Genomic DNA, 56239 nt, shown 5'->3' with positions numbered 1-56239 from the left:
GATGGCGCCGCCGATGGCGATCATCTGGATCTGCCGGGCCCCGAGGCCTCGTTGATAACCCTCGTCGGTCTCGGCCTGCGCGGCCTCATTGCCGTCGTGCTGCTCGTCGACCTGCACTGAGGTCATGGTGTGCGCCTTTCTCCATGCCGATCCGTGCCGTGCGCGGCTCGGATCGACTGTGACGATCCTTTGGGGTCTGGGCCCCTGGATGGATGGAGCTGGTGCCTACCGGCGGTCGGCCGGTCGGGGCGCCCCCCGACAGGACAGGGGTGGCGTCCCTCGGGTGGTCGTGAAGATTTATCACGGCGTTCATCGGCCTTGGCCGAGGCGCGTGTGGCGCACGCCACCAGAAAAACAGGACAAAACCAATCACCGCTCCGCAAGCTGGGGCAGCGCGGTGACGGGATCGTTATACGGATTTGAGGACCCGCTGAGCGAACAGGCCAACCTGACCGACGGTCAGGCCGTCAGGGTCTCGACGAGGGTCTCCTGGAGCCCGCCGAGCCACAGATACGCCATCACCATCGGCTTGCGCGCGTCGTCGTCCGGCAGCCGGTAGAGGAGGTCCGTGTCCTCCTCGTCGGTGATGTCGAGACGCGTGCCGATCGCGAGGCGCAGATCGTTGAGCGCGCGCATCCACTGGACCGACTCACCCTGCTGCAGCTTGAGGACCGCGCCGCCGTCGCCCGCCGGGCTGAGCGTGTCGAGCGAGCGGATCACCGCGAGGGCGTCCTCGCGCTTGCCGGCCCGCAGGTCGTTCTCGGTGAAGCGGCGGAACTCCGAGGAATGGGCACGCAGTTCGTCGGCGTTCTCGACGCTCTCGCCCTCGGCCCCCGGGCCGCCGTACGCGTCGGGGAAGAGCCGGCGCAGCACCGCGTCGGAGGGCGGTTCGCTCGGCCCCTCGGCGAAGAGTTCCGCGAGCGGGTCGTCGCTCTCCTCGCCGCCGGGGCCCGGCCCGATCAGCTCGAGGAGCTGGACCGCCAGCGAGCGGATGATGGAGATCTCGACGTCGTCGAGGGCGACGGCCGCGCCGCCGCCGGGGATCGGTTCGAAATGTCCTGGCATCGGGATGCTGCTACTTCCGATCCTGTTGAAGCGTGGCCCACAGGCCGTATCCGTGCATCGCCTGCACGTCGCGTTCCATTTCCTCGCGGGAACCGGTGGAGACGACGGCCCGGCCCTTGTGGTGGACGTCCATCATGAGTTTGGTGGCCTTGTCCTTGGAGTACCCGAAGTACGTCTGGAAGACATACGTCACGTAACTCATGAGGTTCACCGGATCATTGTGGACGAGCGTGATCCAAGGGACGTCCGACTCGGGGACGACGGACGCGTCCTCCGTCGTCTCGGGCCTTTCGATCTCAAGGGGTGCTGGAGCCGTCACAGGGCCCATGCTGCCACCACCACCCGCCCCACGCACAAACGGACGCAGAAATCGTCACCCTGACGCTAATCGGGGGTAGCATCCATCCTATGAACACAGCGGACCTGGGCCTGCCGGTGGACGTTCCGTCGACAGCGCTCTTCACCGACCACTATGAGCTGACGATGCTGCAGGCCGCCCTGCGTGCGGGCACCGCCGACCGGCACTCGGTCTTCGAGGTCTTCACCCGCCGCCTGCCCGAGGGCCGCCGCTACGGCGTCGTCGCGGGCACCGGGCGTGTCCTGGACGCCGTCGAGAACTTCCGCTTCGACGCGGCGGTGCTCGACTTCCTGCGCGAGCGCGATGTCGTCGACGAGCCGACCCTCCAGTGGCTCGCGGACTACCGCTTCTCCGGCGACATCTGGGGCTACCCCGAGGGCGAGGTCTACTTCCCCGGCTCCCCCGTGCTGCGCGTCGAGGGCTCCTTCGCCGAGTGCGTGCTCCTGGAGACGGTGATCCTCTCGATCCTCAACCACGACTCGGCGATCGCCGCCGCGGCGTCCCGGATGTCCTCGGCCGCCGGGGACCGGCCGCTGATCGAGATGGGCGCGCGCCGCACGCACGAGCTGGCCGCCGTGGCCGCCTCGCGCGCCGCGTACGTGGGCGGGTTCGCGACGACCTCGGACCTGGCGGCCGGGTTCCGTTACGGGATCCCGACCGTCGGCACCAGCGCGCACGCCTTCACGCTGATCCACGACACCGAGCGGGACGCCTTCCGGGCCCAGGTCGACTCCCTGGGCAAGGGGACGACGCTGCTCGTGGACACGTACGACGTACAGGAGGCGGTCGCGACGGCCGTCGAGATCGCGGGGCCCGAGCTGGGCGCCGTCCGGATCGACTCCGGCGACCTGCTGCTGGTCGCGCACCGGGTGCGGCAGCAGCTGGACGAGCTGGGCGCCACCAACACCAAGATCGTCGTCACCTCCGACCTCGACGAGTACGCCATCGCCTCGCTCGCGGCCTCGCCCGTGGACGCGTACGGGGTGGGTACGCAGCTGGTGACCGGGTCCGGGCACCCCACCTGCTCGATGGTCTACAAGTTGGTCGCGCGCGCCGAGTCCGCCGACCCGAAGGCGCCGCTCGTGCCCGTGGCGAAGAAGTCGGCGGGCGGAAAGACGTCCATCGGCGGCCGCAAGTGGGCCGCGCGCCGGCCCGACGCGGGCGGGGTCGCGGAGGCCGAGGTCGTCGGCACGGGGGCCGTCCCGGCGGAGCTTGCCGACCGGCAGCTCCTCGTCGAGCTGGTCAAGGGCGGCGAGGTGGTGGCCCGTGAGCCGCTCGACGCGGTGCGCGAGCGGCACATCGCGGCGCGCGACCTGCTGCCGCTCTCGGCGACGCAGCTGTCGCGGGGCGAGCCGGTGATTCCGACCGAGTACGTCTGAGGCTCACGGCCCTCCCGAGGGCGGCCCATGCCCTCTCCCGCAACGCACTTGAAGCTTCTACGCTCGTAGTCTCCAAGCAGAAGGACAGCAATCATGCGTCGCGCCCTGATCGTCGTGGATGTGCAGAACGACTTCTGCGAGGGCGGCAGCCTCGCGGTGGCCGGGGGTGCCGATGTCGCTGCCGCGATCACCGATCTCGTCGGGCAGGCCGGGGGCGGCTGCTATCAGCACGTCGTCGCCACGCGTGACCATCACATCGATCCCGGTGAGCACTTCTCGGAGGCGCCGGACTTCGTGCACAGCTGGCCGCGGCACTGCGTCGCGGGGACCGAGGGGGTGGGGTTCCATCCGAACTTCGCCCCCGCGGTCGCCTCCGGCGCGATCGACGCGGTGTTCGACAAGGGGGCGTACTCGGCCGCGTACAGCGGGTTCGAGGGGGCGGACGAGAACGGCGTGCCGCTGGCGGAGTGGCTGCGGGCGCGGGAGGTGTCCGAGGTGGATGTGGTCGGTATCGCCACGGATCACTGCGTTCGGGCCACCGGGCTTGATGCGGTGCGGAGCGGGTTTCGGACGAAGGTGCTGCTTGACCTTACGGCCGGGGTGTCCGCGGCCACTACCGAGGCGGCGCTGGATGAGCTGCGCTCGGCTGGGGTCGAGCTGTCGGGTAAGCCCGTCGTGGCTTGACGTCGCGGGGCTCTGCCCCGGACCCCGCTCCTCAATCGCCGGAGAGGCTTGATTTGTCCGGACTCTTGCTCGATCGCCCGACGAGAGTGGTCATGACGGGACCGCAGCGTTGCGCAGAAGCGCGCGTATCGGGTGCCACAGCTCGCCCGATCTCGCGTTCGGGGCCGTGCGCCAGATGAGGCCGTCCGGGTGGTGGAGGACCGCGGTTATCTCGTCCGGGGTCGGCGGCTGGGCGTTGCCCCGGAGGTAGACCGCGCGCAGGCCCAGGTTGCGCAGGCGGGTCAGGGCCCGGGGTCGGTTCGCGGCGTGCACCAGGACCCGTACGGCGCCGTCGGCGGAGCCGGGCGCGGGCAGGGTCAGAGCGACGACCACGGTGCCTCCCGGCAGCTTGCAGAACCCTCCTGCGGACATGACTGTCACACCCCCGTGAGACGTAGTGTCAATAAGGAACTCACAGGACGCACCTAAGCACGACCGGCCGCGACCCCGCTAGAGGGTCGCGGCCGATCCGCTTTTGACCTGCGGTTTTGCCTTACTTCTTGGCCGAGGGGCCCACCTTGACCGTCATCGAGGAGCCGTCGCGCGGCTGCTTCACGATGCTGATCTTGGTGTTGGTGTCAGTTGTGCGCACGCTGCCCGTGGGGTTCTCCGCGTACCAGTACGTGCCCTTGTGATCGTCGAAGACCGGGACACCGGACTGCGCCGGGATCTTCGTTTCGACGCCCAGCTTGTGGAGCGTCATGCCGGGGACCCGGTAGCGGCCGAAGGCGGCGTCGTACGGCGTGATCTTGTTGGTGATCAGCTTGCCGTCGGACCACTTCAGCGGCTTCGCGTGCGCGTCGACCGGGAGGATCAGCCCCTTGCCGGGGTGCTGGCCGACGTTGTTGTTGCGCTGCGAGGTGTCCCACTGCCAGATCATGAGGCCGGGGCGGTACGCGTAGTGCTCGACCCAGTTCTGCTTGGCCCCGCCGTCGCGCCAGCCGAAGTTGTACGGGCCCACCCGAAGGGTCTTGTCGTACGACACGTACTGGCGGTTCTCCGCGAGGTAGAACTGCGGGTAGTCGCCGGAGATGGAGGCGCCGACGCGGGAGAAGCCGCGCGTGGTCCAACCGGCCTGCTCCGTCTCGGCGTTGTCGGAGAACAGCGTCGCGCCGTCCGCCTTGACCGTGAAGTTGTCGAAGGCGAAGCCCATTTGGGCCACGCCGCCGTCGGTCTTGTAGCGGAAGCGGACGTCGATCTTCTGCCCGGCGTACTCGTCCAGCGGGTAACTCAGGTGCTGGAACGTGCCGTTGGTGCCCGTGAGCGCCGGCTTGTCGCCGCCGTCGCGCGGGATCGGCTGGCCGTCGGCCGTGCCGTCGACGGTCTTCCAGCTCGCGCCGCCGTCGGTGGACACCTGCGTGTACAGGTAGTCGTAGTCCTTCTCGATGTCGTACCAGCCGTCGAGTTCGAGGGCCGCCGACGTCTTGCCGGTCAGGTCGACCGTGCGCGAGAGCGTGTTGTCGAGGTCGTCACCGTAGTCCGACCACCACTGCTTCGTGCCCTCCGCGGGCTGCACGATGTCGGTGGTGACGTTCTTCTTCGGCAGTTCGACGACGAGCGCCTGCTTGAGCTTGGTGTTGTACTCCGAGACACCGAGCTTGTGCGTCGACTTGGTGGCGGCCTTCGCCTTGTCGTAATTGAGCCAGCCGAGCTGGAGCTTGTCCCAGGCCGTCATGTCGCCCGGCATGTCGCCGATGGCGTCCTTGCCGGTGCCGAGCCAGGAACCCGCCGACATCAGCGACCAGAAGCCGACCGAGTTCTCGCCGGTGTACGTCGTGTCGTACAGGTCGGGCAGGCCCAGGTCGTGGCCGTACTCGTGGGCGAAGACGCCGAGGCCGCCGTTCTCCGGCTGCATCGTGTAGTCGCCGACCCAGATGCCGGTGTCGCCGATGGGGGTGCCGCCCGCCTTGAAGCCGGCCGGGCCCGTGTCGCCGTCGTCCCGGCTGAAGGCGTAACCGCGGTGCGCCCAGAGGGAATCGCCACCCTGCGCGCCGCCGCCCGCCGAGCCGTCCTCGCCCGCGTGCACGATCTGGAAGTGGTCGATGTAGCCGTCGGGCTCGTTGAAGTTGCCGTCGTTGTCGTGGTCCGTGCGGTCCCACTGGTCGTACTGGGCCATGTCGGCCTTGATGTCGGCGTCCGACTTGCCGGCCGCCTTCTGCTGCGCGACCCAGGCGTTGACGCCGTCGCGGACCAGGTCCTCGACGTTCGGGCAGTTGTCGGCGCCGCAGTAGTTGGAGCCGTAACGGGCCTCGTTCCACTCGACCTTGACCCAGTCGGAGACCTCGCCCTCGACCGAGTAGCGACCCGATGAGGTCTTCTCGTAATAGGTCTTGAGGGAGTCGGCACCCTTGCCGGAGGCGGTCTTGCCGGACCCGAAGTAGAGGTCCTTGTAGTGCTGGGAGTTGTAGTCCTTCTGCCAGGCCGTGCTGTTGTCCTTCGCACGGTCCGGCTCGGCTATCTGGTTGTGCAGCGGGCCGGGCGTGCCGCCGTACTTGGGCTTCAGCTCGTCCGTGTCGTCGTCCGCGCGGTCCACCAGGGTGGTGTTGTCGACCTTGTCGCCGAACTCGGCCAAGATCGTGAAGATCTTGTCCGTGCGCTCGCGGCCCAGCTCGACGTACTTGCCCTTGGACAGCTCCACGACCTTGGAGCCGTGCTTCTCCTGGACCTTCGACGTGCCCTGGAGGACCTGCTGCAGCGCGGCCTGCCGCTGCTTCTCCTGCTGCTTGCTGAACGGGCCGTCGAAGACGTGCCCCTTGCCCCCGTACGTCTTTCCGGACGTCGAGCTCGTCGTGGCCGGGGTGTCGGCCTGGGCGGTCGTCGCCGCGAGCGAGCCCGTGGCCGCGGTGGCGGCGAGCGTCGCGAGCACGGCGACAGATCTCAACGCCCGTCTCTTGATGGTCACTTGAGTGGTCCCCTCCTCCGTGGCACGCACACCACGCGTCACAAGTGACGCTATTTGAGCGGAAGTAGAGGAGAAATAACAGACCTTGACTGAGACCTTCACATTGCACTATGCAGAGCGGCCGGTTCGGAATGCGGACGCGTCGTGCGCGATGTCCCCACGAGCAACGGGCGCGTCCTGCCGTCCATGTGGTGGACCTGGTGACTCCGTGCGCCCCCCATGCTCCGGCAGCAATGCTTAGGGCATGCTTACCGGGTGCTCTGCTCGGGCACAGGTCCGAATAGTCCCCCGATGTCACGAGGACGGATCTCACCATGCCTCGCCCGACTGTCGCTCAGCTCGCCTACGGATCGGCCACCGTCGTCTGCTCCACCATCGCCATGGTTCTGCTGTCCCAGACGAGTTCGGGCCCCGGCATCCCGGTCATCGCCGTCTCGGCGCTCATCCTGGGTCTGTTCGTCGCGATGTCGGTGCCGACCCGCAAGCGGGACTCCGCCTCAGGGGCCGCCGCCGCGGAGGAGCGGGTGCCGGCCCAGCGCCTCAGCACCACGGTGCCCTCGCCCTCGGCCCCGGCCGAGTCCTCGCGCGCACACGAACCGGCGGGCCCGTGAGACACGGACCCGCCGGTTCGTCGCTGACGGTTGCCCTCAGGCGGTGCTGACCACCACGGTCTTCGCCGCCTTGTCGTGCAGACCCTGTTTGTAGGGCTTGTCGAAGAAGCTCCAGCCGCCGCAGATCGCCGTCCAGATGCAGGCGCAGCAGAACACCGCCGGCACCCACAGGACGACCGCGCGCAGCAGGTTGGTCTGCATGGTGGGCGTCGCGCCGTCGCTCAGGTTGGCGACGCGCAGCTTCAGCCACTTCTTGCCGAGCGTCTGGCCGGTCTTGGCCATCATGATCGTGTCGTAGCCGACGTAGAGAATGGCTCCGATCAGCGACTGGGCGACCCGCTTCCCGGCGCTCATGTCGTCGGTGTCGATGTCGTACTGGCCGACCCCGAAGAGCCACGACAGCAGGCCCACGACGATCGCGATGAGGATGATGTCGATGATCCGCGCGAGGACGCGCTTGCCGCTGTCGGCCAGCGGCGGCATCCCCGCGAGCGGGTCGGCGGCGCCGTAGCCACCACCGTAGGGATCACCGCCGTACGGGGGCGGGGTGCCGCCGCCGTTCGGGGGCGGTGGTGGTGGGGGCGCAGAGTCGTAGGGGTTCTGGGGGTTGTCGTACGGCGAGCCGCCGCCCTGGTCACTGGGCGGCGGCTTACGGAACGGGTCGTCGTCCGGCGGCTGGCCGGACCCGGAGGGCGGCGGTTCGGTGCTCATGGCCCGAGTGGAACGCGATCCCGGGCGCGCTGCACGTGGCGGGCCGCCGTCCGGATGACCCGGCGGTCAGTCCGCCGCGACGAACGTGCCCGCCGCCTTGTCGTGCAGGCACTGGCGCCACGGGCGGTCGAAGGCCCCCCACAGGACGCCGAGGACGCCCACCAGGAAGACGACCGGCACGCTGTAGACGACCCAGCGCTTCAGGGCCGAGACGAACGTCGGGGCGTCGTGCTCGTCCATGTCACGGACCGTCAGGCCGAGCAGCTTCTTGCCGAGGGTGTGACCCCACTTCGACGTCGGCAGCGCCTCGTAGAGCGTGCCGACCACGAGCAGCACCGCGAGGATGATGCCGAGGTACGTGCCGGTGGTGCCGTCGAGCAGCCAGACCGTGACCTGGTGACCGGAGGCCTTCGCCTCGTCGATCTTGCCGTTGATGTGGTCGGCGGCCTTGGTGCCGAGCGGCACGGCGACGGTCGCGGTGACCCCGCCGACGATCACCGAGTCGATGAGCCGGGCCGCGAACCGCTTGCCGAGCCCTGCCGGGCGGGCCGCGGCGGCGGCCTGGGCGGCGGCGAGGAACGGGTCGGTGGAGACCGGCTTGAACGGCGTCACCGGACCGTTCGGCTCCGCCGCGGGTGCGGGCGCCTGGGCCTGGCCCGATCCCTGCCCCGCCAGTTGGTGCACCTGCTGCGGCCAGGACGGGGAGCCGCCGCCGGGGCCCTGCGTCATGGGGCTCTGCAGGTGCGCCTGCGCCTGGGATGGCTGCTGCTGTTGTGGCTGCTGCGGCTGCTGGTGCGGGACGTTCGGCTGGGCCGGAGCGGCCGGGGCCTGCGGGGCGGGCTGCGGATTGAGGCCCGCGCGGGACTGCGCCTGGGCCTGGGCCGGCGTGCCGGTCCCGGCCTGGCCGTCCTGCTTCGGCAGCGCCCTGAACGCCATCGTGCCGTCGGTGGGGGCCGGCTTCCCGGCTCCCGGCTGCTGCATGGCGCGGAGCTTGACCGTGCCGTCCGTGCGCGCCGGCGGCGCGGACTGCTCGGGGTGCTGCGCGTTCGGGTCCGAGCCCCAGGACACCCGGGGGGCCTGCTCGGCGCCGAAGCCCGTCTGCCGGGCGGCGTTGGCCCCCCAGGCGGACGCGGGCTCGGGCGCCGCGGGCGCGCCGTGCTCCGGAGGACCCATCTCCGTACGCACGGAGGGCTCCTCGTCGAGGAAGACGGGTCCGGTCTCCTCCGCGGGAGGCGGTTCGGAGACCGAGGTGGGGGCGGGGGCTGCGCCCGCTCCGGGCGGGGCCGGAAGGGACTCTCCGTCGGAGGGGGCGGGGCGACTGGTGCCCGGCACCCACGCGGCCCCGTTCCAGTACCGGACATATCCGGGAATGGACGGATCGGGGTAGTAGCCTTCGCGGGGCCTGTCGTCGCCAGGGGCCGGGGTTGGGGCACTCATGTCCGTCGTCCCGTATCTGCTCGGGGGTCTTGTTGTGGGGTCCACATCTATCAGACCCTCGCGTCCGCCCGTGCCGCTCCGCCGTTACGGACCACTTTCCGGGGAACGTGGGCCCCCTGCCGGAACTCCGGAAAACAACTTCGCCGAACTCGCGTAATGCTCCCGCCAGATCGCGCTCTCACCTTCCAACGGGCCCGCTCCGGACCCGTACGACGGAGAGGAAACGCACGACATGAACACCGTGGTGGAACGCGAACTGGAACTGAAGCTCGTGCTCTCGCCGGAGCGGAGCATCCCCGTCCCGGCCCGGCTGACCTACCGGATCTCCGACCCCTACGCCGTCCACATCACGTTCCACATCGGCTCGAACCACCCGGTCAACTGGACGTTCGCCCGCGAGCTGCTCGTGGAGGGCGTGTTCCGTCCTTGCGGGCACGGGGACGTTCGGGTGTGGCCGACGAAGGTGGACGGGCGCAGCGTGGTCCTGGTGGCGCTGACCTCGCCGGACGGGGACGCGCTCCTGGAGGCGCCGGCCGCGCAGGTCTCGGCCTGGCTGGAGCGGACGCTGCGAGCGGTGCCGCCGGGCACGGAGGCCGATCAGCTCGGCATCGACGACGCCCTGGCCGAGCTGCTGGCCCCGACCCCGGCCGCCGACGACCTGTACCTGTGCGACCCGTGGCCGGGGGACGAGTCGTCCTCCGAGGACCTGTGAGGGACCTGGCACGGGGGCAGGGTCACTCGGAAGGCGTGCCCGGGTCCGACGTACCGGTGAGCGTGGTGCCCGCCGGGGCGGGGCCCTGGTCCGCGAACGCGGTGCCGACGGCGAGGCCGACGGAGGACAGCGCGAGGGCGCCGACCAGTACGGCGGCGGTCGTCCTGCGGCGGCGGGCGGACTTGTCGTGGTGGCGGTCTGCGGTGCTGGCGCTCATCGGCGGGACCTCTTCGGGCTGCGGGATGCCGGCCGGCGCCCTGACGGCCGACCGTGCGACCCCTTCAGGATCCCGCCGGACGACACCCGGCCACATGAGGCTTTCGTCCTTTATGTCGACGATACGTGAGCGGGGCGGCACGCCCCGCGACGTTCCCCGCGATCAGAACAGCTTGCCGGGGTTGAGCAGGCCCAGCGGGTCGAAGGCCACCTTCACCGCCTGCTGCATCTCGACGCCGACCGGGCCGAGTTCGCGGGCGAGCCACTCCTTCTTCAGCACGCCGACGCCGTGTTCGCCGGTGATGGTGCCGCCCAGTTCGAGGCCGAGCGCCATGATCTCGTCGAAGGACTCGCGGGCGCGGCGACCCTCGTCGGCGTCCTGCGCGTCGAAGCAGACGGTCGGGTGCGTGTTGCCGTCGCCCGCGTGCGCGCACACCCCGATGGTGAGGTCGTACTTCTCGGCGATCCGCTCGACGCCTTCGAGCAGTTCACCCAGCTTGGAGCGGGGCACGCACACGTCGTCGATCATCGTGGTGCCCTTGACCGCTTCGAGTGCGGTGAGCGACAGGCGCCGCGCCTGGAGCAGCATCTCCGACTCGGCGGCGTCCTCGGCGGGCACGACCTGGGTGGCGCCCGCGGCCTCGCACAGCGCGCCGACGGCCTCCAGGTCCGTCACCGGGTCCGGGGTGTCGAAGGCGGCGAGCAGCAGCGCCTCCGTGGTCTCCGGCAGGCCCATGTTCGCCATGTCGTTGACGGCCTTCACCGTCGTACGGTCCATGAGTTCGAGCAGGGACGGGACGTGCCCGCCCTCCATGATCCGGCAGACCGCGTCGCAGGCGGCCTCCGCAGAGGCGAACTCGGCCGCGAGCACGAGCTGTTGGGGCGGCTGCGGCTTCAGCGCGAGCGTCGCCTTCACGACGATACCGAGGCTGCCCTCGGAGCCGACGAAGAGCCGCGTCAGGTCGTAGCCGGCGACGCCCTTCGCGGTGCGCCTGCCCGTCTGGAGCAGCCGGCCGTCGGCGAGGACGACGTCGAGCCCGAGCACGTACTCCGCCGTCACCCCGTACTTCACACAGCACAGGCCGCCCGAGGCCGTGCCGATGTTGCCGCCGATGGTGCACATCTCCCAGCTGGAGGGGTCCGGCGGGTAGTAGAGCCCGTACTCGTTGACCGCGCGGGAGAGTGTGGCGTTGATGACGCCCGGTTCGACGACGGCGATCCGGTCGACCGGGTTGATCTCCAGGACGCGGTCCATCTTGACGAGCGAGAGGACGATGCAGCCCTCGCTCGCGTTGGCCCCGCCGGACAGGCCCGTGCGGGCGCCCTGCGGGACGACCGGGACGCGCAGCGCGGTCGCCGTGCGCATCACGTGCTGGACCTCTTCGACGGTGCGCGGCAGGACGACGACGGCCGGGGTGCCGGCGTCGCAGAAGCTGGCCATGTCGTGGGCGTACGAGGCGGTGACGTCGGCGTCGACGATGATCGCTTCCGCGGGCAGGCCCGTGCGGAGCTCTTCCATGAGGGTGCGGCTCATGATCACACCTTTGCACTCCGTTGGGGCCGTGTGAACCCCCTGCCTGCGCCCCGGAGCTCTGCCCCGGACCCCGCGCCCCAATCGCCGGCGGGGCTTGGATTGATCACACGAGAGCCGTACCGATCAGGCCGTTGCGGGTGACCAGGGAAGCCAACTCCAACTCGCTGAGGCCCTCCGTCCCCACGGGGCGCCTCGGGAGGACCATGTAGCGGGTTTCCGCACTGGAGTCCCAGACGGTGATCTTGACGTCGGCCGGGACTGTGACCCCGAACTCGCCCAGCACAGCGCGTGGTTCGCGAACCACGCGCGAGCGGTACGCCTCGCTCTTGTACCAGCCGGGCGAGGGACCGAGGAGTCGCAGCGGGTAGCAGGAGCAGAGCGTGCACACGATCATGTTGTGCACGTCCTCCGTGTTCTCGGCGACCCGCAGCCGCTGGGGCTGAACTCCCCCGCTGGAGAAACCGAGTTCGGCGACGGCCGCCGAACCGTCCGCCATGAGCCGCTCCTTGAACGCCGGGTCGGTCCAGGCGCGGGCCACGACCTTCGCGCCGTTGACCGGCGAGGCGCCCGCGAGGAAGCCGTCGATGACCTCGTCGACGGTCTCGCCGCCGACGATGCCCTTGGCCTCCAACAGGCTCTCCAGGGCCCGCACTTGGCGGGAGATCGCCGCGTCGTCGTGGTCACCGGACATCGGCGTCGGCCTCCTCGGAAGGCTCCAGATAGCTCTCGGACAGGTCGAGGACGACGTCGTGCTCGCCCTCGCCCCACAGCTCGCGCGCCGCGAACCGCACCGCGTAGATCATCTCGACGGGGGCGTCCTCGCGGCCCTGCGCGCGGGCGTCGGCCAGCGGCGCCCGGCCCTCGGGCTCGACGACGACGCCGAGCTTGCCGCGGGCGTAGCGCGGCAGGCGGGTGTGGTGCGGCGGGTCGTGCCGGTACGTGCGGACCGTGTCGCCGGGCGCGTACCGGAGTCGCTCAGACATGGTCGAGCGCTCCTTCCTCGAGCACGCCCTTGCGTTCGAGGAGCGTCCGGATCGCGTGGAACCAGCGCTCGTAGTACGAGGCCGCGAGGTACTCCTGGGGCGGCATCGTCTCGATGGCGTCCCGGAACTCGTCGAGGTTGAAGACCTTCTGGACGAGCAGCGCGCGCTGGAGCGCGAAGACCCGCGCCTCCCAGTCCGCGTGGAAGGGTTCGGCGTCATCGGTGGTGTCGATGGCGCCGAACCCTGTCGTTCCGCCTACGTCGTTCATCCTGGCCATGGGGCCAGACTAGGGCCGCTTCGCGTGAGAGCTACAGGTTTCCGCGCTTCTCCTGCTCACGCTCGATCGCCTCGAAGAGGGCCTTGAAGTTGCCCTTGCCGAAGCCCATGGAGCCGTGCCGCTCGATCATCTCGAAGAAGACGGTCGGCTTGTCCTGGACCGGCTTGGTGAAGATCTGCAGCAGGTAGCCGTCCTCGTCGCGGTCGACGAGGATCTTCTGCTCGCGCAGCGTCTCGACGGGCACGCGGGTCTCGCCCGCCCACTCGCCGAGGGTGTCGTAGTACGAGTCCGGGGTGTCGAGGAACTGGACGCCCGCGGCGCGCATGGCCTTCACCGACGCGACGATGTCGTTCGTGGCGAGCGCGATGTGCTGGACGCCCGCGCCGCCGTAGAACTCCAGGTACTCGTCGATCTGCGACTTCTTCTTCGCGACGGCCGGCTCGTTGATCGGGAACTTCACCTTGAGGGTGCCGTCCGCGACGACCTTCGACATCAGCGCGCTGTACTCGGTCGCGATGTCGTCGCCCACGAACTCCTTCATGTTCGTGAAGCCCATGACCTTGTTGTAGAACGCGACCCACTCGTTCATCTTGCCGAGTTCGACGTTGCCGACGCAGTGGTCGATGGCCTGGAAGGTGCGCTTGGCCGGGGGCTCGACGATCGGGTCCGCGGCGGCGAAGCCGGGCAGGTAGGGGCCCTCGTAGCCGGAGCGCTCGACCAGCGTGTGGCGGGTCTTGCCGTACGTGGCGATGGCGGCGCGCACGACGGTGCCGTGCTCGTCCTTCGTCTCGTACGGCTCGATGAGGCCGCGGGCGCCGTGCTCGACGGCGTACGCGTACGCGGCGCGGGCGTCCGGGACCTCGATGGCGAGGTCGACGACGCCGTCGCCGTGCGCCGCGACGTGCGATTCGAGGAAGCTGCCCCACTCCGTGGAGGCCTTGATGACGGAGGTGAAGACGAAGCGGGCCGAGCCGTTGGTGAGGACGTAGGAGGCCGTCTCGCGGCTGCCGTTCTCCGGTCCGGAGTAGGCGACGAGCTTCATGCCGAAGGCGGTCGAGTAGTAGTGCGCGGCCTGCTTGGCGTTGCCCACGGCGAAGACGACCGCGTCCATCCCCTTGACCGGGAAGGGGTCGGCCTGCCGTGCGGTGTCGGGGGTGTGGTGTGTGGTCTGCGTCATACCGTGAGGTTCCCGCCGCTCCGCAAGGTGCGCAATAGTTTGCGTTTTCGCTGGGCAATCTGACCAGTGCTGGGCCCGTTTGTGCGGGCTGCTTGTACAGGGTGACCACCCGGCGACGGGACGGCGACGGAGGCGTACATGGCGATCGACGATCTGGACGGGCGGCTCATCGTGCTGCTCGCGCGCGAACCGCGGATCGGGGTGCTCGAGATGTCCCGCCGGCTCGGCGTCGCGCGCGGCACCGTGCAGGCCCGCCTCGACCGGCTTACCTCGAACGGAGTCATCCGCGGCTTCGGCCCCCAGGTGGACCCGGCGGCGCTCGGCTACCCGGTCACCGCGTTCGCGACGCTGGAGATCAGGCAGGGGCAAGGCGCCGATGTCAGGGCACATTTGGCCACCGTCCCCGAGGTCCTCGAACTGCACACCACGACCGGCGGCGGCGACATGCTGTGCCGCCTCGTGGCCCGTTCGAACGCCGACCTTCAACGTGTGATCGACCGAGTTGTCGGCTTTGATGGCATCGTCCGGGCTTCCACGGCGATTGTCATGGAAAATCCTGTTCCACTGCGGATCATCCCGCTCGTGGAGCAGGCGTCAGGAGATTCCTGACGGCTATCCGAGCACCGCCCGGGAGTGAGGTGCGATGAACTTCTGGGACTACCTGGGCGCCCGGCATCAGCAACTGCTCGCCGACGCCTATCAACACGCGAGCGCCGTCTTCCAGTGCATGGTCCTCGCGACCTTGATCGGCATCGTCATCGGCATCGTCTCGTACCGCAGCGAATGGGCCGGGAACCTGGCGACGACCGCCACCTCGACCATTCTCACCATCCCCTCGCTCGCCATGATCGGTCTGCTGATCCCGATCGTGGGCCTGGGCGTCGCGCCGACCGTCATCGCGCTGACCCTGTACGGGCTGCTGCCGATCGTGCGGAACTCGATCGTGGGCCTGCGCGGCGTCGACCCCGCCCTGATCGACGCGGCGAAGGGCATCGGGATGTCCCGGACCGCCCGCCTGTTCAAGGTGGAGCTGCCGCTCGCCTGGCCGCCCATCCTCACCGGCATCCGCGTCTCCACGCAGATGCTGATGGGCATCGCCGCCATCGCCGCGTTCGCCTCCGGCCCCGGGCTCGGCAACGAGATCTTCCGCGGCATCGCCTCCCTGGGCAGCGCCAACGCGCTCAACCAGGTGCTCGCCGGAACGCTCGGCATCATCATCCTCGCCCTGCTCTTCGACGCCGCGTACGTCCTCATCGGACGGCTGACCATCCCGAGGGGGATCCGTGCCTGACACCACGACGACCGAAGCCCCCGAGGAGTCCGGGACCCCACAGGCGTCCGGGGCGAGCATCGAGCTGGAGAACCTCACCAAGCGCTACCCGGGCTCCAGTGACCCCGCCGTGGACAACGTCAACATGGAGATCAAGGCGGGCGAGCTGATCATCTTCGTCGGCCCGTCCGGCTGCGGAAAGTCCACGACGCTGAAGATGATCAACCGCCTCATCGAGCCGACCGGCGGGCGCATCCGCATCGGCGGCGAGGACGTCACCGAAATGGACCCGGTGAAGCTGCGCCGGAAGGTCGGCTACGCGATCCAGTCCTCCGGGCTCTTCCCGCACATGACGGTCGCCCAGAACATCGCGCTCGTGCCGAAGATGATCGGCTGGTCCAAGTCGAAGATCAAGTCGCGGGTCGAGGAGATGCTCGACCTGGTCGGCCTCGACCCCGGCGAGTACCACGGCCGCTATCCGCGCCAGCTCTCCGGCGGCCAGCAGCAACGCGTCGGCGTGGCCCGTGCGTTGGCGGCGGACCCGCCCGTCCTGCTGATGGACGAGCCGTTCGGCGCGGTCGACCCGATCACCCGCGACCACCTCCAGGACGAGCTGATCCGGCTCCAGCACGAGCTGCACAAGACGATCGTCTTCGTCACCCACGACTTCGACGAGGCGATCAAGCTCGGCGACCGGATCGCGGTGCTGCGCGAGAAGTCGCACATCGCGCAGTTCGACACCCCCGAGGCGATCCTCACCAACCCGGCCGACGACTTCGTCTCCGGCTTCGTCGGCGCGGGCGCGGCGCTCAAGCGCCTCAATCTGACCCGCGTACGCGACGTGGAGGTCACCGACTACCCGACGGTCGGCGTCGACGACCCGCTGCAGGACATCTTCAACAAGCTGCGGGCGGCCGGCACGAACGAGCTGCTGCTCCTCGACAAGCGTGGCCGGCCCTACAAGTGGCTGCGCCGCGGCGACATGATGCGCGCCAAGGGCTCCCTCGCCCGCGCGGGCACCCTCGTCCACGACACCGTCACCCGCGACGCCACGCTGCGCGACGCCCTCGAAGCGGTCCTCACCGACAACGCGGGCCGCGTCGCGGTGACCGGGCGGCGCGGCGAGTACGAGGGCGTCGTCGACATGGAGACGCTGATGAACTCCGTGCACGAACTCCTGGAGGCCGACCGGCTCGAAGCGGTCGAGCACCAGCACGAGCTGGAGGAGAAGCGCGCCGAGCAGACGCACCTGGAGCAGGAGGGCTCCCAGGGCGCCGGCGGGGAGGCGAAGGCGTGAGTACACCGTCCCGCAAATCGCCTCCGAAGGGCGCGCGTCCCGAGGGCGAGCACGAGGTCAAGGGCCTCGCGTTCCGCGACGAGGGCGAGGGCGAGCAGGAGGCGCGGCCCTCCCCGACCGCCCGCAAGGAACCGCCCCGCATCACCTGGAAGAAGCTGACGTTCCTTCCGCTGTTCCTGATCCTGGTGCTGCTGATCACCTGGCTGTGGTTCCGCAACGCCGACCTCGACACGATCTCCGAGAACGCCATCTCGGGCGGCGCTGTGGGCAAGGCGCTGCGCCAGCACATCAGCCTGACGGTGATCTCGACCTTCTTCGTGCTGATCATCGCGATCCCGCTGGGGATCCTGCTGACCCGCAGGATGTTCCGCAAGGCGACCCCGTTCGCCCTGGCGATCGCCAACATGGGCCAGGCCACCCCGGCCATCGGCCTGCTCGCCCTGCTCGTCATCTGGCTGGGCATCGGCGAGAAGTCGGCCCTGATCGGCATCATCATCTACGCGATCCTGCCGGTGCTCTCCAACACCATCGCGGGCCTGAAGGCCAACGATCCGACGCTCCTCGAAGCGGCGAAGGGCATCGGGATGTCGCCGATGGGAGTGCTGAGCAAGGTCGAACTCCCCCTCGCCGTCCCGCTGATCCTCGCGGGCGTGCGCACGGCGCTCGTCCTCAACGTCGGTACGGCGACGCTGGCCACCTTCGGCGGTGGCGGCGGCCTCGGCGTCCTCATCACCACCGGGATCACCAACCAGCGCATGCCGGTCCTGATGCTCGGCTCGATCCTCACCATCGCGCTCGCCCTGCTCGTCGACTGGCTGGCCTCGCTGGCCGAACTGCTGCTGCGCCCGCGCGGGTTGGAGGTGCGCTCATGAAGCCCGTGAAGCACAGGAAGTACCGCGTGCGGGTGGCCGTCGCGGCGAGCTGCGGGATCGCGCTCCTGGCGGGCTGCGGACTGACCAGCGGCAGCCCGCTCGTCGACGATGTGCAGCCGGGGTCCATCGGCAAGGACAAGCCGCTGGAGGGCGCCGACATCACCGTCACGTCCAAGGAGTTCACCGAGCAGCTGGTGCTCGGCGCAATCATGGGCATCGCGTTCAAGGCGGCCGGCGCGGACGTCCTCGACCGCACCGGCATCCAGGGCTCCATCGGCGCCCGCGAGGCCATCAAGTCCGGTGACGCGGACGCCATGTACGAGTACACGGGCACGGCCTGGATCACGTACCTCGGCAACTCGGACCCGATCCCCGACCCGAAGAAGCAGTACGAGGCGGTGCGCAAGGCCGACGCGAAGAACGGCATCACCTGGCTGCCGCAGGCCGCGCTCAACAACACCTACGCGCTCGCCATGAACAACGCCAACTTCAAGAAGTACGGCACCAAGACGCTCTCCGACGTCGCCGCGCTCGCCAAGAAGGACCCGAAGGCCGTCACGCTGTGCGTGGAGAGCGAGTTCGCCAACCGGGCCGACGGCCTGCCCGGCATGCAGAAGGCGTACGGGATGAACGTGCCGCGCGCCAACATCACGCAGATGGACAGCGGCATCATCTACACCCAGGCGTCCAAGGGAAGTTGCACCTTCGGCGAGGTCTACACGACCGACGGCCGGATCAAGGCGATGCACCTGAACGTCATGGAGGACGACAAGAAGTTCTTCCCGAACTACAACGCGGCGCCCTCGATCAACACCAAGGCGCTCAAGAAGTATCCGGCGATGGCGGACATCCTGGAACCGATCACGAAGAAGCTCGACAACACGGTCGCCCAGGATCTCAACGCGAAGGTGGACGTCGACGGGCAGGACCCGCACGACGTCGCGAAGGAGTGGCTGGTGAAGGAGGGCTTCGTCAAGGAGTGACGGCCCCTGCCCCGGGGGGGCTCAGCAGGTGGGGACCTCGCCCGAGCCCTTCTCCAGGTTCGTCAGCGCGGTCGCCGTGCCCTTGAGGGTGCTCACGGAGATCAGCTTCATCGAGTCCGGCGCGGAGGCCTTCGCGTCGGAGCACTCCGCCTTCGGTACGAGGAAGACCGTGGCGCCGTCCCGGTCGGCGGCCTGCACCTTCAGCGACACGCCGCCGACCGGGCCGACCTTGCCCTCGGCGTCGATGGTGCCGGTGCCCGCGATGGACCGGCCGCCGGTGAGGTCGCCGCCGCTGCCGTCGCCGTCCAGCATGTCGATGATGCCCAGGGAGAAGAGCAGGCCCGCGCTCGGGCCACCGACGTCGCCGAGCTGGAGGTCGACCTCGATGTCCTTCGAGGACTTGCCGAGGTAGGAGAGGGCGGCCTCGGTGGCGGCCTCCTGCGAGCCCTTCATCTCCTTCTGGTTGTGCTGCTCGACCTCCTTCGTCGAGTCGCCCGACGGGTACACCGCGTCGCGCGGCATCACCGCCCGGTTCTCGGCGAACCAGCCGTCGAGCACGTCACCGAGGTGCACGGAGGCGTCGGGTCCGGTCGCCACGATGGTCACCGCGCGCAGCTTGCCCTCCGTGGGGCGGGTGGGGGCGCCGCTGATGTCGATGACGGGTTTGCCGTCCGACGTCCCCAGCACGTTCGTCGTGGGGCCGGGCTGGGCCACGGAGAACGGGAGCGGGGCGAATCCCGCGACCGCGAGCAGCGCGATGACGGGGGCGGCGCAGAGGGCCAGGGCGGTGGGGCGGCTGAGGCGATTGAGCACGGTGTGACTCTAACGTGGCGGGTTGTTTCCGCGGCGACGGCGTTGCGGTCGCGGGGCTCTGCCCCGGACCCCGCTGTTCGATCGCCGCAGGGGCTTGAAATGCGCGCCTCAATCGCCGGCGGGGCTTGATACGACCTACCTGAGCGCGTCCGCCACCTCGCGGGCCGCGTCGAGGACCCGCGTGCCCACCCGTTCCGGGACGGAGTCCGAGAGCATGACCACGCCCACGCTGCCCTCCAGGCCCGTCACGCCCAGCAGGGGGGCCGCCGCGCCACTCGCGCCCGCTTCCAGTTCGCCGTGCGTGAGGGTGTAGCCGACCTCGGGAAGCACGCCCTGGCGGGCGCCGAGGATGGCGCGGCCCGCGGCGCCCCGGTCGAGCGGGTGGCGGAAACCCGTGCGGTACGCCACGTGGTAGTCGGTCCAGGTCGGCTCGACGACGGCCACGGCGAGGGCCTCGGTGCCGTCCACGAGCGTCAGGTGTGCCGTCGCCCCGATGTCCTCGGCGAGCGCGCGCAGCGCCGGGAGGGCCGCCTCGCGCACCAGGGGGTGGACCTGGCGGCCCAGGCGCAGGACGCCGAGGCCCACGCGGGCGCGGCCGCCCAGGTCGCGGCGGACGAGGGCGTGCTGTTCGAGCGTGGCGAGCAGACGGTAGACCACGGTGCGGTTCACGCCGAGCTTGTTGGAGAGCTCGGTGACGGTCAGGCCGTGGTCGGTGTCGGCGAGCAGTTTGAGGACGCGCAGTCCCCTGTCGAGCGTCTGGGAGGTCTCCGCGGTCACGACGCCCACTCCTTAGTGGTGAGGGACGGCGGCCTCCTGCGCGTGGGTCGCGTCACCTGTCCCGTGGGCGACGCGCGTCAGAGGCCGCCGGTCGGTGATCAGGCGCTGGGCTGCTTACGGCTGTCTGTGGACGCACCGGCTGCGCTCCGCGGCGGCTCTGCCACGGGGCGTGTGCGTTGCCCGGAATGTAGCGAGGTCGTCCCGCTGAGCGGAAGACTCCGTCCAGAATCCGGGCAGTGATCGGCCTGAGTTGTGCCCGATTGCCCGCACTTGATCCCCGTGTCACTTCATGCGGGCGTCACTTCATGCGGGTGGCCCACTCCTGCACCTTGGCGATGCGCTGGCGCAACTGTCCGCCGGTCGCCTCCGCGCTCGGCGGGCCGCCGCACACCCGGCGCAGCTCGGTGTGGACGACACCGTGCGGTTTCCCGCTCTGATGCACGTACGCGCCGACGATCGTGTTCAGCTTCTTGCGCAGCTCCATCAGCTCCTTGTGGGAGACGACGGGGCGGCGGTCGGCCGGCAGCTCCAGGAGGTCGGCCTCGCTGTCCGGCTTCTTCTTGCTGTGCGAGATCTGCCGCGCCTGCCGCTTCTGGAGGAGCATCTGCACCTGGTCGGGTTCGAGCAGACCCGGGATGCCCAGGTAGTCCTGCTCCTCCTCGCTGCCGGGGTGCGCCTGCATGCCGAACTCGGCGCCGTTGTACATGACCCGGTCGAAGGTGGCCTCGGACTCCAGGGCCTCGAAGGAGAACTGCTCCTGCTCGCCGGTGTCCTCGTCCTGCTCCTTGTTCGCCTCGTCCATCTCCTTCTCGGACTCGGCGTAAGGGTCTTCCTCCTGGTCCTTCTTCGGCTTGTCGAGGACGTGGTCGCGCTCGACCTCCATCTCGTTGGCGAAGCCGAGCAGGTCGGGGACGGTGGGCAGGAAGACGGAGGCCGTCTCGCCGCGCCTGCGGGACCGTACGAAACGGCCCACGGCCTGCGCGAAGAACAGCGGGGTCGAGATCGTCGTGGCGTAGACGCCGACCGCGAGGCGCGGGACGTCGACGCCTTCCGACACCATGCGGACCGCGACCATCCACCGGTCCTCGCTCGCCGCGAAGTCGTCGATCCGCTTCGAGGCGCCGGTGTCGTCGGAGAGCACGACGGTGGCCTTGCTGCCCGTGATCTCCCGGATCAGCTTCGCGTACGCGCGGGCCGAGTCCTGGTCCGAGGCGATGACGAGGCCGCCCGCGTCCGGGATGCCCTTCCTGACCTCGGTGAGGCGGGCGTCGGCGGCGCGCAGCACGCTCGGCATCCACTCGCCGCGCGGGTCGAGGGCGGTGCGCCAGGCCTGGCTGATGGCGTCCTTGGTCATCGGCTCGCCGAGCCGGGCCGCGATCTCGTCCCCGGCCTTGGTGCGCCAGCGCATGTTGCCGCTGTAGCTGAGGAAGATCACCGGGCGCACGACGTTGTCGGCGAGCGCGTTGCCGTAGCCGTACGTGTAGTCGGCCGACGAGCGCCGGATGCCGTCCCGCCCCTCCTCGTACTGGACGAAGGGGATCGGGTTGGTGTCGGAGCGGAACGGCGTACCGGTCAGCGCGAGGCGGCGGGTGGCCGGCTCGAACGCCTCCAGGCAGGCCTCGCCCCACGACTTCGAGTCACCGGCGTGGTGGATCTCGTCGAGGATGACGAGCGTCTTGCGCTGCTCGCTGCGGTTGCGGTGCAGCATCGGCCGCACGCCCACACCCGCGTACGTCACGGCGACGCCCTGGTACTCCTTGCTGAGCGGACCCGCGCTGTACTCGGGGTCCAGCTTGATGCCTATCCGGGCGGCGGCCTCGGCCCACTGCTTCTTCAGGTGCTCGGTCGGCGCGACCACGGTCACCTGCTGCACGACGTGGTGGTGCAGCATCCAGGACGCGAGGGTGAGCGCGAAGGTGGTCTTGCCGGCGCCCGGGGTCGCGACCGCGAGGAAGTCGCGCGGCTGCTCCTGGATGTACCTGTCCATCGCACCCTGCTGCCAGGCTCGCAGCTTGTTGGCGGTGCCCCAGGGGGCGCGGCCGGGGAAGGCGGGTGACAGGTGGGCGGACGAGGCAGAAGGAGTGGCGGATGTAGTAGTCACGGTCTCCGGTTACTCAAAGCTGGACGGCACGGCTACGTATGACAACCGGGCCACCCTACCGGTGACGAGGTTGACGGGCGCGCCCGGCGAGGCCGGACGGGGTCCGGTTGGGACGCGCGTCACAGATCAACTCGCCGGGCCCTACGGGCAGTCAGGGCGACGTCACCGGAGCGCGCAGCCGCGCAGCCACCCACACCCCGACCAGCGCGACCGCCGCCATCGGCAGGAACACGGCGGCGAACGCGGCCGGATGAGAACCCCCTGCCCCCTGCGCGTGGCCCGCCGCTCCCACCGCTCCCCCGCCGAGCGCCGCGAAGGCGGCGCCGCCCGCGGCGAGCAGCAGCGCGTTGGAGAGCCCGTCGGAGATCTGCAGCGCCGCGGAGTTCGACCCGGCCTCCTCGGGCGCGGACAGCTGGAGCAGCAGCACGGACGTGGAGGAGATCACGAGCCCCATGCCCAGGCAGCCGAAGGCCCAGGCGACGGCCACGGTCCACACGGGCACGGCCGGGGTCAGCACGCTCGGCGCGACCGCGACGGCCGCCGCGACCAGCACCATGCCCCAGGCGACGAGCCGTTCCCGGTACGGCTCGACGCGCGGCCTGGACTGGAGCCACGAGCCCAGCGCCCAGGTCCCGCCGCCCGCGGCGAGCGAGAACCCGGCGAGCGTGGGGCTGAGCCCCCGCTGCGTCACCAGCATCAGCGGCACGAAGGACTCTGCCGCGATGAACGACCCGGCCGCGATGCCGCGCAGCAGCACCACGGACGGCAGCCCGCGCGCGGCCCGGTAGGTGCCGCGGGGCAGCAGCCCGAGCACGGACGGCACGAGGAGGGCGGCGCCGACGGCGGCGGGCAGCAGGGACAGCGGGCGCAGGTCCTGGGCGGCGTACTGGAGGAGTCCGGCACCGAGCGAGATGCCGAGGGCGAGCCGGATCCGGCGCCGGTCGAAGGCGGCGGGGGCGGCGCCTGCGGGGGCGCCGGAGGCCCGCCGCCGGACCTCGGGCAGCGCGAGCGCGAGCGGCAGCACGACGAGCACGGGGATCCCGAGGAACACCCACCGCCAGCCGAGGTGCTCGGTCACGGCCCCGGCCGCCAGCGGCCCGACGATCGACGGCACGACCCAGCTCGCCGCGAACGCCGCCATGATCGCAGGCCGCAGGTGCCCCGGGTAGGCCCGGCTGACCACGACGTACAGCCCGACGATCACCAGTCCGCCGCCGAGCCCCTGCACGGCCCGCCCGGCGATGAACATCCACATGCCGCCCGCGGTCCCGGCGAGCAGCAGCCCCGCGGCAAAGGAGCCGATTCCGGCGGTGACGGGGCCGAGGGGCCCGCTGCGGTCGGCCCACTGCCCGGCGAGCACCATCCCGAACAGGCTCGTCGTGAAGAAGCCGGAGAACGCGAACGCGTACAGCGACACCCCGTCCAACTCCCGCGCGGCGACCGGCATCGCGGTCCCCACGGCGGTCGCCTCGAAGGCGATGAGCAGCACGACGGTGACGATGCCGATGCTGAGCGCGCGATAGGTGCGGCCGAGGACACCTTCGGTCGCGGAGGGGACGGTGAGCGCGGGGGCGTCGTCGGTGACGTCTTCGAGGGCGGCCATGCGGTTCAGAGTAAGGGGCGTTTCCGGCGCTGACCCCTGTCGGGAGGCGGGGCCTGGGTGGTTCGTTGGTCCTAGGCCTGCTCAATCGCCGCAGGGGCTCCAATGGGAGCCCCTGCGGCGATTGAGCAGGCCCGTCCGGCAGGACTTTCGGGAAGGGGCGGGGTGGGGGGACGTGTATGAACGCCGTGTGGCAGTCGCATTGCGGGGACGCCGGAACCCTTGAGCCCCGGGAACGCGGACCCGTTACTTGATCAGCGCTTGGCCGTGTGCCCGAGTGGTTCAGGGGTTCGCCTGCAAAGCGAATTACACCGGTTCGATCCCGGTCACGGCCTCTGCGTACGACGAAGGGCGCCCCGCTTCCCGCGGGACGCCCTTCGTCGTACGGCCAGGTGCCGCTCAGCCGGTGGGCTCGGCCACCGCGGCCTGCGGCCTGATCGGCAGGCGGTTGACCGGGCGGCCGGTCGCCGCGCGGACCGCCGACGCGACCGCCGCCGGGGACGCGACGACCGGGGCCGCGCTCGCCGACTTCGCGCCGAAGGGGGCGACCACGTCGCGCTCCTCGACCAGGTTCACGATGTGGATGTCGGGGGCGTCGAGCGAGGTGGGCAGCGCGTAGCCGGTCAGGTCGGGACGGCGGACGATGCCCTTGGGGGTGCGGAGGTTCTCCGTGAGCGCCGCGCCCACACCCTGGGTGACGCCCGCTTCGATGCGGGCCGCGAGCTGGGCGGGGTTGAGGATGCGGCCGACGTCCTGGGCGACCGCGAGCTCGACCACGCGCACCGAGCCCAGCTCCACGTCCACGTCGACCACCGCGCGGATCGCGCAGAAGGCCATGCCGACGAACGCGTCGCCCTGGCCCGAGGCGTCGAGCGGCTCCGTGGGGTGCGGGCGGCACTGCGCCGTGGCCCACAACTCCTTGCCGTCCATGGCCTCTTCGACGGTCGTCGAGAGCACGCCGTCGTACGACGTGATCTTGCCGTCGGCGATCTGGAGCAGCTCCGTGGACATGCCGAACTTGTGGGCGAGCGGCTGGAGGAGCTGGGTGCGCACCATCTTGGCCGCCCGCTCGACCGCGCCGCCGGACACCCAGGTGTGCCGGCCCCGGCAGCCGGGGCCCGCAGGCGGCTGATCGGTGTCGACCGGCGCCACATGGACCTCTTCGATACCGAGCGTCTCCTGGACGATCTGGCGGGCGAGCGTGGCGAAGCCCTGGCCCGTCTCCACGGCGGCGCAGATGACCGTCGCGACGCCGCCCTGGACCTTCACCGTGGCCGTGGAGACCTCGTCCGCGCCCTCCGCGCCCAGCATGTGCACCATGCCGACGCCGTAGCCGACGCCGCGGCGGACCGCGGCCGGTTCGCCGACGCCCTCGGGCCCGCCGGGGAGCAGCCAGTCCTCCTCCGGGGTGTCCTTGGGCAGCGGCGGCAGCGGGAAGTCCCGTACGGAGGTGAGCAGTTCGGCCACGGGCGCCGGGCACGTCACCGTCTGCCCCGTCGGCAGGATGTCGCCGGTCGCCAGGACGTTGCGCAGGCGCAGTTCGGCCGGGTCGAGGCCCAGCTTCTTGGCGAGCTTGTCCATCTGCGCCTCGTACGCGGCGCAGACCTGCAGCGCGCCCTCTCCGCGTACGTGGCCGGAGGGCGGGTTGTTCGTCCGGACCGCCCAGCCCTCGATGGAGGCGTGCGGCACGACGTAGGGGCCGCAGGCGAAGGAGACGGCGGCCGCGAGCGCGTCGGACGAGGTGTCCGCGTACGCGCCCGAGTCCAGCAGGATCTGGGCCTCCACCTTGACCAGCCGGCCGTCCGCGTCCGCGTGGTGGCGGTAGCGCAGGAGAGTCGGGTGGCGGTGCGGGTGGCCGAGGAAGGACTCCTCGCGGGACGCGGCGAGCTTGACCGGGCAGCCGGTGTGCAGGGCGAGCAGCCCGAGCGGGAGATGGAAGCTCGGGTCCTCCCGGTCGGCCGTCGCGCCGGGCACACCGGTGACGACGACCTTCACGCGCTCGCGCTCCAGGCCGTAGCGGTCCGCCGCGAGGTCGCGGTCGCCGTGCGGGTCGGTGGAGGCGATGTAGAGCTCGACGCCGCCGTCGGGGCGGGGCACGGCCAGCCCGGCCTCGGCACCGATCGGCGCCGGGTCCTGACGCCCGATCCGATAGAGCCCCTCGACGATCACCTCGCCCGTCGCCTCGGCGTCGCCGTGCTGGAGCGGGATGTGGCGGATCAGGTTGCCGTCGGGGTGCAGGGGCTCCGCCCCGAAGGACTGCTCGGGGTCCGTGACCGGGGCCAGGACCTCGTACTCGACGATGATCGCGGCGGCGGCCATGCGCGCCGTGTCCGGGTGGTCGGCCGCCACGGCGGCGAGCGCCTCTCCGTGGTGGCGCACCACTTCGGAGGCGAACATCGGGCGGTCCGCGGCGCGGTGCCCGGTGACGGAGCTCGCGGACGATCCGCCGGGGACGTCCTCGTGCGTGACGACCGCGAGGACGCCGGGCATCTCGCGCGCGTGGCTGGTGTCGATGCTCACCACGCGCGCGTGCGCGTGGGGGGAGCGCAGGATCGACGCCCAGAGCAGACCCTCGGCCCACAGGTCGGCGGCGTACGGGAACGTGCCGTCGGCCTTGGCGGGCGCCTCCTGCGAGGGGAGCGACGTGCCGAGGCCGTGCGGGAAGCTCTCCGCCTCCGGAGCCGTGGCGCCCGCGGAGGTCGTGGCCGTCTCGTTCGTCATGCCTGGCCTCCGTCCGGGAAGTCCTGGAAGTCCTGCGGGTTCGGGAAGTCCTGGGGGTTCCGCGGCCCCGCGTCGCCCTGGATGTCCTCGGTCGCCAACGGGCCCGCCTGGCGCGGGATCATCGGCTCGCCCTCGTCGGCCGCGGCCGACGCGTCCTCGGTCGCGGTGTCCGCCGCCGCCCGCCGCTCCTCGGCCACCTGACGCACGGCGTCCACGACACCCCGGTACCCGGAGCAGCGGCACAGGTTGCCGCACAGCGCCTGGCGGGTCTCCAGGGCGGTCGGGTTCGGGTTGCCCTCCAGGAGGTCGTGCGCCGTCATCGCCATGCCGGGGACACAGAAACCGCACTGCACCGAACCGCACGCGGCCAACGCCCGCTGCACGTCCGAGGGGCGGCCGTCGGTGGCGAGGCCCTCGACCGTACGGACCTCGCTGCCCGCGGTGGTCGCCGCCGGGACCAGGCAGGAGGCCACGAGGCGGCCGTCCACCTGTACGTTGCACGCGCCGCACTCGCCCTGCGAGCAGCCGTCCTTGGCACCCGCGAGGCCGAGGCGCTCGCGCAGCACGTACAGCAGCGACTCCCCGATCCAGGCGTCCGTCACGGGGCGGTCCGCACCATTGACCCGCAGAACGTAGCTGGCCAGGGGGTGATCGTCGTGCAGCGGCGCCCGAACGGGAGCCTCGTCCTCGACTTCGGCTTCGGCTTCGGCTTCGACCTCAGCCGCGGGAGCCTCTACGGCGACGGGCTCGGGCTCCGGCGCAGACGTCGGCAATTCAAGCCCCGCCGGCGATTGAGGCGCGGGGTCCGGGGCAGAGCCCCGCGACGCAGGCTCGGCCAACCCCTCCGGGCCGACGCCCTCCGACGCCCCACCGTCGACACCCGCTACGGCCGGGGCCCACGGCGCAGGCGCCCCACCGGGCAGCGTCGCAGGCGGCTCCGACCCCCACGCCCGCCCCACCGCGGCAGCGGATGTGGTGAACTCACCCGACTCGTCCGGAAGTTCCCCCTCGGCCAGCGGAATCGACCACTGCCCCGTCTGCCCGTGGTGGGGCGCAGGCTCCACGGGCGCAGGCCGCTCCGCGACAGCGGGCGCGTCGGCGGGACCGACCAGGTTCTCCGGCAGTACCCACACCCCGGTCGCCGCGGGATCCGTCGCGGCCGCACCCGTGGCCGGGCTCACCGTTATCGGCGGCGGCACATAGCCGTGGCCCGGCGCCTCCAGCGGCGCCGCGTCCGGAAAGCCCTCGGGGGGCAGCTGCACGAAGGCCGTGGCGTCGGAGTCGTACTCACCCTGGGGCACCGGCTCCCAGCCGTCGGGGCCGGGGTACTCGTTCGTCACGACAGCGCCCTCCCAAGTGCACGTCGGGCCAGCACGGCGACGGTTCGCCGCAGATGCAGTACGGCGGGCGGCAACTGCTGCTGCGTGCCGTCCGGGGCGGGCTCCGGGTCGGGGACGCAGGCCGCGGCGACGTACTCGCCGAAGGCGTGCACGGCCTCCGGCACGAGGGCGCCGCGGTTGCCGTCCCAGTCGATGAGGGAGGCCACCCACTGCTCGGCCTCCAGGGGCCGCAGCGGCATCGGCGCGATGGCCCCGACGGCGCAGCGCACCCCGCGCCGCGCCGGGTCGAGGACGAGCGCGACGGAAGCCATGGCGCGGCCGGGGCCCGTACGTCCGGTCGCCTTCAGGAAGACCTGGGGAGCGTGCAGCAGGGGCACGCGCACGAAGCCGATCAGCTCGCCCGGGGCGAGCATCTCCATGCCGGCCAGCAGGTGCGAGACCGGCACTTCGCGTCTCGCGCCGCCCTGCCCCGCGATGATCAACGTGGCTTCCAGCGCGGCCAGTACGGGCAGTGTGTCGCCCGCGGGGGCCCCGGAGGCGATGTTGCCGCCGAGCGTGGCGGCGTTGCGGATCTGGGGCGGGCCCGCGGCCCGCGCGGCAGCGGCGAGGCCGGGGATGAGTGCGGCGAAGTCGGGGCGGCCGATGCGCGCGTGCGTGAGGCCCGCGCCGAGCAGCGCGTTGCCGTCCTGGTACTGCCAGCCGCGGATCTCGCTGATCCGGCCGAGCCCGACGAGGGCGGCGGGGCGCAGGCCACCCGCGTTGACCTGTGCCATCAGGTCCGTTCCCCCGGCCACCGGTACGGCGGCGGGCATGGCGGCGAGCGCCGCGACTGCCTCGTCCAGCGAACCCGGAAGTACCGCGGCCTGTGTCGTCGCCTGCGGTGCGTGCGTGGTCAAACCGGCTGCCCCTTCCCGAAGTCCGGCCGCGTGCCTGGCGACGGCGCCGGCCCCCGCGTGGTCCGCGCGTGAGAGCCGTTCCCGCCGTTACGCCTGTTCCGCCGTACGGTACGTGCTGACAGGCCGGACGTGGCAACTCTGGCACATCTTCCTTCCGGCCCGGAGAGGGGGTCCGGTAGGAGGCATTCGCCCCTTCCACCTCATGGATGACCGATATCGCACCAGATCACCTGTGGGCACGAATTGGCACTCTGCGCCTGTGTATGAGGTGAGGTGCGCGGTGCGGCGCGATCCTCACCGGGCGCAAGCTCACACGTTCGGGGGTTCCCCTTCGAAGGGACGTCCGAGCACACCTGGGCGCCGCTGCCAGGGCAACGGGCCACCGGGCGGCCGGTAGCCGACCCCCAGTGCGTCAAGTCGCCCGTAGTGCGCGGCCATTCGGCGCTCGAAGTCCGCGAAGTCGCGCGCTCCGGGTGCGGGCAGCTCGCTCCACGCGACCTCGCTGAACGCGGAAAGCCGCGGATACAGCTGGTAGTCGAGGCGCTGTTCGCTCTCCGTCACCTCGGTCCACATGTTGGCCTGCGTGCCGAGGACGTGCCGCGCCTCCTCCTCGCTCAGCTGCGGGGGCACCGGCTCGAAGCGGTAGACGTCCTCCAGCGTGCGCACGTAGCCGATGGGGACGGGTTCCTCGTCGCCGGGAGCCTGGCGGTAGTTCAAGTAGACCTGCTGCTCGGGGCACATGACGACGTCGTGGCCCGCACGCGCCGCGGTGATGCCGCCCTCGTAGCCGCGCCAGGAGGAGACCGTGGCGCCGGGCGCGAGGCCCCCTTCGAGGATCTCGTCCCAGCCGACGAGCCGCCGGCCGCGCGCGCCGAGCCAGGTGTCGAAGTGCCGGATGAACCAGGACTGGAGCTCGTCCTCGTCGGCCAACCCCAGCTCCTTGATGCGGGCCTGGGCCGTGGGCGACTGCCGCCACTGGTCCTTGGGACACTCGTCGCCCCCCACGTGGATGAAGGTGGAGGGGAACAGGTCGAGGAGCTCCTCGAAGACGCCCTCGTAGAAGCGCAGGGTGGTGTCGGTGGGGGCGAGTACGTTCGGGTTGATGCCCCAGGTGTCCCAGACCGGGAGGGAGGACGTGTCGACGACCTCCCTGTTGCCGAGTTCCGGATACGCGTGGATGGCCGCCTGCGAGTGGCCCGGGATGTCGATCTCGGGGACGACGGCGATATGCAGCGCGTCGGCGTAGGCGACGATCTCGCGGATGTCGTCCTGGGTGTAGAAGCCGCCGTGCGGCCTGTCCTCCCACAACTCCGAGGCGCGGTGGCCGAACTTCGTCCGCGACCGCCAGGATCCGGCCTCCGTCAGCTTCGGATGGCGCTTGATCTCGACGCGCCAGCCCTGGTCGTCGGTGAGGTGGAAGTGCAGGACGTTGAGCTTGTGGGCGGCCATCAGGTCGAGTTGGCGCAGCACCCCGGCCTTCGGTGTGAAGTGCCGGGCGACGTCGAGCAGCATGCCGCGCCAGCGGAAGCGGGGCGCGTCGTCGACGGCGATGTGCGGGACGGTCCAGGCGCGCCCGGGGAGCGGGGCCCGGCGGTACGCGTCGGGCCCCAGGAGCTGACGGAGCGTCTGGGCGCCCCAGAAGACGCCCGCCGCGGAGCCGCCTTCGATCGTGACGCCCGCGTCCGTCGCGCGCAGCCGGTAGCCCTCCGCTTCGAGTGAGGGGTCGATGCGCAGGACGACGACATCGCTCGCGTCCGCGTCCTTGGGGGGCAGGGCAAGACCGGTCGCCGCGCCGAGGGTGGCGCGCAGCCAGCGCGCGGTGTCCTGGACCCCCTCCCCCGCAGCGATGCCGGTGTGCTCACCGAGTGCGAAGCGGCCGTCGCCCGCCTGCGCCGACCGACGGGGGGGCGGGGATGAGATCCATGACGGGAGGCTAAGAGGACTGGACCAATTCGCGCAATGGCCGGGCGGACCCGCGGAACCCGACACGCGAAACCCCGGGCATGCGTCACCGCACGACCGGGGTTCACCGGGAAGGTCCGCCGGGAAAGGCGGGCAGGGGGCCGTTACTTGCCCTTGCCGCCGCCGTCCTTGCCGCCCTTGTCCTTGTCGCCGCCGGCGCCCATGGACTCGTAGATCTCCTTGCACATGGGACACACGGGGTACTTCTTCGGGTCACGGCCGGGAACCCACACCTTGCCGCAGAGCGCGACGACGGGCGTCCCGTCGAGGGCGCTCGCCATGATCTTGTCCTTCTGGACATAGTGGGCGTAGCGCTCGTGATCGCCGTCGCCACTCGACGTCTGTGGCGTCGGCTCTACGAGGGTCCCCGTACCTGTCCCGCGCTCGGGCTCAAGAGTGCTCATAACCGCCAAGGGTACTTAAGGCCGCCCCGTCCCGGAACGAGGTCAGTTGAGGGAGGGATCGTCCGGATACGTGGCCACCATCGCCAGTTCGCCGCGCTGGCGCCGCAGGACCGCGCGCCACAGGCCCTCGGGCCGGGTGGCGGAGACGTCGCCGGGCTCCGACTCGACGACGTACCAGGCGCCCTCGGTCAGTTCGTCCTCCAGCTGCCCCGGGCCCCAGCCCGAGTAGCCGGCGAAGATCCGCAGGGAGCCGAGCGCCGCCGCGAGCAGCTCCGGCGGGGCCTCCAGGTCGACGAGGCCGATCGCCCCGTGCACCCGGCGCCACCCGAGGGGCGTCTCCCGCTCGTCGTCCCCGGGGATGACCGCGACGCCGAGCGCCGAGTCGAGGGAGACCGGGCCGCCCTGGAACACCACTCCCGGCTCGCCGGCCAGATCGCCCCAGCCCTCCAGGATGTCCCCGACGTCCACCGGCGTCGGCCTGTTGAGCACCACGCCGAGCGAGCCCTCCTCGTCGTGGTCGAGGAGCAGCACGACCGCCCGGTCGAAATTCGGGTCCGCGAGGGCGGGTGTGGCCACGAGCAGCCGCCCTGTGAGCGAGGACACCTCGGTCATGCATGACATGATCCCGCATCCGGCCGCCGTCGGGGGCGCCAAGCGCAACACCCGCGTGAACGCAGCTCAGCGCGCGGGGAAGCGGAAGATGCGCACTTCACAAAAACGTCACGCTTTGTGCTCCACCCGGCGCGCTTCGTGTTGTAGCGAACTCATGACGCTCTCCGGCCCCCCTGGGCATACGAATAAGGGGCCCTCCGCCCTTACCCTTGAGCCTGGCCCTGCCCTTCTCTTCGGAACGCGAGATTCATGACCGTCACCGACGATGTCCTCCTTGTCCACGGCGGAACCCCGCTCGAGGGCGAGATCCGTGTCCGCGGCGCGAAGAACCTCGTGCCCAAGGCCATGGTCGCCGCGATCCTCGGCAGTGCGCCGAGTCGGCTGCGCAATGTCCCGGACATCCGCGACGTGCGCGTCGTACGCGGCCTGCTGCAGCTGCACGGCGTGACGGTCGGCCCCGGTGAGGAGCCGGGCGAGCTGGTGATGGACCCCTCGCACGTGGAGTCGGCGAACGTGGCTGACATCGACGCGCACGCGGGCTCCTCCCGCATCCCGATCCTGCTGTGCGGCCCGCTGCTGCACCGCATCGGCCACGCCTTCATTCCCGGGCTCGGCGGCTGCGACATCGGCGGCCGCCCCGTCGACTTCCACTTCGAGGTGCTCCGCCAGTTCGGCGCGACCATCGAGAAGCGCGCGGACGGCCAGTACCTGGAGGCCCCGCAGCGCCTGCGCGGCACGAAGATCCGCCTCCCCTACCCCTCCGTGGGCGCCACCGAGCAGGTACTGCTCACGGCCGTCCTCGCCGAGGGCGTCACGGAGCTCTCGAACGCGGCGGTCGAGCCGGAGATCGAGGACCTGATCTGCGTTCTGCAGAAAATGGGCGCGATCATCGCGATGGACACCGACCGCACCATCCGCGTCACCGGTGTCGACAAGCTCGGCGGCTACACGCACCGCGCCCTCTCGGACCGCCTGGAGGCGGCCTCCTGGGCGTCGGCGGCGCTCGCCACGCACGGCGACATCTACGTCCGCGGCGCCCAGCAGCGCTCGATGATGACGTTCCTCAACACGTACCGGAAGGTCGGCGGCGCCTTCGAGATCGACGACGACGGCATCCGCTTCTGGCACCCCGGCGGCCAGCTGAAGTCGATCGCGCTCGAGACGGACGTCCACCCCGGCTTCCAGACGGACTGGCAGCAGCCGCTCGTCGTGGCGCTCACGCAGGCCACGGGCCTCTCGATCGTCCACGAGACGGTCTACGAGTCGCGCCTGGGCTTCACGTCCGCGCTGAACCAGATGGGCGCGCACATCCAGCTCTACCGCGAGTGCCTCGGCGGCTCCGACTGCCGCTTCGGGCAGCGCAACTTCCTGCACTCGGCGGTCGTCTCGGGCCCGACCAAGCTGGAGGGCGCCGACCTGGTCATCCCCGACCTGCGCGGCGGCTTCTCGTACCTGATCGCGGCGCTGGCGGCCCAGGGCACGAGCCGTGTCCACGGGATCGACCTGATCAACCGCGGCTACGAGAACTTCATGGAGAAGCTCGTCGAGCTCGGCGCGAAGGTCGAGCTGCCTGGAAAGGCCCTCGGCTAACCGTTCGCCCCTCAAGGCAAAGGCAAGGGCCGCCCCCGGTCGACCGGGGGCGGCCCTTGCCTTTGCCTTGAGGGCGCGGGGAACTGCGCGAACGCGACCACACGCGAACCGCACGCACGCGGCAACGCAAAGGGGCGGTCGCCCGGAAGGAGTTCCGGGCGACCGCCCCAAGGCGTTGCGCCTAGGACTTACTTACCCTTGGCGGCTTCCTTGAGCTTCGAGCCCGCGGAGACCTTCACGCTGTAGCCGGCCGGGATGTTGATCGGCTCGCCGGTCTGCGGGTTACGAGCGGTGCGAGCGGCACGGTGGGTGCGCTCGAAGGTCAGGAAGCCGGGGATGGTGACCTTCTCGTCGCCCTTGGCAACGATCTCGCCGACGGTCTCGGCGAACGCGGCCAGCACGGCGTCGGCGTCCTTGCGGGTCACCTCGGCGCGGTCGGCCAGCGCGGCCACCAGCTCACTGCGGTTCATGTTTGTACTCCCGTGTTCTTCTTGCCGTTGAGGCGTGCCACGCGGCCAGGCCGCGTGTTGGGCAACAGCAAAGTTGATGCTGCCAGGGTCTCGGTCAGGCCCAGGACCCGGGTCCGTCGTCCAGACCCTTGCGCCTGAAGAGGCATCCTGCCCCTACCCACGGCGGTAAAGCCAATCCGGCACCCCGTGGGGTCACACGGACAGCGCCACCACGCCGGTCGCAGGGGCGGGCCGGGGGCCTGTTTCCCGGCCAGCCTATGGGGCCCGGAGGCCCCGCAAACCGCGACGCGCCGGTAATCAGGCGGTCGTGGCCCCCGTCACAGCCACTCCGGCCGCCTTCGCGGCGTCGCGGACCGCGCCGGCGACGGCGCCCGCGACCTTGTCGTTGAAGACGCTCGGAATGATGTAGTTCGGGTTGAGCTCGTCCTCGGTGACCACGTCGGCCAGGGCCGTCGCGGCCGCCAGCATCATCTCCGTGTTGACCGCGCGCGACTGGGCGTCGAGCAGGCCGCGGAAGACGCCGGGGAAGACCAGCACATTGTTGATCTGGTTCGGGAAGTCGGAGCGGCCCGTGGCCACCACGGCGGCCGTCTGACGGGCGATCGCCGGGTCGACCTCGGGGTCCGGGTTCGCGAGCGCGAACACGATGGCGCCCTCGGCCATCGCGGCCACGTCGTCGCCGTTCAGCACGTTCGGGGCCGAGACGCCGATGAACACGTCCGCGCCGACGACCGCTTCCTTCAGTGTGCCGGTGAGGCCCTCGGGGTTGGTGTTGTCGGCGATCCAGCGCAGCGGCGAGTCGCTGTCGGCGTCCTTCAGGTCCTCGCGGCCCGCGTGCACGACACCGTGGATGTCGGCCACGACGGCGTTCTTGACGCCCGCCGCGAGCAGCAGCTTCAGGATGGCCGTGCCGGCGGCGCCTGCACCCGACATGACGACGCGGGTGTCGCCCATGTCCTTGCCCGCGACGCGCAGCGCGTTGGTGAGCGCGGCGAGCACGACGATGGCCGTGCCGTGCTGGTCGTCGTGGAAGACGGGGATGTCGAGGGCCTCGCGCAGGCGGGCCTCGATCTCGAAGCAGCGGGGCGCCGAGATGTCCTCGAGGTTGATGCCCGCGAAGCCCGGGGCGATGGCCTTGACGATCTCGACGATGGCGTCCGTGTCCTGGGTGTCCAGGCAGATCGGCCAGGCGTCGATGTCGGCGAAGCGCTTGAAGAGGGCCGCCTTGCCCTCCATGACCGGCAGCGCGGCCTTCGGGCCGATGTTGCCGAGGCCGAGCACCGCGGAGCCGTCGGTGACGACCGCGACGGAGTTGCGCTTGATGGTCAGACGCCGGGCGTCCTCGGGGTTCTCCGCGATCGCCATGCAGACGCGGGCCACACCCGGCGTGTAGACCATGGAGAGGTCGTCACGGTTGCGGATGGGGTGCTTGGACTGCATCTCGATCTTGCCGCCGAGGTGCATCAGGAACGTACGGTCGGAGACCTTCCCGAGCGTGACGCCCTCGATGCCGCGGAGCTGCTCGACGATCTCGTCCGCGTGGGACGTCGACGAGGCCGCGATCGTGACGTCGATCCGGAGCTTCTCGTGGCCGGAAGCGGTGACGTCGAGGCCGGTCACCGAGCCGCCGGAGGACTCCACGGCGGTGGTCAGCTGCGAGACGGCGTTACCGCCCGCGGGGACCTCCAACCGGACCGTCATCGAGTAGGAGACGCTGGGCGCCGTTGCCATGGCCGACTTCCTCTGCTTTCACCGTGTAGCTGTTGCCGTCCGATGGTCCCACCTACCGGTGAGTACGTGGTAGTCGCATCGGGTTTTGAAGCTAACGTTCATTCATCTTTTGGAAAGTAGTTTCCACCATACGAGAAGTGGCGGGAAACCGGAAGAGGAAACAGAACGAGGCCCACGCCACCGGAGTGACGTGGGCCTCGTTCCACGTGTACGACACCGACCCGCCATGCTCGCCTCGCGGCAAGTGGTCCCTCTAAGGGACGATGGTTGGGCCCGGGGGCTTGGATCGAGCCGGTGCCGTCATCAACGGTAACACCGGAGACAGCAGGGGCAAGGGTCAGTCGCGGAGCAGGTCCGGCACCCCGTTCTCGTCCGGTTCGTCGCGTTCGCCGGAGACCACCGTGAGCTGCTGCGTCGCCCGCGTCAGAGCCACGTACAGGACCCGCAGGCCCGCCGGGGACTCGTCGGCGATCTCCGCCGGGGAGACCACGATCGTGGCGTCGTACTCCAGGCCCTTGGCCTCCAGGGAGCCGAGCGCGACGACGCGTTCGCCGAGCCCGGAGAGCCAGCGGGCGGCCTCCTCGCGGCGGTTCATCGCCACGACGACGCCGACGGTGCCGTCGACCTGCTCCAGGAGCCGGGCGGCCTCCGCCCTTACCGTGTCCCCGACCTTGTCCCGTACGACCTCGAAGCGCGGCCGCACGCCCGTCGAGCGGACCGCCGAGGGGGACTCGGAGCCCGGCATGGCGAGCGCCAGGACCTTCGCGGCCAGCTCGGCGATCTCGGACGGGTTGCGATAGTTCACGGTCAGCGTGAAGCGGCGGCGGGGGCGGGTACCGAGGGCCTCGTCGCGGGCCTCGGCCGCCTCGTCGGGGGTCGACCAGGACGACTGGGCCGGGTCGCCCACCACCGTCCACGTCGCGTGCCGGCCGCGGCGGCCGACCATCCGCCACTGCATCGGCGTGAGGTCCTGCGCCTCGTCGACGATGACGTGCGCGTACTCGGTGCGTTCCTGGGCGAGCCGTTCGGCGCGCTCGCGCTGGGACTCCTCGCGCTGCGGCATCAGCTCCTCCAGGCCCGTGAGCTGGTCGAGCGGGTCGTACTCGCGCTTCTTCTTCGGGCGGGCCGGGGCGCCGAGGACGGCGGTCAGCTCGTCGAGGAGGGCCACGTCGTGGACCGAGAGGGCGTCGCGGCGCAGCGACTTGGCGAGCCTGCGGATCTCGCCGGGGTTGAGGATGCGGCGGGCCCAGCGGCCGAGGCGCCGCTCGTCGGACATGGCGGACAGGACCGCGCGGGGCGTCAGCTCCGGCCACCACGCGTCGAGGAAGCGGAGGAACTCGTCCTCGCCCGTGATGTCCTCGTCGAAGGAGGAGCGCAGCTCGGCCGCGAGCTCCGGGTCGGAGTGCCGGCTCCCGGCGCCCGACTGGTCCCAGAGCGCGTCGAGGAGCAGCTTGCGGGCGCGCGGGCGCAGGTGGTTGACGGGGGCGGTGCCGCCGAGGGCGGCCTGCCGGATCCGGTTCAGGCGGTCCGCGTCCAGTTCCAGGCGGCGGCCGAAGGCGACGACGCGCAGCCGTGTCGGGGTCTCGGCCGGACCGGCCTCGGGTTCGTCGTCGTCGCCGAACGCGAGCTGTTCCTGGACGGCGGGCCGCTGCGGGCCCCCCGTCTCCAGGGCGCCGCGCGCCGCCTTCCGCAGCACCTTGAGCATCCGCGACGAGCCCTTGACGCGGGCCACCGCCGGGGAGTCGTAGACCGTGGCCTCCGCGCCGTCGACCAGCGAGCCGACCGCGCGGATCGCGACCTGGCCCTCCTCGCCCAGCGAGGGCAGCACGCCCTCGGTGTAGGCGACCAGGAGCGGGGTCGGCGAGACGATCAGGATGCCGCCCGCGTAGCGCCGCCGGTCCTGGTACAGCAGGTATGCGGCGCGGTGCAGCGCCACCGCCGTCTTGCCGGTGCCGGGGCCGCCCTCGACGTACGTCACCGAGGCGGCGGGGGCCCGGATGACCTGGTCCTGCTCGGCCTGGATGGAGGCGACGATGTCGCGCATCGAGTGGCTGCGGGCCTGGCCGAGCGCGGCCATCAGCGCACCGTCGCCGATGGCGGGCAGCCGCTCGCCGTCCAGGTACGCGGACAGCTCGGGGCGCATCAGGTCGTCCTCGACGCCGAGCACCTTGCGGCCCTTGGAGCGGATGACGCGGCGGCGCACCACGCGGCCCGGGTCGACCGGCGTGGAGCGGTAGAAGGGGGCCGCGGCCGGGGCGCGCCAGTCGATGACGAGCGGCGAGTAGTCGGCGTCGAGGACGCCGATGCGGCCGATGTGCAGCGTCTCGGCGATGTCGGCCGTGTTGTCCTCGCGGACGGCGCCGTCGGCCGGCTCGACCGCCGTGTACGCGCCGTCCGGGCCCTTCTTGCCGTCCTTGCCCTGGAGCAGGTCGATGCGGCCGAAGAGGAAGTCCTCGAACTCGTTGTTGAGGCGGTTGAGGTGGATGCCGGCGCGGAAGACCTGCGCGTCGCGCTCGGCGAGCGCGCCGGGCGTGCCGACCTGGCCGCGCTTGGTGGCGTCCTCCATCAGGAACTCGGCCTCGTGGATCTTCTCTTCGAGGCGTCGGTAGACGGCGTCGAGATGGTCCTGCTCGACACCGAGCTCACGGTCGCGCACCGAGTCCGCGTTCGCGTCCTTCGCTGCGTCCGTATCCGATTTCACCGCTGAATCGTGCGGAGCCTGAGCGGCCACCGGGCCCCCTTCTGACGTGCTGGGCAGCCGTCAAAGGTACGCGAAAGGGGCCCTGTAGGGCTACGTGCGGCACCGCGCGTTCGGCCGCGCGGTCAGGCGTTCACCTCCACGAGCCGTTTCCCGTCGAGCGTCTCGACCTCGAAGTGGTCGATCTGGCCCCGGTCGAAGGCCGCGCCCCCGTGCACGTACAGGGGGTGCTTCGCGTTCGCGTTGGTGCTGTTGTCGATGCCGTAGCCCCATTTCGGGACGGCCCAGGTGGTGACCGTCTCGCGCTCGCCGTTCTTGCCGACGGCGACGAGGGAGCACTTCAGCGGGCCCTTGACGTTCTTCAGTTCCAGGACCGTGTGGGTGCCCCAGGCCTTCTTCTCCATGCCGATCGTCGCCGTGACGTTCGTCTTCGCGTCCGTGGCCTTCACCTTCTCGGGCATGTGGTGGAAGAACGCGTCCTCCGCCGGGCTGGTGGGGTGCGGGTCCGCGACGTTGTTGCCGCCCCCGTCGTCCGTCACCGCCATGACCGTCAGCGGGCCGCCGATGATCAGGGCAGCGGCGGCGGCCACCAGAAACAGGCCGCGCCTGCGCTTCTTCGCGCGGCGGCGCCCCAGTTCGTCGGCGAGCGACTCCGCGAGGCGGGGGCTCGGGCGGGCGGCCAGCGAGTCGCCGATGCCCGGGGTCGCGGTGCGCGGGGCGCCGCGGTCGGCCGGCAGGTCGGCGAGGGCGGCGAGCATCGGCTCCATGCCCGCGAACTCCTCCAGGTTCCGCGCGCACTGCTCGCACGTCGCCAGGTGGGCCTCGAAGGCGCTCGCCTCGGTGTCGTCGAGGATGCCCAGCGCGTAGGCGCCGACGGTCTCGTGCACGTCGCCGCCCGTCGGCCCGTGGCCGAAGGGACCGTACGCCTCATGCCCCGTCGTCATGCCGTCACCCCCCGTTCCTCCAACGCCAGCTTCATCGAGCGCAGCGCGTAGAAGACCCGCGAGCGCACCGTGCCGCTGGGGATGCCGAGCGTCTCGGCCGCCTCGTTGACCGTACGTCCTTTGAAGTACGTCTCCACGAGTACTTCCCGGTGGGCCGGGGTCAAGTCCTCCAGCGCATCGGAAAGGGTCATCAGCCACAGCGCCTTGTCGATCTCGTCCTCCGCGGGGATGACCTCCAGCGGCGACGGGTCGACCTCCTGCGGCCGGGCCTGCCGACTGCGGTGGCCGTCGATGACGATGCGCCGGGCGACCGTCACCAGCCAGGGGCGTACCGAACCGGTCGCTCGGTTGAGCTGGCCGGCGTTCTTCCAGGCACGGATGAGCGTCTCCTGTACGACATCCTCCGCGCGCTGCCGGTCCCCCGCCACCAAGCGGAGCACATAGGCCAGAAGCGGCCGTGCGTGCTCGGCGTACAGCGCGCGCATCAGCTCCTCGTCCGGCTCGGGCGGCCGGGGAGCGCGATGTCGGGCCCGGGGCGGGCGTTCATCGGCCACGGCGGAATCCTTGCGCACGCCTACCTCCGGTGTCCCCTGTTCGGCCATGTCTCTCGGCTGGGCTCACGGGAGGGATACGCAGACGAACTCGCGGATGTTCAAAGGGAGTTGCGGATCGTGTCTCAGGCCCTGGCCAGGGCCGCCGCTCTGCGTCGGTGTCTGGCCACGCGTTCCCGGTTGCCGCACACTTCACTGGAGCACCAACGGCGCCTGCGCCCCCGGGACATGTCGAGGTAGATGATCGGGCAGTTGTCGCCCTCGCACTGGCGCAGCGCCCCGCGTACTGCGGGGTCGGTGAGGAGGTCGACGACGTCCCGCGCGACGGCCGCGAGCAGGGCCGGACAGTCGGGCTCGGCGTGCAGCGAGCGTACGAGGGTGCCATCGGCGGCGCGGACGGCGCGGGGTGCGGGCGGGGCCGCGCGGGCGAGCAGGTTGACCCGTTCCAGGGCGGCGGGGGCCGGTCGTCCGGAGAGTTCGCCGCGCACCAACTGGGTGATGTGGCCGCGCAGTTCACGGAAGGCGGCGAGCCAGGCGGGCGAGCGGTCCGGCAGCACGGCGGCGCCCGGGACGAGCCCCGCGCCGACCAGCCAGGCGCGCAGCTGGTCGGGGCTCGTGAGGCGTTCGTCGGGGTGCGCGGTGGCGAGGAGGTCCAGGCACAGGCGCCCGGAGTCGAAGCGCAACTCGTAGGGGGCAGGGGCAGGCGGGTGGGGCCCAGTGGGTACTGCTGCCATGCCCTCTACAGTGCCCGCCCGCGGGCCGGGCCGGAACCCCCGCTGCCGGAACGGGGGTTGACGGCCTACGCGCGGCCGTACGCCGGAGGGTCGTCGTGCAGGATCCGCTGGAAGAGGACGTGGTCGCGCCAATCTCCGTTGATGTGGAGGAACTTGGGCGCGAGGCCGTACCGGACGAAGCCGCACTTGGCGAGCACGCGCTGGGACGCCGCGTTGTCCGTGAGCGTGCCGGCCTCGATGCGGTGCAGGCCCAGTTCGTCGCGGGCGGCGCGGCAGATCTCCTCGACGGCGGCCGGGATCAGGCCCCGGCCCCGGTAGTCGGCATCGACCCAGTAGCCGAGGTTGGCGCTGCACAGCGGGCCGAGGTGGATGCCGTTGAGCGCGGCGCGGCCGACCACGCGGCCGTCCGCGGCCCGGTCGAACAGCAGCCACATCACCCCACTGGGCTCGGCGATCCGCTCGGCCTGGTCCCGCGCCGTGTAGTACTCCTCCGGGCGGTACGGGTCCCAGGCCCGCATGAACTCCCGATTGCGGACGACGGCGTCGGCGAGCGCCTGCGCGTCCGCGGGGTCGGCGCGGCGCAGTTCGATGTCGGGGGCGATCAGCATGGCCGTACGGTACGCGGGCCCCTGGACGCTCGCGTATGGGGCTGCGCGGATCGACGATGTCGGGCGGGCGCGGGCCGCGGCTTGACTGGGGCCATGACGACAACGACGCGTGTCACGGGATGGGTACTGGGGGCGGCCACGGTCGCCATGGGCCTGGCAGCAGGGTCGTTCTACGTGTTCTCGTGCGCCGTGATGCCCGCCGTGGCGCGCAGCGGCGACCGCACGTACATCGAGGTGATGCAGAACATCAACGACGTCATCCAGAACCCGGTGTTCTTCCTGAGCTTCGTCGGGGCGCTGCTGCTCACCGGGTACGCGGCCTGGCGGGTGCGGCGTCAACGGGGCCTGCGCGGCTGGGTGTTCGCGGCGCTGATCGGCTACGCGGTGGCGTTCGTGCTGACGTCCGCGGTGAACGTGCCGCTGAACGACGCGCTGGCCGCGGCGGGCACCCCCGCGGGGATCTCCGACCCGGCGCGGGTGCGGGAGGACTTCGAGGGTCCGTGGGTGGCGTGGAACGTGGTACGGGCGGTGCTGTGCACCGGGGCGCTGGGGTGCCTGGTGCGAGCGCTCCGAGCCAGCCCCTCCGGCGTTTGAGGAGCGGGGTCCGGGGCAGAGCCCCGCGACGTGCACCTAGGGCTTGTCGTTTGGATCAGGCCGGATCAGGGAGCGGGGCCTGGTGCGTGCGATCGCAAGGCGGAGGAGGGAGGCGACGCGGAGCGTCGTCGACCGACGACAACGCCGCGAGCGTGCGTGCCAGGCCCCGCGAGCCCGGCCTGATCCAAACGACAAGCCCTAGTCGGCCGCAACAGGCCAGATCAAGCGTCGGCGTACTTCGCGTCCGCCGCCGGATCCAACGCCAACCGGTACCCCCGCTTGACCACCGTCTGGATCAGCTTCGGCGTCCCGAGGGACGACCTGAGCCGCGTCATCGCCGTCTCCACCGCGTGCTCGTCGCGCCCCGCGCCCGGCAGCGCGCGCAGCAGCTCCGCGCGGGACACCACCCAGCCGGGGCGGCGGGCCAGCGTCCGCAGCAGCGACATACCGGCGGGCGGCACCGGGCGCAGCTCCCCGTCCACCACCACGGCCTGTCCGCGGATCTGCATCTGGTGGCCCGCGACCGGCAACGTACGCGCGCGTGCCGGGAGTTCCTTGCACAGCAGCTGCACCAGGGGTCCGAGCCGGAAGCGCTCCGGCTGCACCGTGTCCACGCCGCGCGCCTGCAACGGCACCGCGGTCACCGGGCCGACGCACGCCGCGAGCACGTCGTGGCCGAGCGCCGCGAGCAGCTCCTCCACCAGGCCCCGCTCCTCCGCGCGGCGCAGCAGCGCCGTGGCGGCCGGGGCCGAGGTGAAGGTCAGCGCGTCCACGCCGCGCGCCACCGTGGCGTCGAGGAGGCGGTCGACCGGGCCGATGTCCTGCGGCGGCAGCCAGCGGTAGACGGGGACGCCGACCACCTCGGCGCCCGCCTCGCGCAGCGCCTCCACGAAGCCGGGGAGCGGTTCGCCGTGCAGCTGCACGGCGACGCGCCGCCCCTGGACGCCCTCGTCGAGCAGCCGCTCCAGGACCTCCGCCATCGATTCGGACGAGGGCGACCACTGCTCGGTGAGACCGGCCGCGCGCACCGCGCCCTTGACCTTCGGGCCGCGCGCGAGGAGCTCGACGCCGCGCAGCCGCCCGAGCAGGTCCTCGCCCAGGCCCCAGCCGTCGGCGGCCTCGATCCAGCCGCGGAAGCCGATGGCGGTGGTGGCGATCACCACGTCCGGCGCGTTGTCGATCAACTCCTTGGTGGCGACGAGGAGTTCGCTGTCGTCCGCGAGCGGGACGATGCGCAGGGCGGGCGCGTGCAGCACCGAGGCGCCGCGCCGCTGGAGCAGCGCGCCGAGTTCGTCGGCGCGGCGCGCCGCGGTCACGCCCACGGTGAAGCCCTCGATCGGCCCGTGGGCCCGCTCCGGCATCGTGGCCTGCTGTTCCTCGTCCATGCTGGTTCTCGCCCCGCTCGACGTTTCTTCGTGCCCCGGGTCGACCGGTGCGTCGTACGAGCCTGTCAACGCTCCGTGTCGGCCCCGGATCAACGTTATTGCGTCCGTGTTACGGGGGCCAATGTCACACCTCCGCATAGCTGAGCTGCGGCTTCGTCTCCGCCGTGGAGCTCGCGACGGTGCGCGACGCCGAGCGGCGAAGGTATACGGCCCAGGTCACCGCGAAGCACACGGCGTAGAAGGCGAGGAAGGCGACGAAGGCCCCGGTGCCGGTGCCCGCCGTCTGGAAGGACTGCCGGAACGCCAGGTTGATGCCGAGCCCGCCGAGCGCGCCGACGGCGCCGATCAGCCCCATGGAGGCGCCGGAGAGCCGTCGCCCGTACCCGGCCGCCTCCTCGCCCGTGAGCCCCTTGACCAGCGCCTTCGCCTGGAAGATGCCGGGGATCATCTTGTACGTGGACCCGTTGCCGAGCCCGCTGAGCACGAACAGGGCGATGAACGCGACGGTGAACAGGGTGAGCGACTTCTCGACCGAGGCGAGGGTCACGACGGCCGTGGCGAGCGCCATGCCGACGAAGTTCCACAGCGTGATGCGCGCTCCGCCGAAGCGGTCGGCGAGCCTGCCGCCGACGGGCCGGATCAGCGAGCCGAGCAGCGGCCCGATGAAGGTGACGCCCGCTGCCTGGAGCGGCGTACGGCCGAACTGGGTCTGCAGGACGAGACCGAAGGCGAACGAGTAGCCGATGAAGGAGCCGAAGGTGCCGATGTAGAGGAACGACATGATCCAGGTGTGGGCGTCGCGCACGGCCTCCTTCGCGGCGCCGGTGTCGTTCTTCACCGTCGCCAGGTTGTCCATGAACAGCGCGGAGCAGACGGTCGCGACGACGATCAGCGGGATGTAGATGCCGAGCAGCACGCGCGGACCGCCGCTCGCGCCGATGACCACGAGCGCGACGAGTTGGACGACGGGAACGCCGATGTTGCCGCCGCCCGCGTTCAGACCGAGCGCCCAGCCCTTCTTCCGCAGCGGGAAGAAGGAGTTGATGTTGGTCATGGAGGAGGCGAAGTTGCCGCCGCCGACACCGGTGAGCGCCGCGCACCACATGAAGGTGGTGTACGAGGTGCCCGGCTCCATGACCAGGAACGCGGCGATCGACGGCACGAGCAGCATGCTCGCCGAGACGATCGTCCAGTTGCGGCCGCCGAAGACCGCGACGGCGAACGTGTAGGGCACGCGCGCGAAGGCGCCCACCAGCGTCGCCATCGACACGAGGAAGAACTTCCCCGCCGGGTCGATCCCGTACTCGGGCCCCATGAACAGGACCATCACCGACCACAGGGTCCAGATCGAGAAGCCGATGTGTTCGGAGAGGATCGAGAAGGCGAGGTTGCGCCGGGCGACCTTCGCGCCCGTCTCCTCCCAGAACACGTCGTCCTCGGGATCCCACCGCTCGATCCAACTCCGGTTCCGGGGCTGTTCCTTGGGGCCAGGCATCGCACGCCTCCAGGTCATGGTTCGCAGCTGACGTGACCGAAGGTAGGGAGGCGGGATTTCCGGCCTGTGGCGTGGAGTGACCGTCGGGGAACGTTGCTCTCACCCGGCCGGAGGGCGGATGGTGAGGCCCGGTCGGAGCCTCAGGAGCGCACCGCCGGGTCGCCCTCCAGCGTCTGCGGGTCGAAGAGCAGCACGGCCCCGGCGAAGAACAGCGTGAGGAACGGGCCGATGAGATACGGCACCAGGACCGTGAACACCGCGGAACCCGTGTTGCCGGCCGGCGCCATCAGCTCGACGGTGAGCGCCTCCATGCCCAGGTAGTGCATGGCGCAGACGGCCACTCCCATGAGCAGGCTGGCGCCGAGGCTGACGAAGAGCCCGCGGACGTTCATGATCAGCCACAGGGCGGCGGTGGCGGCCACCACGGCCACGGCCACCGACGCGGCGACGATGGACGCACTGTAGTGGAGGGTCCCGGCGAACTGCATGGCGGCCATGCCCAGGTAGTGCATGGCCGCGACGCCGAGCCCCATGAACAGGCCCGCGCCGAGCAGGACCGGCGTGCGCCGCCCGCCGTAACCGGCGGTGAAGACCCCGACGCCGACCACGAGCACCGCGACGGCGAGGCTGAGGAACGTGAGCCGGGCGTCGTAGTCGATGTGCGCGCCCTGGACCTGGAAGCCCATCATCGCGATGAAGTGCATGGACCAGATACCCACGCCCAGCGAAAGCGCGCTGTACGCCAGCCACTTGGGCCGTCCCGAGTCGAGGTGCCGGGCGCGCACGGTGCAGCGCAGCCCGATCCCGCCGCCCAGACTTGCCACTAAGAACGCTGCCACCGGGGTTATCGCCCCATAGCCGAACCCGTCCACCGTCGCCTGCACGCCACACCTTCACCTGGTCGCCCCGTCGGTGCCCGTCCGTCGCGGGCGCCGCCGGTTCACGCTAGCGACCCCTCCAGCGCTTGGACACCGAATGCGCACACCGCCATCACATCGTGACCCGGCGGCCCTCAGGAGTGCCGCGCCCGCTTCCGGCTCTTCCGCCCGTCCGGCCACAACCGCGGTCCGCGCTTCGCGGCGAGGTCTTCGACCCAGCCGGTCGAGACGATCGCGAGACCGATCAGCGGCCAGACGAGGACGAAGGCCCAGAGCATGTACGTCGAGTCCAGCGCGGAGCTCAACCGGTCGTCCATGAACGGCAGTTGGTAGAGCAGGTCGATCAGCGGGAACGTCGCCATGATCAGCAGGTTGTGCCACAGGTAGATCGTGACGGCCCGGTTGTTCGCGAGGGTCACCAGCCGGTCCCACCGGGCGAGCCGGCCGGGCAACTGCTGCCACGACGGCGCGTACTGGAGCAGGATGACGACGAACCCGAGGGACCAGGTCGCCTGTGCCAGCGGGATCTCGTTCAGGTCCCAGCCCTCCTCGGGGAGGTGGCCCGAGGCCCACCACAGGCCGAAGCCCATGAGCAGCGCGGCGATGGACACGGCGGCGTAGCGCGGCACCTTCCGCAGTACGCCCTCCTGGTGCGCGAAGCCGAGGACCCAGCAACTGCCGTACACGGCGAAGTCGGTGACGGCCTCGCCGGTGCGGCCGGGGATCTCCACGAGGCCTGTGCCGACGACGGCCGTGAGGACGAGCGGGGCGCACAGCGTCGCCCACGGGAGCTTGCGGAACGCCTTGAGCAGCAGCGGGGACGCGAGCACGAACCACAGGTAGGCGCGCAGGTACCAGAGCGGGCCGATGCCCTGCTCGGCCCAGGTGGTCTCCAGGAAGCCGGGCGGGTTGGCGATCTCCCACGGGTAGGCGGGGGCGCCGATCGGGATCACGTAGTTGACGATGCCGAGCCAGCCCCAGGCACCGCCGCCGGTGTCGGGGTCCTTGCCCGGGTTCCAGCCGCCCATGAAGAGCAGCGGCAGGACCAGCGCGCTGAACAGCCACATCGGCGGCAGGAGGCGCCGCAGCCGCCCCCGTACGACGCTCAGCGCGGGCCTGCTCAGGGAGCGTGCCATCAGCGATCCGGCGAGCGCGAACATCACGCCCATGGACGGGAAGACGACCGAGAGCCAGACCCAGCCGAACAGGTGGTACGCGACGACGCGGACCAGCGCGATGGACCGCAGCAGGTCGAGGTAGCGGTCGCGGCCGGGCTTCTTGGGCGCGGGCTCCGCCGGTGGCGACGGACTGGTGGTGTCGGCCCGCGAGGGCGCCTCGGGGAACCGGGCGGTCGCCTCGGCGGCCACTCCCCCGCCGGCCACCGCGTCGGTGAGCACGGGGCCGCCGCCGGGTCCGCGGGGCGGCACCGCACCGGGCCTGGCAGGCGGTACGGGCCTTGGGGGCGGCACGGCCGGCCAGCCGGACTCGGAGGCGCCCAGAGGGCGGCCGGTCTCGGGCCTGGCGAACCAACTCCCGTTCCCGGACGGCTCGTTCCCGCCCGCACCACTGCCGCCGTTCGTCGGGTACGTCATGCCACCGGCCTCCGCTCGTTACCCGAGACGGAGTTCGTCCGCTGGTGCGGCACCCGGCCGCCGGGGCCCGCACCCACCACGCCGGTGCGGCGCAACTTCTGCCAGCGCAGCCGACCGCCGGTGAGCGCGGTGATCCAGGACTGGAGCAGCACGACGTACATCAACTGCCGGTACAGGAGCTGCTGGAGCGGGAGGGATATCAGGTGCGTCATGCGTTCCTTGTCGAGCCGGAAGGCGTACGCCGCGCAGACCGCCTGGAGCGCGAGCACGCCGAACCAGGCGCCGACCGTCTTCTCCGTCGGGCCGAACACGAGCCCGTAGAGCAGGAAGATGTCGATCAGCGGAGCGAGCAGCGGGGCCAACACCATGAAGAGCGAGACCAGCGGGAGACCGACCCGGCCGAAGCGGCCCGAGGGCCCCTTGTCGACGACGGCCCTGCGGTGCTTCCAGATGGCCTGCATCGTCCCGTACGACCAGCGGTAGCGCTGCGACCACAGCTGCTGGACGGTCTCCGGGGCCTCGGTCCAGGCGCGCGCCTTCTCGGCGTAGACGACCCGCCAGCCGTCGCGGTGCAGCGCCATCGTGACGTCGGTGTCCTCGGCGAGCGTGTCGTCGCTCATGCCGCCGACGCGCTCCAGGGCACTGCGCCGGAAGGCGCCGACCGCTCCGGGGATCGTCGGCATGCAGCGCAGGATGTCGTACATGCGGCGGTCGAGGTTGAAGCCCATCACGTACTCGATGTGCTGCCAGGCGCCGATCAGCGAGTCCCGGTTGCCCACCTTCGCGTTGCCCGCGACGGCGCCGACCTTCGGGTCGCCGAACGGCTGGACCAGCTCGCGCACGGTCGCCGGTTCGAAAACGGTGTCGCCGTCCATCATCACGACGAGGTCGAACCGGGCGTTCGCCAGGCCCCTGTTGAGCGCGGCGGGCTTGCCCGCGTTGTGCTGCCGGACCACGCGGACGCCGGGCAGCCGCATGTTCTCCACGATGCGCGCGGTGCCGTCCGTCGACCCGTCGTCGATGACCACGACCTCGATGGGGTGCTCGCTCAGCGCCAGCGAACGGACCGTGTTCTCAATGCACTTGGCCTCGTTGAAGGCCGGTACGAGGACGGAGACCGGTTCCGTGACCGGCCGCCCCCACGCGAAGCCCTTGCGGCGCACCCGGCGCGCGTGCGCCGCGGACAGGATCAGCATCAGGCCGAAGCGGGACATGACGAGGACGCCGATGACGGCGAGGCCGACGACGAGGACGCCCGTGACGTTGTCCGAGGCCGCCACCGCGTAGACCCACGCCTTGCCCTTCCACAACTCCAGGCCGCTGACGGGCGTGTGCGCGCCGGGCATGCCGAGGGCCTCGGTGAGGTTCGCGAACTTGTAGCCCTCGCCCTGAAGGTCGGGCAGGAAGCGGTCGAGCGCGGCGACGGTCTGCGAGCGGTTGCCGCCGGAGTCGTGCATCAGGACGATCGCGCCCTTGCCGCCCTTGGGCGTGGCACGGCGGATGATCTCGTCGACGCCGGGGCGCTTCCAGTCCTCGCTGTCCGTGTTGTTGACGACGGTGATGTAGCCGCGCGAGCCGATGTACTTGGTGACGGGCCACGACGCGTCGTCCATGGCGTCGGCGAACGAGGAGTACGGCGGCCGGAACAGGGAGGTGCGCACGCCCGCCGCGCCTTCGAGGGCCAGCTGGTTCTGCGACAGCTCCCAGTCGATGCGCTTCTTCGACTGGTAGGAGAGGTCGGGGTGGTTGAAGGTGTGCAGGCCGACCTCGTGCCCCTCGTCGACCATGCGGCGCACCAGGTCGGGGTAGCGGGAGGCCATGGTGCCGGTGACGAAGAAGACGGCGTGCGCGTCGTGCTTCTTGAGGACGTCGAGGACCTTCGGGGTCCACTCGGGGTCGGGGCCGTCGTCGAAGGTGAGCACCAGTTGGTGCTTGCCTATGGAGCGGCTGGTCTCGCGGCCGCCCCTGGTGTCGATGACGGGCCCGCCGTCGAGGATCTTCTCCGGCACCTTGTCGGTGGCCGCCTCGGGGCGGATGCGGTGGTCGGCGAGGATCTCGCTGTGGACGTAGCCGCGCAGCATCAGCATCGCGATCATGGCGACGAGCAGCAGCGCGGGCAGCAGGTAGCGCAGCGGGAGGCGGCGCCTGCGGGCACGGGCCGGCGCGTGGCGTGGACGGTCGGACATCTACAGGACGCTGCTTTCCAGGGGCGGGACGAGGGACGCCACCAGGGGCGCTGCGATCAGACGCGCGAGGCCGGCGCCCGCGAGGGTGTCCGAGCCGTCGGTCCCGGCTCCGTCCGCCGGGCCGCTCGGCTGATCGCCGGGGTCCGTCGACGGGTCGGCGGGGCTGCCGCCGGACGGCTGCGTCGTCGGCTTGTCGCTGTCGTCCGGTTTGGTGGGCTTCACGCTCGGCGTCGGCTTGCCGCCCGTGGGCCCGCCGGTCGGCGATGCTCCGGTGGACGGCTTACTCGACGTAACGGCTCCGGTGGTCGGCGACGCGCTCGCGCCGGGCGCCGCGGAGGTGCTCGGCGCCGCACTGCCGGAGGCGCTGGGCTGCGTGGTGGCGCTCGGCGACCCGGGCGACGAGAGGGCCGGCGTGGGCTCCGACGACTCGGTGCCCACCTTGCCCGCACCCTTGCCCTCGGCCGGCATCGGCAGCCACGGCGCGTCGGAGTTGCCGGAGAAGACGGTGACCACGATGACGACCGCGTAGACCGCGATGGCCAGGCCGGCGGCCACGCCGAAGCGGCGGAAGGTGCGGCCGCGCCGCCCCGAGTCGTCGACGAAGACGGGGAGTTCCTTGTCGTCGGCGCCCGACTGCTCCGCCCCGGTGGGCGTGGGAACGTCGGGTCTCGCACCGACCGGTCCGCCCAACTGTCGACCTGTGAAGTCGAGTTGGACCGTCACCTCGTGCGGGTCATGGGTCGGCCCCGATCGGCCGTCTGCTCGCGAGTTCTCCACCGTACGCACATCCCCCCAAGGACACATTCACGGGTGCGCGAGCGATGTCGCGGGCCTTCGCCGACCGAACCGGGCCCCCACCCGATCCGCGCGCCCCACTATCACATCGCACCCGAGACCAGAATGTAGCGCACACCAGTGACACCCACGCACAGACCTCATTCACGACTCAACATAATCTGCACATCTGTGGCTGGAATCCACGCCTCCGGGGGCCTTTCCAGCCATCCGTTCTCCGCCGCGAGAGCCGCCGCCGCGGCACGAAGTGCCGCGATTCCGGGGTGTTTGCGCCCCTTTCGCCACACGAGTGACACAGGCGACAGTGGCACCGGATCGACGAGCGGACGCAGCACCGAGCCCGGCATGGCCGGAAAGTCCACCCCGGTCAGGACCGGATTCCGGTACTTGTCCATGATCCGGCGGAACTCCTCCTTGCCCACGGCGAGCGGCGCGGGCGGCGCGACGCGGATGCCCCGGCCCTCGAACAACAGCCGGGCGAGATCGGTCCATTCGGGTGTGCGGGGGTTGCCGGCGCCCGCGTAGACGGCCTCACCGGCGAGCCGGTCCAGAGGCACGGCGTCGAGCGCCACCAGCGGATGGTCCTCGGGCAGCATGATCGCCATCGGCTCGTAGCGCACGGGCTGCTGGGACAGCCGGGCGCGCACGGCCGGGTCCAGACCGGCGAACCGGCCGAAGGACACGTCGAGCCGCCCCGAGAGGAGTTCGGCGGCGGCGCCGGTCAGACCGCTCTCGTAGCGGGCCATCAGCTCGTGGTCCGGGGCCAGTTCGCGGGCCCGCGCGAGCACCCGCTCGTGCGCGAGCCCCGGGCTGTTGACGTCGACGAGCAGCGGCCGGTCGGCGGCGCCGGCCCCGGTGAACGCGGTGAGCAGCTCGTCCTGCGCCGCGATCACACGCCGCGCGTGCGGCAGCAGCCGGGCACCGTCCGCGGTGAGCGTCACCTGCCGGGTGGTCCGGCCGAAGAGGTCGACGCCCAACTCCCGCTCCAGGCGGCGGATGTCGCGGCTGAGCGCCTGCTGGGCGACGTAGAGGCGGGCGGCGGCGCGGGTGAAGTGCAGCTCGTCGGCGACGGCGAGGAAGGCGCGCAGCAGGCGGGGTTCGACGTTCGCTGGGGACATCCGGCGAACTTACAACGCAAGTGCGTCAATCGGCACCGAGCAGGTGTTGGACCCCGCACGTGACCTGCGGCGACGCTCTTCGCATGTCCACTGCCACGTCCTACACCCGGCTCTTCGCCATCCCCGGCGCCCGCGCCTTCACCCTCGGCAACCTCATCGCCCGCTTCCCGCAGGGGATGTTCAGCATCAGCGCGGTGATCATGATCTCCGGGTCACGCGGCTCGTACGCGCTCGCGGGCGCCGTCACCGCCACGGGCCTGGTCGCCAACGCGCTCGTCGGGCCGTGGACGGCGCGGCTCGTGGACCGCCACGGGCAGGCCCGGATCGCGGTCCCGGCCACCCTCATATCCGCCTGCGGCTCGCTCGCCCTGCTCCTGTGCGTGCACTTCGGGGCACCGAACTGGACACTGTTCGCCGCCTACTTGGCGTCCGCGACGACCCCCAACACGGGCGGCCTGTCCCGGGCCCGCTGGGCCCACCTGCTGAAGGAGACCCCGGACGCCCTGCACACCGCGAACTCCTTCGAACAGGCGGCGGACGAACTCTGCTACATGCTCGGCCCGGTGGCCGCCGCCTTCCTGTGCGGCTCGCTCTTCCCGGAGGCGGGCACGCTGGTCAGCGCCGTGCTCATGGTGACCGGCGTGTTGATCTTCGCCGCCCAACGCGCGACGGAACCGCCGCCCCACGCACGTACAAAGGCGACGAGAACGCCACTACGCGCCCGTGGCATGCCACCCCTGCTGCTCGCCTTCCTCGCCACGGGCGCGATCTTCGGCTCCCTTGAGGTCGTCACGGTCGCCTTCGCCGAGGCGCAGGGCCACAAGGAGTGGGCGGGCGGCATCCTGGCGCTCCAGGCGGCGGGTTCCTGCGCGGCCGGCCTGCTCTACGGGGCGTGGCGACCGGCGGGCCCGGCGGCCCGGCGCCACCCGCTGTGCGTGGCGGCGATGGCGGCCCTGATGACCCTGCCGCTGCTCGCCGCCTGGTCCACGGGCTCCCTGTACCTCCTCGGGGGCGCGCTCCTGATCGCGGGCATGGCCACGGCGCCGACGATGGTGACCGGCATGACCCTGGTCCAACAGCGCACACCGGAGGGCCAGTTGAACGAGGGCATGACGCTCGCGGTGACCGGCATACTCACGGGCATCGCCTGCGGCTCGGCGTCGGGCGGCGCCGCGGTGGAGCACTGGGGCCCCACCGCGGCGTACACGGTGCCGGTCACGGCGGCGTCGTGCGCGCTGCTGCTCGCGCTGTACGCGTACGTACGACGCCCCGAGCGGCGCTAGTCGCTCAGCACATGGCCGGCTTGCGCCACGAGCACTCCAGGTCGCCGTCCCGCTCGGCGGCCGGAACGGCGCGCGTTGACTTCGGCACGACGGCCTTCGCCTCCTTGGACGTCGACTTCGCGAGGGTCACGACGACGGCATCCTCCAGCGGCTTCACGGAGTCGACGAGGTAATTGTTCTGGACGACGCTGTAGACGAGCAGCCGCCCGTCGGCGTCCTTCACATAGCCCGAGAGCGCCGAAGCGCCCGTCAACGACCCGGTCTTCCCCCGGGCGTTGAGGGCGGCGGGCGTGTCGCACATGCGGCTGCGCAGCGTCCCGCCGACGAACCGGTCCGGGTCGCAGGCCACGGGCAGGGACTTGTACCAGTCGGCGTACCAGGGCTCGTCCTGTACGGAGAGCAGCAGGTCGGCGAGTTGCCGGGCGGCGAAGTTGTCCTTGCGCGAGAGCCCGGACCCGTCGACCTGGCGCACCTTGGTGGCGTCGACCCCGGCGCCCTTCAGATAGTCGGCCACGGCGGCGACGCCGTCGCCCCAACTCCCGGGCCTGCCCGTCGCCTTGTACCCCATGGCCTTGGTGAGGGACTCGGCGTGCATGTTGTTGGAGAGCTTCATGAACGGGATCAGCAGGTCCTTCAGGGCCATGGACTCGTGCCCGGCGAGCCGCTTCGCGCCCTTGGGCGTGGCCTGCCCCAGCCTGGTGGAACCGGCGACCTTCACCCCGTGCGCGGCGAGCGCGTCCCGGAACACGGCGGCCGCGTACCCGGTCGGCTCCCACACCGTCACCCACTCCTTGGTGGTGTCCCCGCCCACCGGCACGGTGCCGCTCACGGTGATGGTGTTGGTCCCGTGCCGCCGCTCGACGGCGACGGTGTCGTCTCCCCCGGCCCCGACGGTGGACGCCTTCAGGTCGATGTCCACGTAGTCGTTCTTCGGCGTGACGCTGACGGCCGGCTTGTCCCCGGCCCTGGCCCCGGGCTTCACCTCGACGATGACGGTCCCGGTGTCGTAGTCGGTGTCGGGGGCGACGCTGAGCGCGGAGATCTGGGCGGCGTAGTACGAGGACTCGTCGTCGCCGCCCCAGGTGTCGCCGATCCGGTGGTCGTCGAACCGGGTGTCGTCCGCGACGAGCCGCCCGCTCACCCGCTTCACCCCGGCCGCGGCGACGTCGGCGGCGAGCTTGTCGTAGTCGGCGGCCAGCGTGGTCGGGTCCCCTGTGCCGCGCAGATACAGGTCCCCGTCGAGCACCCCACCGCGCACCCGACCGCCGGCGAGCACGTCCGTCCCGAACCGGTAGTCCGGGCCGAGGGTCCCCATCGCGGCGGCGGAGGTGGCGAGCTTCGTGTTGGAGGCGGGCATCAGCCGCCCGGTCGGATTGTGCTGGTACAGCGTCTCCCCGGTCTTCGCGTCGGCCACGACGACACTCGCCGCGCCGCCCTCCATCCGCGTATCCCCGAGAATCGTGTCGATGGCCTCCGGCAGCCCACCGGGGGCGGAATCGGCACCGGCGGGCGCACTCCACGACAGCCCCGCGGCGGCCACGACGAGGACAAGGGGCCAGGCCCACGTACGGGCTCTGGCAGACGGCTTTCCATCACGTCTCTTCATGCCACAGGAGCATCCCGGAACCGCAGGGCTCCGCCAAGACCCACTACTGAGCCACTGAGCAGCCGGGCCAACGACAAAGGCCCGGCTGTGTGAACAGCCGGGCCTGAATCGCATGGGATGAGTGGAGATGGCGGGAATCGAACCCGCGTCCAACGGTGCAGCAGCAGGGCTTCTCCGTGTGCAGTTCGCTTCGATTTTCTCGGCCCCGGTGATCACGCGAACAAGTCGCCGACGGGCCCAGCCACTGTTTGATTTCCTTTTCCGCCCCGTGGCCGGACGGAAAAGTTTAGTTCCCTAGATTATGCCAGGATCCGGGTCGGGAACACCCCCGGGCTGACACCCTTTTAGGGTCCTTCAGTCGCTGTTATTAGGCAGCGAGGGCGAAGGACTGGGAATCGCTCTTAGAATTGGCGATTATTGGTTGCGACATATGGTTAACGAGATCATTGCCGCTTCCTCGACACGCTTCCCCTGCTTCGACATCCGCTGTCGAAACCGATCATCCCCATGTTGTTTTTTCAAGGTGGACCTTGCGGTCCGGCGTCCCTGCGGTGAGGAACAGTGCCATCGTACGTGACCAACGCACGACGATGCCAGCGTATTCCCGAGGGCCGACGGGAGACGGCCGTCAGCCCATCCGCTCGTTGTTCCGCTGCCGCCGCTTCGCGGCCGCGATCGCCCGGTCCGAGTCCCGCCGGTCCTGCTTCTCGCGCAGCGTCTGCCGCTTGTCGTACTCCTTCTTGCCCTTGGCGAGCGCGATCTCGGCCTTCGCCCGGCCGTCCTTGAAGTAGATCGCCAGGGTCACGATCGTGTGACCGGTCTCCTCGGACTTCGACTCCAGCTTGTCGATCTCCTCACGGTGCAGCAGCAGCTTGCGCTTGCGGCGCACCGCGTGGTTCGTCCAGGTGCCCTGGTTGTACTCGGGGATGTGGGCGTTGTGCAGCCACGCCTCGCCCCTGTCGATCTGGACGAAGGCGTCGGCGAGCGAGGTGCGCCCCTGCCGCAGCGACTTGACCTCGGTGCCGGTCAGCACGATGCCGGCCTCGTAGGTGTCCATGATCAGGTAGTCGTGGCGCGCCTTCTTGTTCTGCGCGACCATCTTGCGCTTGCCGTCCTTCTTGTCGGACGACGCCCCCTTTTTGCCCTGCTTGGGCTGGGACTCCTTCGGTACATACATTGCCTTGGCCATAGTGCTGACCATTTTCGCACTACGAGGGGTCCCCGAGGCCAGTCAATACTGTCTCCGCCCGCCGCAGGGTGTCCGCCTCGGTCTCCAGGTCCGGGGTGATGCCCCGGCCGTCGACCGCGCGGCCCGAAGGGGTGCGGTAGTGCCCGACGGTCAGCTCCGCCACGGAGCCGTCGGGCAGCCGGCTCGGCATCTGGACCGAGCCCTTGCCGAAGGTCTTGGAGCCCACGACGACCGCGCGGCCACGGTCCTGAAGGGCGCCGGTGAGCAACTCGGCCGCGCTCATCGTCCCGCTGTCGACGAGCACGACCACCGGTCTGGACGTGTCGGCACCGCGCTGCGCGTGCAGGGCCCGCTGCGCCCCGCGCACGTCGTACGTCGCCACGAGCCCGCCGTCGAGGAACGCGGAGGACGCCCGGACCGCCTCGGTGACCAGGCCGCCGGAGTTGCCCCGCAGGTCGAGCACGACGCCCGCGCGCGCGGGTGCCTCGGCGACCGCCGTACGCACCTGCTCGCCGACGCCCTTGGTGAAGGCGCTCACCTTCACGAGCGTCGCGCCGTCGGGCAGCCGCGTGGAGACCACCGAGTCGGTGGACAGATTGGCGCGGCGCAGGGTCTCGCTCCACGCGCGCGTACCGCGCTGCAGCCCCACGTGCACGGGGGTGCCCGCGTGCTCGCCCCGCAGGAGCGCGAGGACCTCCGTGACGGGGCGGCCGGTGACCGGCTCGCCGTCGACGGCCGCGATCCGGTCGCCCTCACGGATGCCGGCGAGCTGCGCGGGCGAGCCGCGCCGGACCTTGGAGACCTGGACCCGCCCGTCGGCGGTGCGCCGGGCCCGCAGGCCGATGCCGGTGTACTCGCCGTCGAGGGCCTGCTCGAACTCCTCGTACTCGCCTTGCGTGTAGACGGAGCCCCAGCGGTCGCCACTGCGGCTGACGGCGTCCTGGGCGGCCTTCGTGGGCGACTTCCCGTCGGCCATCGCCTGGGCCGCCGCGGCGCCCGGATCGGTCGGGCCCGCGAGCGGCTTCTCGTGCGCGGCGACGAGCGAACCGTCCCCGCCCT

52 protein-coding genes, 1 tRNA gene and 1 other RNA gene (2 of these 54 only partly in view) are annotated in these 56239 nt (G+C 71.0%); 13 read left to right on the top strand and 41 right to left on the bottom strand.

Annotated features, from left to right (window positions below):
* From ACIA8D_RS18715 to clpS, 3 genes are all read right to left on the bottom strand, one after another.
* Window positions 1-126 carry the 5' end (the start) of an amino acid permease gene (locus ACIA8D_RS18715; protein WP_399233419.1) on the bottom strand. 1311 nt of this gene lie to the left of the window's left edge, so 126 of the gene's 1437 nt are visible here — the first part of the coding sequence; the start codon lies at window positions 124-126; its stop codon lies off the left edge, out of view.
* Window positions 127-459: 333 nt separating this feature from the next.
* Complete coding sequence (locus ACIA8D_RS18710; protein WP_399233416.1) at window positions 460-1065, bottom strand: DUF2017 domain-containing protein; 606 nt, start codon at window positions 1063-1065, stop codon at window positions 460-462.
* A gap of 10 nt (window positions 1066-1075) precedes the next feature.
* On the bottom strand, window positions 1076-1393 hold the full coding sequence (gene clpS, locus ACIA8D_RS18705; protein WP_399233415.1) for an ATP-dependent Clp protease adapter ClpS: 318 nt from the start codon (window positions 1391-1393) through the stop codon (window positions 1076-1078).
* A gap of 80 nt (window positions 1394-1473) precedes the next feature.
* Between clpS and ACIA8D_RS18700 the strand changes: the two genes are divergently transcribed.
* A complete protein-coding gene (locus tag ACIA8D_RS18700; protein WP_399233413.1) occupies window positions 1474-2802 on the top strand; it encodes a nicotinate phosphoribosyltransferase in 1329 nt (442 codons plus the stop codon).
* A gap of 93 nt (window positions 2803-2895) precedes the next feature.
* A complete protein-coding gene (locus ACIA8D_RS18695; RefSeq protein ID WP_399233411.1) occupies window positions 2896-3486 on the top strand; it encodes an isochorismatase family protein in 591 nt (196 codons plus the stop codon).
* Between the two features lie 90 nt (window positions 3487-3576).
* On the opposite strand, the gene ACIA8D_RS18690 is transcribed toward ACIA8D_RS18695, so the two are convergent.
* Both ACIA8D_RS18690 and ACIA8D_RS18685 read right to left on the bottom strand, forming a co-directional pair.
* Window positions 3577-3897, bottom strand: a complete 321-nt coding sequence (locus ACIA8D_RS18690) for a hypothetical protein (RefSeq protein ID WP_399233408.1) — start codon at window positions 3895-3897, stop codon at window positions 3577-3579.
* Between the two features lie 121 nt (window positions 3898-4018).
* Complete coding sequence (locus tag ACIA8D_RS18685; RefSeq protein WP_399233406.1) at window positions 4019-6427, bottom strand: immune inhibitor A domain-containing protein; 2409 nt, start codon at window positions 6425-6427, stop codon at window positions 4019-4021.
* A gap of 314 nt (window positions 6428-6741) precedes the next feature.
* Between ACIA8D_RS18685 and ACIA8D_RS18680 the strand changes: the two genes are divergently transcribed.
* Entirely contained in the window at window positions 6742-7038 is a 297-nt protein-coding gene (locus ACIA8D_RS18680; protein WP_399233404.1) for a hypothetical protein, read from the top strand.
* 36 nt (window positions 7039-7074) lie between these two features.
* Here the strand turns inward: ACIA8D_RS18680 and ACIA8D_RS18675 are convergent, their stop codons facing one another.
* Window positions 7075-7749, bottom strand: coding sequence for an RDD family protein (locus ACIA8D_RS18675; protein ID WP_399233402.1), 675 nt, complete (start codon window positions 7747-7749; stop codon window positions 7075-7077).
* A 66-nt stretch (window positions 7750-7815) separates the two neighbouring features.
* Window positions 7816-9186: an RDD family protein gene (locus ACIA8D_RS18670; protein WP_399233400.1), complete on the bottom strand. Its 1371-nt coding sequence runs from the start codon at window positions 9184-9186 to the stop codon at window positions 7816-7818.
* A 232-nt stretch (window positions 9187-9418) separates the two neighbouring features.
* Between ACIA8D_RS18670 and ACIA8D_RS18665 the strand changes: the two genes are divergently transcribed.
* Window positions 9419-9898, top strand: a complete 480-nt coding sequence (locus tag ACIA8D_RS18665) for an SsgA family sporulation/cell division regulator (protein ID WP_399233398.1) — start codon at window positions 9419-9421, stop codon at window positions 9896-9898.
* 22 nt (window positions 9899-9920) lie between these two features.
* Here the strand turns inward: ACIA8D_RS18665 and ACIA8D_RS18660 are convergent, their stop codons facing one another.
* From ACIA8D_RS18660 to hppD, 6 genes are all read right to left on the bottom strand, one after another.
* Window positions 9921-10115 (bottom strand): hypothetical protein, encoded by a 195-nt coding sequence (locus ACIA8D_RS18660; protein WP_399233395.1) that lies wholly within the window; start codon window positions 10113-10115, stop codon window positions 9921-9923.
* 162 nt (window positions 10116-10277) lie between these two features.
* A complete protein-coding gene (locus ACIA8D_RS18655; protein ID WP_399233393.1) occupies window positions 10278-11648 on the bottom strand; it encodes an FAD-binding oxidoreductase in 1371 nt (456 codons plus the stop codon).
* Window positions 11649-11751: 103 nt separating this feature from the next.
* Window positions 11752-12339, bottom strand: coding sequence for a nitrile hydratase subunit alpha (gene nthA, locus ACIA8D_RS18650; RefSeq protein WP_399233392.1), 588 nt, complete (start codon window positions 12337-12339; stop codon window positions 11752-11754).
* Complete coding sequence (locus tag ACIA8D_RS18645) at window positions 12329-12631, bottom strand: SH3-like domain-containing protein (protein WP_399233390.1); 303 nt, start codon at window positions 12629-12631, stop codon at window positions 12329-12331. Before ACIA8D_RS18645 ends, nthA begins: the two co-directional genes overlap by 11 nt.
* Window positions 12624-12908: a hypothetical protein gene (locus ACIA8D_RS18640; RefSeq protein ID WP_399233389.1), complete on the bottom strand. Its 285-nt coding sequence runs from the start codon at window positions 12906-12908 to the stop codon at window positions 12624-12626. Before ACIA8D_RS18640 ends, ACIA8D_RS18645 begins: the two co-directional genes overlap by 8 nt.
* 31 nt (window positions 12909-12939) lie before the next feature.
* Entirely contained in the window at window positions 12940-14085 is a 1146-nt protein-coding gene (hppD, locus tag ACIA8D_RS18635; RefSeq protein WP_399233387.1) for a 4-hydroxyphenylpyruvate dioxygenase, read from the bottom strand.
* Between the two features lie 138 nt (window positions 14086-14223).
* Here hppD and ACIA8D_RS18630 point away from each other — a divergent pair, with 138 nt between their 5' ends.
* The 5 genes from ACIA8D_RS18630 to ACIA8D_RS18610 are packed head-to-tail and all read left to right on the top strand — an operon-like array spanning window position 14224 to window position 18507.
* A complete protein-coding gene (locus ACIA8D_RS18630; RefSeq protein WP_399233385.1) occupies window positions 14224-14694 on the top strand; it encodes an Lrp/AsnC family transcriptional regulator in 471 nt (156 codons plus the stop codon).
* Window positions 14695-14728: 34 nt separating this feature from the next.
* Entirely contained in the window at window positions 14729-15376 is a 648-nt protein-coding gene (locus ACIA8D_RS18625; protein WP_399233382.1) for an ABC transporter permease, read from the top strand.
* Window positions 15369-16652, top strand: a complete 1284-nt coding sequence (locus ACIA8D_RS18620) for a betaine/proline/choline family ABC transporter ATP-binding protein (RefSeq protein WP_399233381.1) — start codon at window positions 15369-15371, stop codon at window positions 16650-16652. The genes ACIA8D_RS18625 and ACIA8D_RS18620 overlap by 8 nt, the downstream gene beginning before the upstream one ends.
* On the top strand, window positions 16649-17524 hold the full coding sequence (locus tag ACIA8D_RS18615; protein WP_399233379.1) for an ABC transporter permease: 876 nt from the start codon (window positions 16649-16651) through the stop codon (window positions 17522-17524). The genes ACIA8D_RS18620 and ACIA8D_RS18615 overlap by 4 nt, the downstream gene beginning before the upstream one ends.
* Complete coding sequence (locus ACIA8D_RS18610) at window positions 17521-18507, top strand: glycine betaine ABC transporter substrate-binding protein (RefSeq protein WP_399233377.1); 987 nt, start codon at window positions 17521-17523, stop codon at window positions 18505-18507. Before ACIA8D_RS18615 ends, ACIA8D_RS18610 begins: the two co-directional genes overlap by 4 nt.
* 21 nt (window positions 18508-18528) lie before the next feature.
* On the opposite strand, the gene ACIA8D_RS18605 is transcribed toward ACIA8D_RS18610, so the two are convergent.
* The 4 genes from ACIA8D_RS18605 to ACIA8D_RS18590 form a co-directional block, all read right to left on the bottom strand.
* Window positions 18529-19320, bottom strand: a complete 792-nt coding sequence (locus tag ACIA8D_RS18605; protein ID WP_399233375.1) for a PDZ domain-containing protein — start codon at window positions 19318-19320, stop codon at window positions 18529-18531.
* Window positions 19321-19455: 135 nt separating this feature from the next.
* Window positions 19456-20097 carry an IclR family transcriptional regulator gene (locus tag ACIA8D_RS18600; RefSeq protein ID WP_399233373.1) on the bottom strand — a complete coding sequence of 214 codons (642 nt, stop codon included), beginning with the start codon at window positions 20095-20097 and terminating at the stop codon, window positions 19456-19458.
* Between the two features lie 298 nt (window positions 20098-20395).
* Window positions 20396-22198 (bottom strand): DEAD/DEAH box helicase, encoded by a 1803-nt coding sequence (locus ACIA8D_RS18595; RefSeq protein ID WP_399233371.1) that lies wholly within the window; start codon window positions 22196-22198, stop codon window positions 20396-20398.
* Between the two features lie 151 nt (window positions 22199-22349).
* A complete protein-coding gene (locus ACIA8D_RS18590) occupies window positions 22350-23801 on the bottom strand; it encodes an MFS transporter (RefSeq protein WP_399233368.1) in 1452 nt (483 codons plus the stop codon).
* A gap of 260 nt (window positions 23802-24061) precedes the next feature.
* Between ACIA8D_RS18590 and ACIA8D_RS18585 the strand changes: the two genes are divergently transcribed.
* Window positions 24062-24133 (top strand) — tRNA-Cys (locus ACIA8D_RS18585).
* 64 nt (window positions 24134-24197) lie between these two features.
* On the opposite strand, the gene ACIA8D_RS18580 is transcribed toward ACIA8D_RS18585, so the two are convergent.
* From ACIA8D_RS18580 to ACIA8D_RS18555, 6 genes are all read right to left on the bottom strand, one after another.
* Window positions 24198-26519 carry a xanthine dehydrogenase family protein molybdopterin-binding subunit gene (locus ACIA8D_RS18580; RefSeq protein WP_399233366.1) on the bottom strand — a complete coding sequence of 774 codons (2322 nt, stop codon included), beginning with the start codon at window positions 26517-26519 and terminating at the stop codon, window positions 24198-24200.
* Window positions 26516-27859: a 2Fe-2S iron-sulfur cluster-binding protein gene (locus ACIA8D_RS18575; protein WP_399233364.1), complete on the bottom strand. Its 1344-nt coding sequence runs from the start codon at window positions 27857-27859 to the stop codon at window positions 26516-26518. The genes ACIA8D_RS18580 and ACIA8D_RS18575 overlap by 4 nt, the downstream gene beginning before the upstream one ends.
* On the bottom strand, window positions 27856-28755 hold the full coding sequence (locus tag ACIA8D_RS18570; RefSeq protein ID WP_399233362.1) for an FAD binding domain-containing protein: 900 nt from the start codon (window positions 28753-28755) through the stop codon (window positions 27856-27858). The genes ACIA8D_RS18575 and ACIA8D_RS18570 overlap by 4 nt, the downstream gene beginning before the upstream one ends.
* Before the next feature lie 309 nt (window positions 28756-29064).
* Complete coding sequence (locus tag ACIA8D_RS18565; RefSeq protein ID WP_399233575.1) at window positions 29065-30675, bottom strand: beta-N-acetylhexosaminidase; 1611 nt, start codon at window positions 30673-30675, stop codon at window positions 29065-29067.
* Window positions 30676-30821: 146 nt separating this feature from the next.
* The gene (locus ACIA8D_RS18560) at window positions 30822-31121 is read right to left on the bottom strand and encodes a DUF3039 domain-containing protein (RefSeq protein ID WP_385760375.1); all 300 of its coding nucleotides are present in this window, start codon (window positions 31119-31121) and stop codon (window positions 30822-30824) included.
* Window positions 31122-31163: 42 nt separating this feature from the next.
* Entirely contained in the window at window positions 31164-31733 is a 570-nt protein-coding gene (locus ACIA8D_RS18555; RefSeq protein ID WP_399233360.1) for a YqgE/AlgH family protein, read from the bottom strand.
* A 249-nt stretch (window positions 31734-31982) separates the two neighbouring features.
* On the opposite strand from ACIA8D_RS18555, the gene murA reads away from it, so the two are divergent.
* Entirely contained in the window at window positions 31983-33323 is a 1341-nt protein-coding gene (murA, locus tag ACIA8D_RS18550; RefSeq protein WP_266710853.1) for a UDP-N-acetylglucosamine 1-carboxyvinyltransferase, read from the top strand.
* A gap of 188 nt (window positions 33324-33511) precedes the next feature.
* On the opposite strand, the gene ACIA8D_RS18545 is transcribed toward murA, so the two are convergent.
* The 7 genes from ACIA8D_RS18545 to ACIA8D_RS18515 all read right to left on the bottom strand — a co-directional run bounded on the left by ACIA8D_RS18545 (window position 33512) and on the right by ACIA8D_RS18515 (window position 41059).
* Window positions 33512-33793 (bottom strand): HU family DNA-binding protein, encoded by a 282-nt coding sequence (locus ACIA8D_RS18545; protein WP_016645140.1) that lies wholly within the window; start codon window positions 33791-33793, stop codon window positions 33512-33514.
* A gap of 297 nt (window positions 33794-34090) precedes the next feature.
* Window positions 34091-35524: an NAD-dependent malic enzyme gene (locus tag ACIA8D_RS18540; protein ID WP_399233357.1), complete on the bottom strand. Its 1434-nt coding sequence runs from the start codon at window positions 35522-35524 to the stop codon at window positions 34091-34093.
* 337 nt (window positions 35525-35861) lie between these two features.
* Window positions 35862-38225 carry a HelD family protein gene (locus tag ACIA8D_RS18535; RefSeq protein ID WP_399233356.1) on the bottom strand — a complete coding sequence of 788 codons (2364 nt, stop codon included), beginning with the start codon at window positions 38223-38225 and terminating at the stop codon, window positions 35862-35864.
* A 122-nt stretch (window positions 38226-38347) separates the two neighbouring features.
* Entirely contained in the window at window positions 38348-39166 is an 819-nt protein-coding gene (locus tag ACIA8D_RS18530; protein ID WP_399233354.1) for an anti-sigma factor family protein, read from the bottom strand.
* Window positions 39163-39768: a sigma-70 family RNA polymerase sigma factor gene (locus tag ACIA8D_RS18525; protein ID WP_266710860.1), complete on the bottom strand. Its 606-nt coding sequence runs from the start codon at window positions 39766-39768 to the stop codon at window positions 39163-39165. Before ACIA8D_RS18525 ends, ACIA8D_RS18530 begins: the two co-directional genes overlap by 4 nt.
* 74 nt (window positions 39769-39842) lie before the next feature.
* Complete coding sequence (locus ACIA8D_RS18520; protein WP_399233352.1) at window positions 39843-40451, bottom strand: CGNR zinc finger domain-containing protein; 609 nt, start codon at window positions 40449-40451, stop codon at window positions 39843-39845.
* Between the two features lie 65 nt (window positions 40452-40516).
* Entirely contained in the window at window positions 40517-41059 is a 543-nt protein-coding gene (locus ACIA8D_RS18515; RefSeq protein ID WP_399233350.1) for a GNAT family N-acetyltransferase, read from the bottom strand.
* 93 nt (window positions 41060-41152) lie between these two features.
* Between ACIA8D_RS18515 and ACIA8D_RS18510 the strand changes: the two genes are divergently transcribed.
* The gene (locus ACIA8D_RS18510) at window positions 41153-41653 is read left to right on the top strand and encodes a DUF1772 domain-containing protein (protein ID WP_399233347.1); all 501 of its coding nucleotides are present in this window, start codon (window positions 41153-41155) and stop codon (window positions 41651-41653) included.
* Between the two features lie 221 nt (window positions 41654-41874).
* Here ACIA8D_RS18510 and ACIA8D_RS18505 read toward each other — a convergent pair whose 3' ends face one another.
* The 7 genes from ACIA8D_RS18505 to ACIA8D_RS18475 all read right to left on the bottom strand — a co-directional run bounded on the left by ACIA8D_RS18505 (window position 41875) and on the right by ACIA8D_RS18475 (window position 51102).
* Window positions 41875-43038: a uroporphyrinogen-III synthase gene (locus ACIA8D_RS18505; RefSeq protein WP_399233344.1), complete on the bottom strand. Its 1164-nt coding sequence runs from the start codon at window positions 43036-43038 to the stop codon at window positions 41875-41877.
* Window positions 43039-43162: 124 nt separating this feature from the next.
* A complete protein-coding gene (locus ACIA8D_RS18500) occupies window positions 43163-44533 on the bottom strand; it encodes a nitrate/nitrite transporter (RefSeq protein WP_399233342.1) in 1371 nt (456 codons plus the stop codon).
* 140 nt (window positions 44534-44673) lie between these two features.
* Window positions 44674-45372 (bottom strand): MHYT domain-containing protein, encoded by a 699-nt coding sequence (locus ACIA8D_RS18495; RefSeq protein WP_399233339.1) that lies wholly within the window; start codon window positions 45370-45372, stop codon window positions 44674-44676.
* A gap of 173 nt (window positions 45373-45545) precedes the next feature.
* Window positions 45546-47003 carry an acyltransferase gene (locus ACIA8D_RS18490; protein WP_399233336.1) on the bottom strand — a complete coding sequence of 486 codons (1458 nt, stop codon included), beginning with the start codon at window positions 47001-47003 and terminating at the stop codon, window positions 45546-45548.
* Window positions 47000-49189: a glycosyltransferase gene (locus ACIA8D_RS18485; protein WP_399233334.1), complete on the bottom strand. Its 2190-nt coding sequence runs from the start codon at window positions 49187-49189 to the stop codon at window positions 47000-47002. The genes ACIA8D_RS18490 and ACIA8D_RS18485 overlap by 4 nt, the downstream gene beginning before the upstream one ends.
* On the bottom strand, window positions 49190-49912 hold the full coding sequence (locus ACIA8D_RS18480; protein WP_399233332.1) for a hypothetical protein: 723 nt from the start codon (window positions 49910-49912) through the stop codon (window positions 49190-49192).
* Window positions 49913-50124: 212 nt separating this feature from the next.
* Window positions 50125-51102 (bottom strand): LysR family transcriptional regulator, encoded by a 978-nt coding sequence (locus tag ACIA8D_RS18475; RefSeq protein WP_399233330.1) that lies wholly within the window; start codon window positions 51100-51102, stop codon window positions 50125-50127.
* An 83-nt stretch (window positions 51103-51185) separates the two neighbouring features.
* Between ACIA8D_RS18475 and ACIA8D_RS18470 the strand changes: the two genes are divergently transcribed.
* The gene (locus ACIA8D_RS18470) at window positions 51186-52385 is read left to right on the top strand and encodes an MFS transporter (protein WP_399233328.1); all 1200 of its coding nucleotides are present in this window, start codon (window positions 51186-51188) and stop codon (window positions 52383-52385) included.
* 4 nt (window positions 52386-52389) lie between these two features.
* Here ACIA8D_RS18470 and dacB read toward each other — a convergent pair whose 3' ends face one another.
* The 4 genes from dacB to ACIA8D_RS18450 form a co-directional block, all read right to left on the bottom strand.
* On the bottom strand, window positions 52390-53991 hold the full coding sequence (gene dacB / locus ACIA8D_RS18465) for a D-alanyl-D-alanine carboxypeptidase/D-alanyl-D-alanine-endopeptidase (RefSeq protein WP_399233326.1): 1602 nt from the start codon (window positions 53989-53991) through the stop codon (window positions 52390-52392).
* A 119-nt stretch (window positions 53992-54110) separates the two neighbouring features.
* Window positions 54111-54498: a transfer-messenger RNA gene (gene ssrA / locus ACIA8D_RS18460) on the bottom strand.
* Between the two features lie 121 nt (window positions 54499-54619).
* A complete protein-coding gene (gene smpB / locus ACIA8D_RS18455; RefSeq protein WP_399233573.1) occupies window positions 54620-55168 on the bottom strand; it encodes an SsrA-binding protein SmpB in 549 nt (182 codons plus the stop codon).
* A 31-nt stretch (window positions 55169-55199) separates the two neighbouring features.
* Window positions 55200-56239: the 3' portion of a S41 family peptidase gene (locus ACIA8D_RS18450; protein ID WP_399233324.1), read on the bottom strand. The gene runs 133 nt beyond the window's last position; the window shows 1040 of its 1173 coding nt (coding positions 134-1173); the start codon falls outside the window, past its right edge; its stop codon occupies window positions 55200-55202.

It is taken from the genome of Streptomyces sp. NPDC051684 (assembly GCF_044453445.1).
In the GTDB taxonomy this organism is placed as follows: Bacteria; Actinomycetota; Actinomycetes; order Streptomycetales; family Streptomycetaceae; genus Streptomyces.
The sequence above is the reverse complement of the archived record's forward strand: the minus strand, read 5'-3'. Positions and strand labels throughout refer to the sequence as shown.

Bases quoted from the DNA above. Each gene is read 5' to 3' on its own strand.
- ACIA8D_RS18710 (WP_399233416.1), bottom strand. From the start codon at position 1,065: ATGCCAGGACATTTCGAACCGATCCCCGGCGGCGGCGCGGCCGTCGCC.
- clpS (WP_399233415.1), bottom strand. From the start codon at position 1,393: ATGGGCCCTGTGACGGCTCCAGCACCCCTTGAGATCGAAAGGCCCGAG.
- ACIA8D_RS18700 (WP_399233413.1), top strand. From the start codon at position 1,474: ATGAACACAGCGGACCTGGGCCTGCCGGTGGACGTTCCGTCGACAGCG.
- ACIA8D_RS18695 (WP_399233411.1), top strand. From the start codon at position 2,896: ATGCGTCGCGCCCTGATCGTCGTGGATGTGCAGAACGACTTCTGCGAG.
- ACIA8D_RS18690 (WP_399233408.1), bottom strand. From the start codon at position 3,897: ATGTCCGCAGGAGGGTTCTGCAAGCTGCCGGGAGGCACCGTGGTCGTC.
- ACIA8D_RS18680 (WP_399233404.1), top strand. From the start codon at position 6,742: ATGCCTCGCCCGACTGTCGCTCAGCTCGCCTACGGATCGGCCACCGTC.
- ACIA8D_RS18675 (WP_399233402.1), bottom strand. From the start codon at position 7,749: ATGAGCACCGAACCGCCGCCCTCCGGGTCCGGCCAGCCGCCGGACGAC.
- ACIA8D_RS18670 (WP_399233400.1), bottom strand. From the start codon at position 9,186: ATGAGTGCCCCAACCCCGGCCCCTGGCGACGACAGGCCCCGCGAAGGC.
- ACIA8D_RS18665 (WP_399233398.1), top strand. From the start codon at position 9,419: ATGAACACCGTGGTGGAACGCGAACTGGAACTGAAGCTCGTGCTCTCG.
- ACIA8D_RS18660 (WP_399233395.1), bottom strand. From the start codon at position 10,115: ATGAGCGCCAGCACCGCAGACCGCCACCACGACAAGTCCGCCCGCCGC.
- ACIA8D_RS18655 (WP_399233393.1), bottom strand. From the start codon at position 11,648: ATGAGCCGCACCCTCATGGAAGAGCTCCGCACGGGCCTGCCCGCGGAA.
- nthA (WP_399233392.1), bottom strand. From the start codon at position 12,339: ATGTCCGGTGACCACGACGACGCGGCGATCTCCCGCCAAGTGCGGGCC.
- ACIA8D_RS18645 (WP_399233390.1), bottom strand. From the start codon at position 12,631: ATGTCTGAGCGACTCCGGTACGCGCCCGGCGACACGGTCCGCACGTAC.
- ACIA8D_RS18640 (WP_399233389.1), bottom strand. From the start codon at position 12,908: ATGGCCAGGATGAACGACGTAGGCGGAACGACAGGGTTCGGCGCCATC.
- hppD (WP_399233387.1), bottom strand. From the start codon at position 14,085: ATGACGCAGACCACACACCACACCCCCGACACCGCACGGCAGGCCGAC.
- ACIA8D_RS18630 (WP_399233385.1), top strand. From the start codon at position 14,224: ATGGCGATCGACGATCTGGACGGGCGGCTCATCGTGCTGCTCGCGCGC.
- ACIA8D_RS18625 (WP_399233382.1), top strand. From the start codon at position 14,729: ATGAACTTCTGGGACTACCTGGGCGCCCGGCATCAGCAACTGCTCGCC.
- ACIA8D_RS18610 (WP_399233377.1), top strand. From the start codon at position 17,521: ATGAAGCCCGTGAAGCACAGGAAGTACCGCGTGCGGGTGGCCGTCGCG.
- ACIA8D_RS18590 (WP_399233368.1), bottom strand. From the start codon at position 23,801: ATGGCCGCCCTCGAAGACGTCACCGACGACGCCCCCGCGCTCACCGTC.
- ACIA8D_RS18580 (WP_399233366.1), bottom strand. From the start codon at position 26,519: ATGACGAACGAGACGGCCACGACCTCCGCGGGCGCCACGGCTCCGGAG.
- ACIA8D_RS18560 (WP_385760375.1), bottom strand. From the start codon at position 31,121: ATGAGCACTCTTGAGCCCGAGCGCGGGACAGGTACGGGGACCCTCGTA.
- ACIA8D_RS18555 (WP_399233360.1), bottom strand. From the start codon at position 31,733: ATGACCGAGGTGTCCTCGCTCACAGGGCGGCTGCTCGTGGCCACACCC.
- murA (WP_266710853.1), top strand. From the start codon at position 31,983: ATGACCGTCACCGACGATGTCCTCCTTGTCCACGGCGGAACCCCGCTC.
- ACIA8D_RS18545 (WP_016645140.1), bottom strand. From the start codon at position 33,793: ATGAACCGCAGTGAGCTGGTGGCCGCGCTGGCCGACCGCGCCGAGGTG.
- ACIA8D_RS18540 (WP_399233357.1), bottom strand. From the start codon at position 35,524: ATGGCAACGGCGCCCAGCGTCTCCTACTCGATGACGGTCCGGTTGGAG.
- ACIA8D_RS18530 (WP_399233354.1), bottom strand. From the start codon at position 39,166: ATGACGACGGGGCATGAGGCGTACGGTCCCTTCGGCCACGGGCCGACG.
- ACIA8D_RS18525 (WP_266710860.1), bottom strand. From the start codon at position 39,768: ATGGCCGAACAGGGGACACCGGAGGTAGGCGTGCGCAAGGATTCCGCC.
- ACIA8D_RS18520 (WP_399233352.1), bottom strand. From the start codon at position 40,451: ATGGCAGCAGTACCCACTGGGCCCCACCCGCCTGCCCCTGCCCCCTAC.
- ACIA8D_RS18515 (WP_399233350.1), bottom strand. From the start codon at position 41,059: ATGCTGATCGCCCCCGACATCGAACTGCGCCGCGCCGACCCCGCGGAC.
- ACIA8D_RS18510 (WP_399233347.1), top strand. From the start codon at position 41,153: ATGACGACAACGACGCGTGTCACGGGATGGGTACTGGGGGCGGCCACG.
- ACIA8D_RS18505 (WP_399233344.1), bottom strand. From the start codon at position 43,038: ATGGACGAGGAACAGCAGGCCACGATGCCGGAGCGGGCCCACGGGCCG.
- ACIA8D_RS18500 (WP_399233342.1), bottom strand. From the start codon at position 44,533: ATGCCTGGCCCCAAGGAACAGCCCCGGAACCGGAGTTGGATCGAGCGG.
- ACIA8D_RS18490 (WP_399233336.1), bottom strand. From the start codon at position 47,003: ATGACGTACCCGACGAACGGCGGCAGTGGTGCGGGCGGGAACGAGCCG.
- ACIA8D_RS18485 (WP_399233334.1), bottom strand. From the start codon at position 49,189: ATGTCCGACCGTCCACGCCACGCGCCGGCCCGTGCCCGCAGGCGCCGC.
- ACIA8D_RS18475 (WP_399233330.1), bottom strand. From the start codon at position 51,102: ATGTCCCCAGCGAACGTCGAACCCCGCCTGCTGCGCGCCTTCCTCGCC.
- ACIA8D_RS18470 (WP_399233328.1), top strand. From the start codon at position 51,186: ATGTCCACTGCCACGTCCTACACCCGGCTCTTCGCCATCCCCGGCGCC.
- dacB (WP_399233326.1), bottom strand. From the start codon at position 53,991: ATGAAGAGACGTGATGGAAAGCCGTCTGCCAGAGCCCGTACGTGGGCC.
- smpB (WP_399233573.1), bottom strand. From the start codon at position 55,168: ATGTATGTACCGAAGGAGTCCCAGCCCAAGCAGGGCAAAAAGGGGGCG.